Source organism: Sporosarcina sp. Y1009 (genome assembly GCF_057669865.1).
Map to the genome: position 1 here is coordinate 230,687 of NZ_JBYHFO010000004.1, position 57,671 is coordinate 288,357.

Consider the following 57,671-nt stretch of genomic DNA (forward strand, 5'->3'; position numbering starts at 1 on the left):
GCCCTACTACGTGGTGTTCAAGAAGTAGCCAAAATCACAAACGGAATTGTATCTGTACGATCTGATTCTCAAGCAGTAGTCACTGCTGTTGAAAGAGAATTCGTTAAAAATGAAGCACATAAAAGCATTTTGGCTGAAATCATTACACAAACAAAATCATTTGATTACTTCTTTATCAAGTGGATTCCGAGTGCCAATAACAAAATTGCAGATGTACTGGCTCGTGAGGGAATTCATAGATAGCCTATTGTTTTTTGAAAATCGTTGAAAGGCTATGCCCATTCAACGATTTTCTTATTGCTTATTATCATGTTTTCATAAATGTGATTGTATTTTCATCTAAATTATAAATTAGCCATTCTCGGTTCAATACTACTGAACCTACATTAATAAGTATATTTTCCCCAATTAATGTATAGGGCAAACCAAAATTAACTTTTTGACCTACCCCATCAATCGTTAAGGCCGAAATATGGCTATGTCCGTAAAAAACTGGCGACGTATGGATGTTTGCTTGTTGCAAGGACCATGGTTCACCGCCCCATTTCCATTGATGACCGTGAAGTATTTGCCCTTTTCCAAGATTAATTACTTCAGGTAGTGCTTCTATTTTTCTTCGTATATGATCATCGGTTTCCGTGATGAAGAGTATTCTCTCTTCTTGGTTTCCGATAACTGACGGGAAATTTAATAGTTCAGTGAAGCCTTTTGGGTTAATCATAACTTGTTCAAGTCTTGTAAATTTATCAGCCGTAATATCTTTTTTACTAACCGTACATTCAAAAAGGTCACCAGTCCCAATGACTTTCGCTTCTGGTTCCACTTCTCGAATGTGATTTAATACTTTTTCTAAGTCTTCTTTTGATGAATGTATGTCACCCAGCAAAGCATAAATCATAAACTACCTCCAAAATCTTATCCTTGTTCAATTCGTGCATTTCCTTTAGAAACCCAGTCACTGTAACTTCCAATATAAAGACGTATATTTTCATACCCGAGATGCGACAGCATTGCATACAGCGGTGAAGCCGTAACCCCACTACCACAATAAACTGTCACACTTTCTTTAGGACTTACAATACTCGCTAGTTTTTCTTTTGTTGTTTCATCAAATTGAAATTTTCCATCGACTATTAATTGTTCCCAATCAAAATTCACTGCCGACGGAATATGTCCACCAACTCTATCTAACGGCTCAACTTCCCCGCGGTATCTCTTGGCTGCACGGGCATCGATAAGAAGATTACTTTCTTTCCCTTCGACAATATCTTCCACAAATGCTCGAGTAGCGTATATTGATTCATCCCAATTAGGATTGACCTTTGTCCTTATCGGCATCGGGGATTCCTGATCAACTGGAACACCTGATTCTTTAATTGCTTCATACCCTTCTACTACGATTGACGCATTCTGAAAACCTGCATATTGTAAAAACCACCAAGCACGCGTTGCGAATGGGCTTCCACCATCATCGTAAACTAAAATTGTATCGTCCAAGTTCAGACCACTACTTCTAAAAAGATCCACTAAAGCAGTCTTATTTGGCATTGGTTGTCTACCTTCTTTTTTCGTCAGATCTGATAAGTCTTTATTGAGATCCCAGTGAACCGCACCGCTAACATGTTTTTTTTCATATGACTTCTTACCCTCTGTTGCATCAGATAATGAAAAACGTGCATCAATCCATTTTGCATTTTTCGAATCGAAGTCATGAATTGAAACAAAAACCTGACTCATTTACACCACCTCCTTTACTGGTAAAGAATTGTATAGGTTTCGCCATTCATCAATTTTATCAGTTTCCACAAGAAGCGTTCGTTCAGATTTAATTTGTGTTAAACATTCTTTTAATAAATGATGTCTAAGTGCTTCTGCTTCTTTTGAGATTAATTGAATCACCCAATCTTCGAGTCGATCTTTTTCCCTACTTAAATATCGTTCAGAATCTGTTTTTAAAAGTTCCTCAAGACGAACTTTCAACTTCTCCCTATCGCCACGCTCAAAAAACGATTTTTCATTTCGAAATAATCGATTAACACTGCTATAAATAGTTGAATCAGTGAATGGAAAATCATAGGACAACATTTCAGCTTGATCTGGTTCAAATAAAGTTGGTTCAAATATATCGTCAATTTCTTTTAAGGATTGGATCTCTGTTTGTTGTCTACTCATTAGTTGTTTTGTTAAAAAGTTTGCGATTCGTAAGTTTGTCACTTTAAGTTCTTGTGTCAGATCGAAGCCAACCATTTGAACGGTTTCCTCTAACGCCCCTCTTAAGGCATCACTTGAAGACTTTTTCGCGAAAACTGAAGGATTATATGCTTCGCGATAAAAATCACTAAAACGTAAAAAGATGCGCTGTAAAATATAATACACGAGTTCGTTAAGCTCGTTTTTGGTGCTTGTCTGAAATACTTGTATAAAATCATCCTGATATTTTTCTTGAATAATTTCTTCAAGTCTAGACAACTCTTCAAGACGTGCCGACTTTCGTTTCATATTTAATTCTGTACGTGAAATTAGGGATGCCAATCGATTTGTTGTTTTTGATGTTTCTTCTTCTAACGATTGGACAGCAAGCCCTCTTAAGTCATGCGCTAAGAAATGATGAAAATCTTTTTCAAAAAGAGACATCATATCGTCGTTTTGATTTTCATTTTTCGCTTTCAATGCTTGTAAACTTGAAATCCCATGTACGCGAGGGTTTCGAATCCCAAATTTTTGTAGCTCATTCCCAACAAATGATTGTACAAGTTCTGCTTCTTCATCATTTGCTGCTAAATCGATTGCATTCACGATGAAAAACATTTTATCTAATTCAAATGCATCTTTTACACGACCTAATTGAATTAAAAATTCTCGGTCAGCTCTTGCAAATGCATGGTTGTAATAAGTTACGAACAATATGGCATCAGCATTACGGATATATTCAAATGCAACATCTGTATGCCGTGCGTTGATCGAATCAGCACCTGGCGTATCAACGAGTGTAATTCCTTTTCTCGTTAGCTCACAGTCCACATAAAAATCTATCGATTCAACGAAACAGCTTCGATTTTCTTCAGAAACAAATTTAACAAATTCATCTCTTTGTACATTTAATACGGTTCCAAGCACTTTTTGATACACTGGATAGCCATTTTCAAATGCAGCAATAAAGGATTTATGAATATGAAGTTTTTCATCCGTTAATTTTGCATGTAAAGCATTTTCTACTTGTTCAAATGCTTCTTCCAACGAATCGATTATAATGCCAAGCGCAGAAAATGAGCGCTGTACATCCTCAGTCATTTTATCTGTTGTTTTTAAGTAGACGTCTGCCGTATCGTCTTCTTTACCAGGACCAACCGGACAAATCCGATTAATTGTTGCAGTCGTTGGATTAGGTGATACAGGTAGAATACCTTCTCCGATTAATGCATTTGAAAAGGATGATTTACCAGCACTGAATGCACCAAATAACGCAACTGTAAATTCTTGTTCGTCTAATCGTTTTGCTTTGTTTCGTAAGTATTCAGCAGTTTCTAAAAAGCCAGGAATACTTTCAACAACTTTAGCTACGTGTCGCGCTTCACTACTTACTTCCCCACGCTCAGAAAAAGGAATATCTTCTATTATTATCTCCTCTTCAAGAGCGATAAGCTGTTCAGTTTCTATCTCTATGTCAGCAAGCGACTCCCCTATCTCAAGAATATCTTCTGAATGCCATGTCTTAATTAGTCTATCTCTCCCAGCAATCAAGTTCGCTGACTGGTTTTCTAGGACATTCTTCAAATCATTAACACTTTCCAACAACTGATCTACTTGTTCGATAGCCTCTAGCTTTTTTTCTAAGGCATGAACTCTTTGATTGAGTTGCACACTTTTTTCATCGCTATGGGAATGCATACTTTCTGCAATCGCTAATTTCCAGTCTTCTGTTAAACGTCGATATGCCATCATAATATTTGTCTTCATTTGATTGGCATTGTTAATAACTGTCTCTCCGATCATCGTGTCTGAAGCATTAAAATTCTTTTTCAATTCTTCAAAAGGAATTTTTAAATTCAAAGAATCGATTGTTAAAGTACGTTCATCAGTTAATAAGTTCGCTTCAGTTAATAATTTTTTCATGTACGTTTTTACATGAACTTCGATTTGTGTATGAATGAGTTGCTGAATATTTTCCTCAAATTCTTCTTTTCGTCTTTGTCGCTCTTCGGTTGTCTTTTTAGCCCCGAAGAGAAATCCAACTTTAAAGTTCGATGAAAGTGCTTCCAAGTACCTTTTCAATAATTCTCTTGTTTCATACGGTGTAATCGAAGCATTTTCAATAAGATCAGCTAGCCCTTTGTCGAATGACCCTACAAACACATCTTTGGATTGTAGACTAAGTGCCTTTTTTACTCCCTTTAAATCTTTTTGAATGGATTCATACATGGTCCATTCATAATCCGAAACAAGATTTACATGCAAATCTTTTTCTTCCGCAATTTTTTCAGTTAAGAAGGTGGCATGCTCTTCTTGTAATTGATTTAGCGTTTGTTGAGCGTTTTCGATAAATAGCTCCTGCCAATTATTCATCGATTCAGAAACGATTGTCTCCACTTTGTGGAAATCATTATGAAGGTGGTCCTTATCTCTTAAACTAGTGTAGAAAATATTCTTCGGTTTAACACCCCATAATTCAAAAGAACGCTCTACTGACTTCTTAAAGTCTTTAAATGACAATTCGCTTTCACGATGCTTATCTATTTGATTGATGATTAAGTATACATTGGGATTATGACGCATTAAATCTTTTGTAAAACTAAAATTTAGTTCTGATTGAACATGATTATAATCCATCGTATAGAATACCAGATCCGCTAAATGTAGTGCAGATTCTGTAGAAAGTCGATGCGCATCATCGGTCGAATCAACTCCAGGCGTATCCATAACTGTGATACCTTCAGGTAGAGTAGAATTTTCATGACCAATTTCGACTAAAGAAACTTCAGTTCCATTCTTACTGTAGTTTTTTACAGCATTCGGAAAATTATGACCTTCAGATTTAAAAGATTTTCCATTCAACATATGGATAATTGCATAATCCTTATCCGCTTTTTTGACTTTCACGATATTTGCACTTGTTGGAATAGGGCTGGATGGTAATAAATCTCCTCCCGTTAATGCATTGATCATGGAAGATTTGCCCGCAGAAAAATGACCTGCAAATCCAATCATATATTCTTCTTTAATTAGTTTTTTACCAAAAAGCATAATTTTATTATAACGATCAATATCTCCATGTTTATTAAATAACTCACCATAGGTTGCTGTATTTTCAATGAGTTCGGTAAGTTTAGGTTGAAAATTCGACATTAAACATTCGATCCCTTCATCAATTACTATTTCCATTGTACCATTTTTTTAGATAGAAAAAATGTTCCTTCACCAAATAGATCGTGAAGGAACATTAATATTATAAATTATATAGATTGGAATACTTTTCTGATAAATAATCAGCTAAGTATTTCGCATTTAAGCCTTCACCAGTCGTATCTTGAATAATTTCTAGTGGATTTTTCAACTTCCCGTGTTTATGAACATTTTCAGTCAACCAGTGAAGAATTGGAGCAAACTCCCCTTTTCCTAGCAAATCATCATAGTTTGGAAGATCTTTCAACATAGCGATTTTTAATTGTGCCGCGTACATATAACCTAGGGCATAAGATGGAAAATAACCAAAAGAGCCTCCAGCCCAATGTACATCCTGTAAAACACCCTCTCCATCATTTTCAGGTGTTACACCTAAATATTCTTGATATTTTTCATTCCAAACGGTTGGTAAATCCTTCACTTCTAATTCACCATTAAATAATTCTTTTTCAATCTCGTACCGAATCATAATGTGTAAAGGATATGTTAATTCATCGGCTTCAATTCGGATTAAAGACGGTTGAGATGCGTTAATCGCACGAAGGAAATCTTCTAGCAAAACATCGTTAAATTGCTTCGGTGAATGTTTTTTCAGTAATTCGAAATTGTACTTCCAAAAGTTTTCATGATGCCCGACAAATTGTTCGTAAAATAAGGATTGAGACTCATGAATTCCCATTGATGTTCCGTCTGCAACTGGAAGGCCGTCTAGTGCACCATCAATATTTTGCTCGTATAAGCCATGACCACATTCATGTATGGTTCCAAAAACAGCTGACCTAAAATCATTTTCATCATATTTCGTTGTAAGTCGCACATCACCAATCGTTATCCCCATCGCAAAGGGATGAACAGTTTCATCTAGCCGCCCAGCATTGAAGTCATAACCAAGCTGCTTCAAAATCTCAAGACTAAAATCTTGCTGTGCTTTCTTCGGAAAATGACCAAACAAAAATGACGTATCAGGTTGATTGTCTACTGCTGCTATTTTTTTAACAAGCGGCACAATCGTCTTTTTTAACTCTGCAAACACGTCGTCAATCACATCAGTGGTTATACCCGGTTCATATTGGTCAAGGAGTGTATTATACGGGTTCCCGTCTTTTTCACCCCAATAACCGATAAATCGTTTGGTTGTTGCAACAATTTTTTCCAAATAAGGTTGGAACATTTCAAAATCCGATTTTTCTTTCGCTTCTTCCCACGCGGATTCAGACTGCGATGTCAGCACAACAAACTCACGATATTCTTCAGATGGAATTTTTATGCTCAAATCGTATTGTTTCTTTACTTCTTCATATGTTTTTAACATAATTGGATCGAGTGATGCTTTCTTTTCCTCAAGCTCGTCGAGTAACGTTGCCATTTCTTCTGAAACGCTCATCTTAAAAACTTCTGATGATAATGTACCAACAGCTTCCGATCTGGATTCAAGTCCCTTTTTGGGAGCACCAGTCCGCATATCCCAATACATAATCGAAATGGCTTCTTCATACGCACTCATTTTTTTAAGTAAAGCCAAAAACTTTTCTTCAGTCGTCAAATGATTTTCCCCCTTAAAACGATAAAGTTCATTATTATAGTAGCACAATTTCAGTTATATAAACTGAAAAAATCGTTGAAAAGGCTACTTCCTGCCATTTCAACGAAATTTAAAAAAATAATATTCTAGTTAATCAAAAATAATATCTACGGGAAATAACCCTTTAATATCATTTTTAACGTGTTGTTCATTAGGTTCAAGTAATATATGAACTTTACCTGTATCTTCTGATGTTCGGATTAACCTTCCTACACCTTGACGAAGCCTTAATAGCATAAAAGGAAGGTCAACTTCATTGAAAGGATCAGTTGCATGCTGCCGCCTTGCATCGAATAAGGGGTCAGCAGGTGGAAATGGTAAGTCGTGAATAATTACTTGGGTTAAAGCGTCGTTAGGAATATCTAAGCCTTCCCATAACTTATAGGAACATAACACCTGAATTTGTTTTTGCTGGAATTCTTTAATGATTGATGATAGTTCCCGTTCACCTTCAAATGCCATCTGAGATAAATGACCATCTGGAATTTGGTTCTTAAATTGTGTCATTGCATATTCCGATTTAAATAGAATTAGGGTTTGTTCATTATTATCAAGTAATTCTATTACTTTCGAAGCTTTTTCAGTAGAAAGACGATTGTGCGCATGAATCTCCATAACTTCTTCATAATCAAATGGTGATTCTACCGAAAACGACAGAAATTCCTGTATGCCAAGTCCATCAGCTAAATATGAAAAGTTTTCTTGAACTGAAAGTGTGGCCGATGAAAACACTATAGGAGTCCGAGACGAAAACAATTTTTCCCGTAGGATGTCTGTGACCAATCGAGGCATGACGACAAGTGTCAACTCACCTTCTGGTTCTTCAATCCAATCCACTGCATCATTTTCAGTGATAAATAATGTCATTGAGTATATATATTGATCGAGATACTCTTCTACCATTTTCAATTCATATTCTGGAATGATGTACAGTTCACCTTCAAATACAAATTCTTCAAGTAGTAATGTCGATAACTGGACCGCTTTTGTTCCAACATCAATAATTGCTTCCACTTTTTTAATTGCTTTTCGTTCGTTATCGGTTTGTTCAGCGTAATCCCTAATAAGTTCGAAGAAACGATCATGCACTTCGATTAACTCTTCCATTAAATGCAGCGTTTGCTCTCTTATATCGTTAACCATGATGCGTTCCAATAGATCCAATAAAGTACTATTTTGAACTTCATAGGTAAGCGCTCTTTGTGCTGAATACTCAAGAAGATGCCCTTCGTCGAACACAACCATAGAGACTTCAGGTAACAATGGTAATTGCTCTTGTCGTTCACGAGAGTCTTTGGTCCAAATATGCTCCATGTAGAAATCATGTGAACAGATAATAATCTCTACAGCATCACGGTAATGATTGCGATGAATAGTTTGACCACATCTGTTACGTAAATCACAAGCTAAGCACTGCTGAATCGGGTGAAAATTAACCGTATTCCATTCTTCATCACTAAGGTTTGGATATTCCGAACGCTCTCCGTATGGATAAATAGATTGTAAGGACCCAGTTCCGTAAACAAAGTCAGGAAGATCGTCTTCTATATTATCGATATATTCTTCACCAATCTGTTTGGAGGCATCGTCAAGTCTTTTGAGACATAAATATTGATCTCGTGCTTTTGCAAGTCGAACATCAATGTCGAGATTTAGCGCATCACTAAGCTTTCGAATATCCCCGTCTTCTTTAACAAGTTGCTCAATCAACGTTTCATCTGCGCATGATATGAGTGCAGGTTTACCAGTATAACGCGCGTAAGCAATTGCAGGAAGCAGATAGGCAATGGTTTTTCCAGTACCGACACCTGCTTCTGCAAATAGCACTTTCTTTTCTTTTAAAGCTTTCTCGATTTGAAATGCCATGTAAATTTGTTCATCACGGCATTCAAATCCTTTTTCTGTTAACTCGTCGTAAAGCGTATCCCCAATCCAGTCATTCAATGAATCATAAAATGATTTTTCTTTCGAAAGAGGAAATGGCATTCTTTTTTTCATAAACGGGCTCCTCCCAATAGTGGTGCAAAAAGAAGAGGTTTCGCACCTCTTCTACAAATGGAAATTATTTACGCTTACCCCAATACTGGTAGTAATCTGTTCGGATAAAACCATTAAAGAGTTTACGCTTTTTCGTCGCTTTTCTACCGTATAAAGTTTCAAAGTTTTCCAAAGGTGAAATCATATAGACTGACCAAGAAGGATGATTTTTCATGACATCACCAAGTATTCTTGTAATTTCTTCAGCATCCTCAAGTTCACCTATTCGCTCCCCGTAAGGTGGATTGCCCACCATCACACCATTGAACCCTTGAATTTCAAGGTCTCGTAAATCTTTCGTTTCCCATTTTATCATATCTAGAAATCCAGCTTCAGCCGCATTTCCTTCTGCAATTCTTACCATCTGTGGGTCACTATCGGAACCCGAAATTTCAAGTTTTTGATCGTAGTTTGCTAAATCTTCTGCTTCCTCACGAACACGTGTCCAAACAACATCTTCTATCCACGGCCACTCTTCACTTAAAAATTCACGGTGGGTACCAGGTGCAATATTTTGTCCAATTAACGCCGCTTCAATAGGGATTGTGCCCGAACCGCAGAGTGGATCCAAGAAAGGACGATCTGGATTCCAACGAGTCAATTTTACAAGAGCCGCCGCAAGTGTTTCTTTAATAGGCGCATCTCCTTGCCCAATCCGATAGCCACGTCGATGTAGTCCAGTTCCACTTGAGTCAATGGTTAATGTCACTTTGTCTTTTAAAATAGATACTTCAAGTTTGAATAACGATCCTGATTCCGGCAAAAACCCACTTCGTTTATAGGCTGAATTCAACCGTTCAACAATTGCCTTTTTTACGATTGCCTGGCAATCAGGTACGCTGAACAATGTTGACTTGACAGATTTTCCAGCCACTGGAAATGCAGCATCCACTGGTAAAAACGTCTCCCACGGAAGTGCTTTCGTTCCTTCGAACAATTCATCAAAACTTTCCGCATGAAATTCTCCTACAATTATTCGGACTCTATCTGCCACACGTAACCACATATTTGCTCGGGCAATTGCAGTAGCGTCACCCTGAAAATAAACTTTTCCATTTTCCGTTCTTGTTTCAAACCCCAACGCTTTGACCTCATCTGCAACAATCGATTCTAATCCCATTGCAGAAGTAGCGACTAATTTATATTCTGTCATTTTCCTTCAACTCCCATTTCATTACATCGATGCCCATCAATCTCATTATTCTTTACCCAATATTCATATATTCATAATGACAAAGTATTCGTCATGCTGTTTAAGTATACCCAAATATTATTCATCGTAAAAATAGACCTTTGATATTTGCTATTATGTATCAGTTTTCATCATTCTAGTTCAAAAAGAAAAACTCTCCTTTTATCGGAGAGCTGTTGTCTTAAATTTAAAGCCATAGGTAATTCGATAAGCCATGTTTTGTTCCCTAGTACTCAAGCGGCCTAAGCCTCGTACGCTGGGTGGTAATCATCTATCTACAAACACTGTGTGCCTGTCTCTTCATCAGTTCAATTCCTTCAGAAGAATGCCCCTACCATAGTTTGGGTTTCTCACTTGTGGGGTTTACCGCGTTCCAGTCGATCCGTTTCCGAATCGAATACGTTTCTGTGGCACTGTTCGGAGAACCTCATCCATATTTACACAAGGTAAACGTAGGACTTATTCTCGCCGTCAACGCGCTATGCGCGAAGCCCCGGCTTATTAATTCACCGAGCACAAACACTACGGACATCTCAGAACCGTGTGAGCATGGACTTTCCTCTACAAAGTCTAGCTTTGCAGCGATTACCTGAATTCACGCTATGGTCTATTTAGTATACTATAATTTACGTTAATATTCAATGGTTTTCAAGTTATTCTTGTTCGTGTAACTTACTTCCAAATACATGTCTTTCTAGATTTGAAATTCGTTTAATCAAATCAAAATTCGTGGAGCCTGTATTCCTAGCAGATGGTCTGTTTTCAGCTGCTTCAAGCTCATCCTTAATTTTATTGTTTTCAGCTTCTAATTCAGCAATTCTTTTTTTAAATAATTGGTAGTCTTGAATAACATCATCTAAAAATAAATCGACTTCTTCTTGATTATATCCACGCATACCCGTTTTAAATTCTTTTTCAAGAATTAATTTCGCATCCAATTTAGTTTCCATGAAACTCGCCCTTCCATCTATCTTTCTTATGAGTTATTATATCATATCTTGGCCAAATATGTCTGCCACAAACAGAATTAAACGCGGACATTGTCGTTTACTGCGCTTCCCCGGGAAATAGTTTTCTCATTACTCTTATTTCTCTCTTTTGGAATGCATCTATTTGTCTCATACGAAATCTTTCAGTCAGCTCTTCATCTTCCAACAAAAGCTGTTGAGCTCTCCTTGTGTAGCGTATCGCTTTGTTCAAATCCTTTACTTTATGCTCATACAACTTGGCCAATTCTTCTAAAGCCATAATCCTTTGACGACCGATTAATCGATCGGCTGCGACAACAAATAAGGCAATAGCTTCCTCAAAAGCCTGTTCTCTTTTCATAATGAAACCGAAGTGAAAATGTGTGACTGGATGTTCAATTCCATATTCAACTATCACAGATTCTAAAATTTTACTGCTTCGATCAAATAACTTCAAATCGGAAAACCATTTACCGATATTTGTGCTTGAAATTGCGGTGCCATAAGAAGACGTTTCAAAAAGCAAATTGGTTGTTTCAATATAAAGTGCGACAAGGGAAAGAATGTCCCACTCATTATGCTTGAGGACTTTCATAAGTGACTCGATTCGTCCACTTTTAACTGCATCTTGATAGATAATCGGGGCAAGATAACCTGGGATATCATCCTCCCTAAAAAAACCTATTTTCTTTTCTTCTATGTTCACTAAACTAAAAGAATCAATTTCTTCTTTCCAGATTCTCCTTGAACCATGAAGAAGATCTATATGCGCATGAGATGCAAGCGGCGGTAATGAGTTTCTATTCATCGTCCACCGGGTTTCGACCTGCGGAAGATCGAAACTTTTACCATTATACGTCACAAGATTTATATTATGATTCCAAAGACCAGATGCATATAAAAAAGCACGCTCATGATCAGGGCCAGGTAGTAAATATTGGGTTAGTTGAAATGAGCTTTCTTTTTGTTCAATAAAACCGAGTAAAAAAATTAAGGTTCCCGCACCCTTAAGGCCAGTCGTTTCAGTGTCAAAAAAAACAAGACGCTTTTCTAGCTGAGGTGCTAATGGATGCAGTTCATCCGTCTCTGCCCATTTATTTAATGCAGCATTCAGATCTGATAAACGTATATTCCCATGCTTATAACTAGTGTTGAAATCGATTGTCCGTTTATAAACAAAACCAAGACTATTTTCTTCTTTGGTTAAACCTGCTGCCAGCCATTTGTCTTCATAAAAGGGACTTGGTGGTAGAACCTTCTCAGTCTCTTTTATAGGGGTATCATTTTTAGATTTCTTAACCATCTTCCTCATTGCCATTAGTTTTTGTTCATACGACATTTCTCTCTCCCCTTACGAGTGCATCGAGAAGGGATTCAACATCTTTTTTCATCCCTATTCCTACTTCTTGTGCACCAATACAAATTGGACAACCACCCTGACAACTACATGAAGAAATATGATCCCTTGCTTGTTTAAATAACGAATCCCAACGCGAATAGATTTTTTCACTCAAACCAATCCCACCAGGATAACTATCATAGATAAAGAAAGTCGGCTTATCAGTGTGAACTGCTTTTACCTGTGGCACAACATGGATATCAGAACGATCACATCTTACAAATAAGGGGATGAATGACTGTATTGCATACGCTGCACCTGTCATCGCATCCGTCAATTCTGATTCTGTCCATCCTTTTGGTACATCAAAGGAATACCAAGTTGATGATGTATGAAGTTCAGTCGCTGGTAAGGAAATCGGACCAGAACCGATATTGTCATGCGTACCAAAACGAATTTTTTTAAATATCGTAGGAATTGCAAGAACTGCAATATCACCATAAGAACATATACCATTTTCCGCTCTACTTGTTTCATCTTCGTTTATAACTTTTAACTCTACTGCTAAATTCGCATCCGTAAAATAATCTACGTCGACTTCCGTCACATAGGCTTTCTTCTCTTCCCAATCAAGTTTCTCGACTTGGTATTGGGTTCCTTGATGGATATAGATTGCTTCTTCGTGGAGCAACGTCATCGCGCTAAAGCGGTCCATCTCTCCAATGACAATTGTTCCTTTAGGAATTGTTTTATCTATAATAACAACATTCTCTTGTGCTGCAGAACGCAAGCTGACGTCACTTGCCGGAAAACGGTCTGTCATCCAATGCCAGCGTCCCGTAGTTTTAATGAGGACTCCTTCAACTTCGAGAAATTCAAGTAGCGCTTGTACTTCAAATTCACCATATGTTTCAGTTAATGTAAATGGCAATTCAAACGAAGCACATTTTAAGTGATCCATTAAAATAAACATATTATCTGGATGAATCCTTCCTTCTTCAGGCGATTGTCCAAGAAGATAATCTGGGTTATCAATAATGTATTGATCAAGTGCAACTGATTGTGCAACATAAATGATTAATGCATCTTCTTGTCTTCTACCAGCTCGGCCAGCCTGTTGAAAAGCACTCGCAATGTTTCCTGGATAACCCGTCATAATACATGCTTGTAATTGACCGATATCAATGCCTAACTCCAGTGCATTTGTGCTGACTACTGTCTTAATCGAGCCATCGCGAAGCCCTTTTTCAATTTTTCTACGTTCCGAGGGTAAATAGCCGCCTCTGTATCCCATTACCGAGTTATCAAATAGTTTCTTTTTTGTAAACTCTTGCATATACGTCACTAGCATCTCAACACGAACTCGGCTTTTCGCGAAAATAATTGTTTGCATACCTTCACGATACAATAATGAAGCAATGTCTCGAACTTCCAATAAAGCACTGCGGCGAATTCCGAAAGTCGGATGTACGACAGGTGGATTATAAAAAATAAAATGTTTTTGTCCTGCGGGTGCTCCGTTGTTTTCTATTAAACGCATCTCAGTATTTGTGAGTGCCTCGGCTAATTCACCTGGATTAGCAATTGTAGCAGAAGTACATATGAACACTGGGTCGCTACCGTAGTAATTACAAATTCGTTTTAATCGGCGTAGCACATGTGCAACATGACTCCCAAATACCCCTTTGTATGTGTGTAATTCATCAATAATAATATATTTTAGATTTTCGAAGAGTGATACCCATTTTGTATGATGTGGTAAGATCCCGGAGTGCAGCATATCCGGATTCGTTAGGACAATATGGCCTGACTTTCGAACCTTTGAACGAAGTCCTGAAGCTGTATCACCATCATAGGTATAGCTTAGTATTGTTTCTTCGCTCGCTTCGATTAATTCGTGAAGGTCACTTAATTGATCTTGTGCAAGTGCTTTCGTTGGAAACAAATAAATGGCTCTGGATGTCTCATCTTCTAAAATGCTTTGAAGGACAGGTAAATGATAACAAAGAGATTTTCCTGAAGCCGTGGGTGTAACTGCCGTAATTGACTTCCTGTTGTATGCAGCGTCAAAAGCTTCTCGCTGATGACTATAAAGCTGCTCAATTCCTTTTGTCTTTAGTGCTTTTATAATTGAGGGATGTAATACTCGTGGGAATTCTGCATACTTTGCGGTTTTACCCTCAAGTTTTCGGTAGTGGATAATGTTTTCCGAGATTGATGGAGTCGAACGTAATTTGTTCAAAACAGCATGTATGGTTGTCTGTTGTGTCATTGCAACTCCTCCCTCTCCCTCTCATCTTTCAGTGCATCTAAAAATGTTTTCAGCGTATATTCTGCTGAGCGAATCGATAACACAAATCTTTTTAGGCCAGTTTTTTTATAAAACGACTGTACGATAAATTGTTTCATCCCATCTGTTAATGTATCGATTTGTGACGGGTGAACATATTTTGGTTTTGCAATTTTTATCCAAGCATAAGATTCTTCTGCCCACTCATCTAACATTGAATGGTATTTGTCTGCATATGGTTTTACTTCATTAAAAAAGTCGGGTTCTCTATCTAATGCTCTCATTTCTGTATGACGATTCAGGCATTCCCCACACACAGATAGGAGTATTTCACACTTTTCTTCTATATTCATATTAATCAGCCTCTCAGATTCTTTCTTTCATTTTACCAGATTCATCACCAGTTAACCAACATCTAGCGAACGTATATTCTTTTAAAGCCTGAATTTAAAATCCTGCGAAAGGAACTTTCTTGTTGCTAATCCGTCCAATGCTTAGGTATGATGAAGAATGCGAGGTGGTTCAAATGACAATTCGGTATCCGAATGGGAAAAAATATGTACCAGCAAATACAATAAATCCACAGAGCAATACGAAGCATACTTATAGTAATCGCGGAAAAACGCTAGAAGAAGATATAAACGAGTCTAACGAGTATTATTTGAGCCGAAATATTGCTGTGATTCATCAAAAGCCTGTTCCAATTCAAATTGTGAATGTTAATTACCCTTCTCGTAGTGCCGCTGTCATTACAGAAGCCTATTTTCGAACACCCTCTACGACAGATTATAATGGGGTTTGGAAAGGATATTACATTGATTTTGAGGCGAAAGAAACGAAAAGTAAAACGTCATTTCCATTGCAGAATATTCACGAACACCAAATTCTTCATATGAAGGACGTATCAAAACAAAATGGAATTGCATTTGTCATCGTTAAATTTTCCGCATTGAATCGTTATTTCGTTGTTCCTTACGAAATAATTGAGGCCAAATGGGAAAGAATGAAGGCAGGCGGGAGAAAATCTATCGCCCTAACTGAATTTGAACAAGAAACGATTGAAATTAAGCTTGGATTTATGCCCAATCTTGATTATCTACAAGCAATTAGGGATATAGTAGACTATGAAATTAGTAATGAAAGGTAGGAAATATATATGAGTGATAATATAAATTCAAGAACCGAGCGAAGAAAATCCCAAGAAAACAATCGCAAAAAGAAACCTAAAAATACTAAAGGAATTATTAAGAAAGTATTTCTATCTATAGTTGCATTAGGTCTTGTTATCTTAATCGGCGGGGCTGGATTATTTTTGTTTTATGCAAGTTCATCTCCTAAACTCGATGAAGAGTTATTGAGAGATCCGGTTTCTTCTGATTTTTTAGATGACAGCGACAAAGTATTTTTTACTACTGGGGCTGAAAAAAGAGAATATGTAAATTATGAAGATATACCGAAACTAATGGAAAACGCAATTCTAGCAACAGAGGACGTTCGATTTTATTCCCACCATGGGATGGATTTTAAAAGACTTGGTGGTGCAGTCATCGCGAACTTTAGAAGTGGATTCGGTTCACAAGGTGCGAGTACTTTAACACAACAAGTGATTAAAAACTCGTTTTTATCAGCAGATAAAACATTGAAACGTAAATCACAAGAAGCATGGCTGGCTTTTCAACTTGAACGTGAATTCAGTAAAGAAGAGATTTTTGAAATGTATTTCAATAAAATCCTAATGTCGGGTTCAACTTATGGTATCGGCACAGCTGCAGAATATTTTTACGGAAAGAATCTCTCTGAACTTGAGTTACATGAAGTGGCGATGTTAGCTGGTATCCCACAAAGCCCTAATGGACATAATCCTTTTGTAAATCCGGAACGGGCTGAGAACCGCCGAAACATCGTACTCGGTTTAATGTATCAACATGATAAAATTTCAAAAGAGCAGATGGAAGAGGCGCGTGCAATTGATGTCACTTCTACTCTTATCCCTGAAGAACAGAGAATAGCAAAAGATAATTCAAAATATCCAGCATATATCAACCATGTACTCAATGAACTTGAAGAGGCAGGTGTAGATATAAGTGAAGGTTTACAAATTCATACATCACTAGATTCGGCTGCACAAGAATCCGTAGAAGAAGCTATAAATGCAGGTAATTATTTAAACGATGAATTGGAAGCCGGTTTAACAGTCCTCGATACGAAAACAGGTGGAATTGTTGCAATCGGTGGCGGTAGAAATTATAAACTTGGTAACTGGAACTTTGGCACACAACAAAAACGCCAACTCGGATCAACAATTAAGCCCCTATTATCTTATGGACCAGCAATTGAATATTTAAATTGGTCCACGGGAAATACAGTTGTAGATGAGAAAAAAGATTATAAAACAGGTGGACCGATTCGAAATGTAGACCCACACTTTTTAGGCGCTATGACAGCTCGGGAAGCACTTTATAGATCACGAAATGTTCCTGCGGTTACAGTTTACGATGAGGTTGGGCACGGTAGAGCAAATGACTTCGCTTCAAAACTAGGTGTTGAAATAAAAGGTGAACATCAAGCCAATGCACTCGGTGGTACAACTGAAGAGTTCAATACTGCTCAACTAGCAGGTGCCTATGCTGCATTTGGTAATGGTGGCGTTTATACAAAACCGCATGCAGTGGAAGAAATTGTTTTTCGTGACGGAACAACAAAGACACTAGCACCTGAATCAGAAATTGTCATGAAAGACTCAACTGCCTATATGGTAACAGATATGCTAAGGGACGTATTGAAGTCAGGTATTGGTGCGACAGGTTCCCGTGCAAATGTATCAGGACTTGATCTAGCAGGAAAATCAGGTACTACAAGTTATGCAGACCAAACTGGCGCAAAAGATGTTTGGTTTGCCGGCTACTCTACAAATTACACAATAGCGGTTTGGGCAGGGTATCAAAAGCAAAGTATAGCAATGACACAAATGGATGGAGAACGAAATATTCCACAAGAGTTATTTCGTGACGTAATGGGAAAAATTTCTGCTGGTAAAGAAACAGCAAATTTTAAAAGACCAGCTTCAGTTGAAGAAGTGGATATCGTGTATCAATCGAATCCTTTAATGCGTGCAAGTTCTTCAACACCACAAAGTTTAAGAAGAACTGAACTATTCGTTAAAGGATCAGTGCCGAAAGAAATCGCTGAAGAAATTACACTTGATGCACCGTCTAATTTAAAAGCCGATTTCGATGATGAAAGTGAAACAATCTCATTAAAATGGAATCACAAGGCTCCCAAATCCGAGAGCATTAAAGGGGATGTAGAATTCATCGTCTATGTAACGATTGATGGCGGTGAGAAGCAAGAAATAACTAGAACAACTGATAATAATGTAACTTTTACAGAGGTTGAATACGGCAAAACATACACATTTGAAGTTGTCGCCATAATAGGCGATCTCGAAAGTGCTCCTGCTTCCACTTCAATACGATTAGAGGAACCAGAGGTTGAAGAACCGGAGGAACCAATAGAAGAAGAACCGGAAGAACCCGTGGAACCGGTTGAACCCGTGGAACCTGTTGAACCGGTAGAACCTGTTGAACCTGTTGAACCAGTTGAACCAGAAGATCCTATTGAAGAACCAGGTGAACCTGAGGAGCCTGGATCAGAGGGTACAAATAATAGCGGGAACAATGGGAATAATGGTAACAACGGGAACAACGGGAACAACGGAAACAATAATTAATAAAAGCTGAAGTTCAAACGTTTAAATACGTTTGAACTTCAGCTTTTTAGTTTTTCATAAAGTGAAACTTCAATCCGTGGGGCTTCTCTTTCCCCGAAAGAAGAATGCAGTTCAATTCTTCCTAACGGATTGTTAGTTGAACCAATCGGGCGTTTAAGGGCAGTTTACCTCCTAACTATCCCTATCGTTTTACCATAATGGAAATCTTACTGCCCGTTAACGCGGGGTAACAGAAAGTCGTGCGGCTTTCTTTTTTGTTTCGGTATAAAGTGCATCGAGCTGAATATGAGCGTAATGACTCGCAATTCTTTCTTTCACAAATTGAAGGCGCTCTTCACCATTTAATGGTAGAAGAAACCTTTCAACTTGTCCACTTCTCTTATTAAGACCACTTCCTCCGTATTCAAGAAGTTCTTCATAGTTGAGAATTGCAGTTTCCATAAGTGAAGTAACTTCTTTTCCTTTACTATGATAAAGACTTTCAATTTCCTCTTTCACTGCATCCCATTTTTGAAAATGGATGGCTAAATGCTCTTTAGAAAATCGCTCCAATTAAATCCCCCTAGCTTTCATCCGTTTTTTTCCCTCTCTACAAATAGAAAGTAGCGGACATTTCTCGCATTCTGGATTTCTTGCTTTACAATGGTAACGGCCAAAAAAAATAATTTGATGGTGTGTATTTGTCCAATTATCAAATGGCGTCCATCGCATGATCTTTTCTTCAACAGCTAGCGGAGAATCTTTCCATCTGTTCATTCCTAATCGTTTTGCCACGCGCTCCACATGGGTATCAACTGCGAGTGCAGGAATGCCGAAAGCATTTGATACGACCACATTTGCAGTCTTCCTTCCGACACCTGGAAATGTCATAAGAACATCACGATTTGCAGGGATTTCCCCATTGTATTTATCAATTAGCAGTTGACTTAGTGCTTGAATGTTTTTTGATTTATTGCGAAAGAGGCCGATTGAGCGAATATCATCTTGCAATTCTTCAATATCAACAGCGAGGTAATCTTCCGGTGTTTTATATTTCTTGAATAATTCTGCGGTCACACGATTAACAAGAACATCCGTGCATTGTGCCGATAATAATGTTGCGATTGTCAGTTCAAACGGGTTATCATGCACTAATTCACAATGTGCATCCGGAAACATTTCAGCAAAATTGTCCAAGCAAAATTGCCACTGTTTTTTGGTTAACATTGTATCCCCCTAATCTCTTTCTTCGAGCCAATTATAAAATGGAACTCGCTTTACTTTCACTGTTTTGTCTGTTTCTGTTTGGCGAATACCAACTGTTCTAAATTTCTTTGTTTGCTTTTCGACATCAGCAATCGTCTTAACATTTTTCTTTTTCCATTCAAATAGAATGCGATCGATATAGCGTAAACTGAGTTTTTCTGCGAGTACCGCCTCTTTTAGTGCTGCCCGAATGATTTCAACAGAATGCCCATCGTCATCTAACCACATACCGATCGATTCTGACTCCATTGGTGAAAGAAAACGACCAAATTCTTGTTCGAATAACGAAAAAATTTCTCCCTCTTCGTTTTTCTCGATTTCTTCAATCTCTTCTTTTTCATCAAGGACTATTTTATCCGTTAGACGTTTCCAAAGCGGATATAATGAAAAGGCTTCATGTAATACGCCTTTTTCATCTTCACTTTGACTAATTTTCAAAAAACCGTATTGCATAAGTCTTTGTAAGATAGCTGACACTTCATTTTCCGATAAATTCATGTGCTCAGCAAAATCTGTCGGTGTAGGGAATTGATTGCCTGCCGCATTGTATGCGGTCATATGCATAATAAGCATTGCATCTAAATCTTGAATCCCTAGGCGTTTATAATTGTGAAAAAAAAGCTGGGAAATGGTGACATTCCCCTGCTCAATCCAAATTTGGAGTCGATCGTCTTGCATGGCTCGAACCCCTTTCTATTTAAGTGAATATTTATGGCGTATTTATGGGTATAATCTATTTAAAAGACGTGGGAAAGCTGTTGTTTCACGAATATGGCTAGTACCTGAAATCCACGCAACTGTTCTTTCTAGTCCAAGACCAAATCCGGAGTGTGGCACTGCACCGTATTTACTAAGTTCAAGATACCATTCGTACGCCTCTTCATCTAGATTATGCTCTTTAATACGTTTTTTCATGAGTTCGTAATCATAAATTCTTTCCGAACCACCTATGATTTCTCCGTATCCTTCAGGTGCAATCATATCCGCACATAATACGACATCATCACGGTCTGGGTGCGGTTGCATGTAGAATGGTTTAATCCCGATCGGGTAATGTGTGATGAAAACAGGCATGTCATAGCTTTCTGCAATTGCCGTCTCATGAGGTGCGCCGAAATCGTCTCCCCATTCAATATCATCAAAACCATTTTCATGTAGAAAAGTAATTGCATCGTCATACGTAATACGTGGGAACGGTGCTTGAATATTTTCTAGTTTACTTGTATCGCGCTCTAGACGCTCTAGTTCTAGTGGACAGTTTTGTAATACAGATTGCACAATATGTGTCACATATTGCTCTTGAACTTCAAGGCTCTCTGCATGTTCGACGAATGCCATTTCTGGTTCAATCATCCAAAACTCGATTAAGTGACGACGTGTACTTGATTTTTCAGCGCGGAATGTTGGCCCGAAAGAAAATACTTTTCCAAGTGCCATAGCTGCAGCTTCCATGTACAGTTGTCCAGATTGTGATAAATAAGCATTTTCATCAAAGTATTTCGTTTCAAATAGTTCAGAAGTTCCTTCTGGAGAAGAACCAGTTAGGATTGGTGGATCTACTTTAACAAAGCCGTTCATATGGAAAAACTCATAAGTCGCTCGAATGATTTCATCACGTATTTTTAAAATTGCATGTTGTTTTCTAGAGCGAATCCATAAATGGCGATTATCCATCAAAAACTCAGTACCATGGTTTTTCGGTGTTATAGGATAATCCACGGATGCACTAATCAATTCTACTTTACTCACTTGAAGCTCGAATCCAAAAGATGATCGTTCATCAACGACAACTTCACCAGTCACATAGAGCGAACTTTCCTGTGTAATTGCTCTAGCTTTTGCAAAGATTTCTTCGCCTACGACTTCTTTTGTAACGACTCCTTGAACGAATCCAGATCCGTCACGTAACTGTAAAAATGCGAATTTCCCGCTAGATCTTTTATTGGCTAGCCAAGCACCAATTCGTACTGTCTCACCTAAATGGTTTGGCATTTCGTGAATCAAAATTGTTTTCATAAGAACCTCCAAATAATAGTCATATAAGTATTTTTATTCTTTCCAATTCTCTTTGACAAACTTATCTATTCGACTTATTGCTTCTTCTATTAATTCAATAGAAGTGGCATATGAAAGTCGGATTGTATTCGGTGAACCAAAACCTGATCCAGGGATAACTGCTACATTCGCCTCTGTTAGTAGGGCTGTTGCAAAGTCGTCAACATTCTTAAATCCTGTCTTCTCAATGGCTTCAGTTACTTCTGGAAGCAAATAAAACGCACCTTCTGGTTTAAGAACTTTAAAGCCTGGAATTGCTGCTAGCAAAGGATGCACTTGATTCAAACGTGATTCGAATGCTTGACGCATTACTTCTACGGTATCTTGCGGTCCATTATATGCTTCAATGGCAGCGTATTGTGAAGTTGTTGTTGGGTTAGATGTTGAATGGCTCGCTAAGTTCGTCATCGCTGTCACGACTTCTTTATCGCCCGCAATATAGCCAATTCTCCATCCAGTCATTGAATGGGACTTGGACACGCCATTGATGACGAAAGTGCGTTTTTTTGCATCATCCGAAATCTTTGCGATAGAAATATGCTTTTCGTTTCCGTAGACAAGTTTTTCATAAATCTCGTCAGAAACAATCCAAATATTTTTCTCTTCACAGACTGCCGCAATTTCCCGTAATTCATCTTCCGAATAAATCATGCCTGTCGGATTTCCAGGTGAATTAATAATGACTGCTTTCGTCTTATCCGTAATTGCATTTTTAATTTGCGCTGCAGTTACTTTAAATTGAGAAATTGAAGTCGATTCAATATGTACCGGAACCCCACCTGCAAGCTTTACTTGTTCTGGATAACTCACCCAGTATGGGGTCGGAATAATTACTTCATCACCCGGGTCAAGAATAACTTGGAATAATGTATAAAGGACATGCTTTGCACCAATTCCAATCATTATTTCTTGTCGCGTATATGCTAATTGCTGATCTCTTTGTAATTTGTTAATTACTGCATCTTTTAACTCAAGTAAACCACCAGACGGAGTATATTTAGTCTTACCATCTTTCATGGAGTTATTGGCGGCTTCTAAAATATTTTTTGGCGTATTAAAGTCAGGCTCCCCGGCGCCGAGTCCAATTACATCTATGCCGGATTCTTTCATTTGTTTTGCTTTTGCTGTAATCGCCAATGTTGTTGATGGTGTAAGTGTGTTTACTCTGGAAGCCAATTTTTTAATCAACAAGATCTCTCCCTTATAAATTCAAAATTCTTTTCCACCATTGCCCACTTTCAAAAAACACGTAAACATAGTTCAATTTCCCGTTTTCTCCAGTGAAAGCAACTTCCCAAACTGGTTCATTTTCTTCAATTCCTAGTGCTACATGTAATACTTTGACAATGGTATGTTCCTCTGACACTGTCTTAATCGCTTCTTCAGCGGTAATCCCGTCATCAACTTTTAAACTTTCAAATTTCCCATTTTCAGAATCATCAACAAAAACAATGATATCTTCACCTTCGTCACCAACACCGAAAACAGTCATTAATGATTGAGTACCATTGTAAACTTGAACTGATTTGACAGATTCTAATAGTCCTGACTTAGTCGCTGCCATTGCTGCTTCATCGGAAGATACAGCTAATGGTTTGTTCGCATTATAGAATACTGTAATCACAATAACTGCAGTCAATGAAACGAGAAATATGGTAATAAATTTAACCCAATTCAGCATATTCTTTCACGTCCTGTAAATCGTAGAAACGATTTATTTCATTCAAATCTATTATACCAATTTTCGAGGTCATTCACCATAACTTGCAACGGAACTTTTTTCACTGGCACTTGAGGAAGTGATTCTAAAAAATGGGTCCCATATGATTTTGTATCAATGCGACGGTCAAGAATGATGAAAGCGCCTTGATCTGAAGACGAACGAATCAGCCTACCGAATCCTTGTCGTAATCGCATAACGGCTTCTGGCAATGCATATTGAACAAATGGATTTAATCCTCTTTCAGTCAATATGGCCGCACTTGCCCGATAAATAGGATCTTCCGGTGAAGTAAATGGTAGTCGAACGACGACAACTGCTGACAAGGCATCCCCTGGAACGTCAACACCTTCCCAAAAGCTACTCGTTCCAAATAATACAGAACGTTTGAATTGACTAAAGGATTTTAATAGCTTCATCCTACTACCCGGGGTGATGCCTTGTGCGAACAATACATAATCTTCCAGTTGTTGACTTTCTGAAATGAGGTCATATGTTTTTCTTAACATGTCTTGTGATGTGAAAAGTACAAACATTCTCCCACCCGTTGCCATTACTGTACGGATTACTGCATCTGTGACTGCCTCAATATACTCCGTCTGAGGGACTTGATTAATCACAGGCATGTCTTCCACGATAAATATTTCTGCGCCATCATAGAAGTCTTCTGGTGCATTATAAATTATCAACGGGACATCATCGCTTATACCAAGTTTATCAGGAATATACCGCTTATCATTTGGGATAGACATGGTACCCGAAGTCCAGATAATTCCCGTTTGATCCTTTTTAAGTTGTTCGATTAACTGTTGCACCAATGTCGAACTTTCTAATGGACTCTTAACAATTCTCAAACTGCCAGGTAAACTTCGCAAATCTTTTTCCAGCCAAACAGTAAACGTTTTATGATCTTTATCGAGAAAAATTTCAATCCATTCTCCGGCTTTAATTTTTATTTCTCTTACCCAATAGGTCCATTCTGCTAGGTAAGCGACTTCACTTCGTGACATACTATCTTCAAGTTTCGTTAATCGGGCAATAAATGCATCTGCATGATCAATAAAGTTCGACATGGAGCCAGCTACTTTGGTGAAATGTGGTTTCCAATGATCCACTCCGTTGAGTGCGTATGATTTACGATTACCTGATTGGTGTTTACTTATTTTCGGTTCATAATTCGACAACATATTTGCAACATAATCAAATGTTTCTACAAAACGATTGAATGATTGAATTAGTCTTTCTTTTGTAACCGTATTTACAAATCCAAAACGTTCACTTAGTGAAAAAATCCCTTGTAATAATTGGCCTTCAGCTTCAGAACCAACCTGCCCCATGATATATTTCCAATTTGTGTAGGAAAAAACAACCTCATGATGCCGAATTGCGATTTGTCCCATTTGATGCGCTTCATCTACAATTAAACCACTTAAAGATTTGAAATATCGGTTTGAACGGCTACTGTCAGCTAATAACATTGAATGGTTTGTAATAATAAAATTCGAACTTGAAGATTCCTCCACAAGTCTACGATGGTAATCGGCCTGATATTCATCTGATGCCATACGTTCAGATTGTTTTCGAATACGTTCAACAAATAACTGACCGCCGCCGGAAACGTTAAGCTCTTCCAAATCCCCTGTTCTCGTTTCCGTTAACCATACGAGTATTTGCATGATGATAAATGTTTCATCATAAGAATGCTCAGATATTGTTAAAAGCTCTTCAAATTTCCCGAGAGAAATATATTGTTCTCTCCCTTTTAACACTGTTGCCTTCAGTTTTTTCCCCAGTAGTAAATTCAGTTTTTCCAGTTCTTCGTCGACAATTTTATCAGCCAAATAATTCGTATATGTGCTAATGACGACAGGCTTTCCTGTTTCCATTGACCGAATGGCAGCCGGTACTAAATAAGCAATCGATTTCCCGATTCCGGTAGGGACCTCAGTCGTAATTTCTGTTTGCTCATTTAAAGTTTTCCAAACAGTGTCCATAAACCTAAGCTGAGATTCTCTCCGTTCAAATTTGGGGAAAGTTGTTTTTAAGAGCTCAATTTTATCATGATCATCAACTGGATAATCGAATTGACTCATTTCTACTTTTCTACCGCTTTTAATCGTACGATACGGGATGCCACGAAATGTTGAAAACTCCGAAGACATTTTTTTATTTCGCGCTTTTGTTAATGCGTCGTAAAAATGTCCAGCTAGATCAGATTTGAGACGAAAGGATTTCCGATGTAATAATTCGATTGTCGCTGATGGCAATGTTTCAAGTTTATTTTGACAAGCCAGTAACAATTCACTAGTTGCTTCAGCATCATCATCAGCCCGATGCGCAGCAGGTAATGGAATATTTAAGTCTTCCGCAATATCCTGTAATCTATAACTTGCAGATGAAGGGAAAATTATTTTCGATAACTCAACAGTGTCAATTTTCCTTCCAAACCACTCAGCTACACCGCATCGTTTAAACTCATGTTGAAGAAAAGACAAATCGAAATCAGTATTATGCGCAACAAATATGGCATCTTCTAGAAGGTATCGAACTTCTTCAGCAATTTCTTCAAAATAAGGTGCCTTCTTGACATCTTCATCAGTAATATTTGTAAGTTGGCGGATAAATGGCGGAATTTTTTGTCCAGGGTTAACAAACCGAACATACTTTTCAGCAATCTTTCCATTTCTAATAAATACAATTGCAATTTGGATGATGCGGTCCCCTTTGGCAGACGAATGGCCAGTGGTTTCTAAATCAACAACTGCAAACGTTTTTGTTTTCATAAAATCATCAACTTCCTGTTATCAATGCTACTGAAGATTATACCATATTTAGACGTATACTACGTTTACAGCGCCATTCTTCTATGAAAATAAAAACTCACAGAGAAATAATCTTCCCTGTGAGATTTTTATGGATTTTAAACAGACATTCCTGGTGCTTCTTTTATAACTTCTTCAACTTTATTATCTTTATCCATTAACAATACTGTTGGTTGATGTTGTCTTGCCTCTTCATCCGATACATATGCATAAGACAAAATAATGACCACATCTCCGGGTTGAACTAGTCTCGCAGCAGCACCGTTGACACAAATCACGCCACTCCCTGGTTCACCTGCGATAATGTATGTTTCAAAGCGCGCGCCGTTGTTGTTGTTCACAACATGGACTTTTTCATTTGGCAACATTCCAGCTGCATTTAGTAAATCACTATCGATCGTAATACTGCCGACATAACTTAGATTCGCTTCGGTTACAGTCGCTCTGTGTAATTTACTATTCATCATCATTCGAAACATAGTCTTCATCCCTTTGTTGACATAATTATATTATCTATCAATCTGGTTTTTTCAAATTTCACAGCGCAAGCGAGAATTGCTTCATTTGCATCCGATGTATAAGGTGTGAGTGATGGATAAGCCAATAAACTAACGTAATCAATTCTACCTTTGGCCTTTTCGATAATCTGATTTGCAACGATTTGCTCAATCTCTTCTACTGTATTCCCTTGTTGAAATAAGTCGGCACCATTTTTTAAAGCACTGTAGATAAGAGGCGCAGCCACACGTTCTTCTTGCGATAAATTCACATTGCGTGAACTTTTTGCAAGTCCATCTGCTTCACGAATCGTAGGAACACGTTTGATTGTCGTGCCCAAGTTAAAGTCCCGTACAAACGTTTCAATAATAGCCAGTTGTTGTGCATCTTTCATCCCGAAATAAGAGCGCTCAGGGTTCACTATATTAAATAGTTTTAAGACAACTTTTAAGACCCCATCGAAATGTCCTGGTCGTGAAGCGCCACATAATGACGAAGCCTGAGGACCCGGTAAGATCCGTATCCCCCCATTATGCGGATACATTTCATCCTGACTTGGGGTGAATAATAGATCAACCCCTGCTTGCTCAGCAAGTTTCGCATCACGCTCTTGGTTCCTTGGATAAGCTTCAAAGTCTTCACCAGGTCCAAATTGAGCAGGATTGACGAATATACTCATGACAACTATGTCATTTTCCGCTTTAGCATGTTCAACAAGACTAAGATGTCCCTCGTGGAGAAATCCCATTGTTGGCACAAAACCGATAGTTTGACCATTTCTTTTTAGAGCAAAAAGTTCTTCTTGTAATTCCCTAATCGTATTAATTATTTTCATCGTTTACTCACCTTTAGTACTGCCATATAAAGCAGTTAACTCTTCTTCTTTCATAGTAAAACGGTGCTGTTCTGCTGGGAATGATCCATCCTTAACTGCATCTACATAATTAGTCAAACCATCTCTTATTACGCTTCCTGAGTTTACAAACTTCTCAACAAACTTTGGAATATGATGACTTCCATATTGAACGGTATCATGGAATACAAGTACTTGACCATCTGTTTCCGCCCCAGCACCGATCCCAATTACCGGAATTGAAACTGCATCAGACACTTCTTTCGCAAGTTGATAAGGTATGCATTCAAGCACTAACATAAACGCACCCGCCTCTTCACTTGCCTGTGCATCTTTGATTAATTGTTCTGCGGCTTCGGCAGTCTTTCCTTGTACTTTATAACCGCCTACAACACCTGCGTGTTGAGGAAGTAGTCCTAAGTGTGCAATAACTGGAATGCCTGTATTTGTAAGCAGATTCGTCACATTGATAACATCACCCGCACCTTCAAGTTTAAGAGCATTCGCACCTGTTTCCTGAAAAATTCGAATGGCTTCGGTTAGCGTTCTATCATACGACCCTTGATAGGAACCAAATGGCATGTCCACCGCGATAAATGTATCCCTCGCACCGCGCCTTGTTGCTTTTCCGTGATGAATCATATCTTCTACAGTAACGGCGATTGTTGACTCATAACCTAGCACTACCATACCCAAAGAGTCCCCGACTAAAATTAGATCCACTCCAGCTTCTTGCGCTAATTTAGCGGATGGATAATCGTATGCAGTGAGCATCGCAATCTTCTCGTTCTCTTTTTTCATTTTGATAAAATCTGTAGTTGTTTTCATTTTTATTTCTCCTCCCTTTTTTGGAAGGAAACCAAAATAAAAACCCGACTATCCGTAAATGGACAGAAGGGTTGTGTCATCATCAATTGATGGTTTCCTCCGTCCCTGTCTTTGTTAAGATCAAGGCAGAACTTTTTAAAATTACTTTAGTAAAGACTTAAAACTGAAAGGTGCAGTTCAAATTGATACCGCCCATCAAAACAACTATAACAAAAAGAGCTTGTTATGTATACACTTTATGATTGAAAATGAATGTCTGCTGAAAATATTCCTCGAATTGAGCCATCGTCTAATTTCAAATTTAACATGCCCTCTTCAGTAATCCCTAACGCTATGCCTTCAATCGTTTCATTAATCATTACGGCACGAATTCGTTTTCCAACAGTATTTGAATAGCCTTCCCATAATAGCTTAATTGGACTAAAACCATGTGCTACGTAAAGGTTTGTATAATACTCTAGATACTCAAGCGTTTTAGCGATAAGTTTCCCACGATTAACCGTTTTTCCACTAGCGATCTTTAACGAGGTAGCAATTGATGTTAATTCTTCTGGAAAATCATCTTCAGACTGATTGACATTAATGCCAATTCCTAAAATAATTGCCTTAACACGGTCAGGATCTGCTTGTAACTCCGTTAAAATACCAGTTACTTTTTTGCCACCAACTAGTAAATCATTTGGCCATTTTATCGAAGGTTCAATACCTACAACTTCCTCAATGGCTCGTGTTACTGCAACGGCTGCAACTAAAGTCATTTGTGGTGCTTGCTGTGGTGTCAAAGCAGGGCGCGTAATTAGGCTCATCCAAATTCCTTTTCCAACTGCAGAATTCCACGGTCTCGACATTCTCCCTTTGCCGGAGGTTTGTTCCTCAGCTATAACAACTGTCCCATTCGGGGCACCGTTTTGTGCTTCTTCATGTGCGATGAGTTGAGTTGAGAGACAGGATTCACGGTAAATAATTCGTTGTCCAAAGTCCTCACTTGTTAAAAACTTTTTTACATTGGCTTCATTTACACGATCTGGAACTGCAATTAAGTAATAGCCTTTTTTTCGTATTGAACCAATTTCATAACCACTATTTTCAAGGTCTTTCACATACTTCCAAATAGCTGTTCTGGATAAACCAAATTCGTCTGCAATTTCTTGACCAGAAACTGGTTGACCATTCGCTTCAAACAGTCTTTTCAAAAATTCATTTTTCGCTGTTGAACTCATTCATAAACCAGTCCTTTATAGCAGTCAGTGTATTTTGGATTTCCTTATATAACACTGCTAATTCAATTTTTTTCATCCACTCACCTGTCCATGGTCCACCAGGCTGACCAGTCCACTCTAAAAGATGCTTGCCGTTTACAACAAGATCTTGTTGGGATTGGATAGGCAAAGCTATTTTTCTTTTTTCAATTTCTAAATTTGAAAAAGTTTTAGCTTTAGTATTAGTTGCACGAAAAAACTTCTCTGCACATAGTAGCACTTCTAAACGATGCACATAATAATCTCGAATGGAAAAATGTCCCTTATGTCTTTTCGTATAAGCTTCATACACTGAATAGATAAAACTTCGCTCAGTATTTGATAACTTGAAGTTAGCTGCTAACTTAGAAGGTGACATTTCACCAATTGTGGCAAAAAAAGCCCATCCTTCTATAGATGTGTTAAAAGGTAAAGTTCTTTCTAGTTCTTCTACTTTATTTGTATATAAAGATAATTCCTTGCCTATAGGAGAAGAAAATAATGTGTTTAGTGCTTTCGCAGGATTTTTACCGATAAATAGTTTATCAAGTTCTATTTTAATTCGTTCAACCGATACATTGTTGATTTGATGGGCGTTATTATTAATCGCATTTATTGTACTTGCTTCAATATCAAAATCGAGTACAGAAGAAAATCGGATTGCACGTAACATACGAAGTGCATCTTCATGGAAACGCTCGTTAGGATCCCCGACTGCACGAATAATTCGGTCTGTTAAATCTTTATCACCATTAAATAAGTCGATGATTTTTCCGTTCTTATTCATGGCTAATGCATTTATTGTAAAATCTCTTCTCAATAAGTCATCGTGCAATGTTTTTACGAAATGAACTTTATCGGGTCGACGATGATCCGAATAAGTTCCCTCTGTTCGAAAGGTTGTCACTTCAATGGTTTCATGATTAAGGACCACAAGTACCGTCCCATGGGCAATACCGATATCAATTGTATTCGGGAATATCCCCTTTACCTCATCTGGTTCTGCAGAAGTTGCAATATCAATGTCTTTTGCGGTTTTATGTAACAAATAATCTCGAACAGCACCGCCAACAAAAACAGCTTCATAACCCGCTTGTTCAAGTCGATGAATCACTTCATAACTTGCAGGGCTGTTAAAAATATTGGTCATTCGTTTCCCGCCACTTCATAGTAGAGTTCTTCATATTGACTAACGATTCCAGAAGAATGAAACTTGTCCTTCACTGTATTAAAACCGTTTCGCTGAAATTCTGCATGGAGTTCCTCATCTTGAAGAAGCAACAAGCCTTTTTCAACTGCTGCATCGATATCACCATGCGGAACAATGAAGCCGTTCACACCATCTTCAACCACTTCTGGAATTCCCCCAACGTCTGTAGCTATTGAAGGTACACCACAGGCGAGCGCTTCAAGTAATACAAGACCGAAAGCTTCTTTTGTAGATAAATGAAACATAATGTCACTAATTGATAATAGTTGTGCCATGTCTTTACGTTTTCCTGTGAGAATCACTTTATTTTGTAGGCCCATGTCTTTTACAAGTTCTTCAACTTTTTCTTTTTCGGGTCCCTCTCCAACAAGTAATAATTTAGCATCTATCGTTTTCTCTATTTCATAAAAGCTCTTCACAATATCTGGAATATTTTTGACGTCACGGAAGTTCGAAATATGAATAATTACTTTTTCTTCTTCACGAATACCTAAATCCGCCTTCAATGTCCCAGCTTCAACGGGTATATAAGTTTTTTCGTCAATGAAATTATGAATAACATGGATTTCTTTATTTGGATCGATTAAATTTATTGTGTCTTGTTTTAATGATTCAGATACAGCCGTGACGATTGTTGACTTATTGATGCCATAGCGAACTGTATTTCTTAAAGACGGATCATAACCTAGAATGGTTACATCTGTACCGTGAAGTGTTGTAATCACTCCGATAGTAGAATTAGCCATATCTTTACCAAGCGCCGCTGAGACAGCGTGTGGCATTGCATAATGGACGTGCAACAAGTCTAACTCTTCCGATTGAATGACCTGCGCAATACGATTTGCTAGCGCTATGTCATAAGGTGGATATTTGAAAACGGCATACCCTTCAATCGTAACTTCATGAAAATACATATTTGGATGCGTATTTAAAAATCGAAACGGCATACTAGAAGTAATAAAGTGAATCTCATGGCCTTTATTTGCCATCATTATTCCAAGTTCAGTTGCAACGACACCAGAACCACCTAAGGAAGGGTAGCATATGACACCAACTTTTAATTTTTTCATGTTAACCCCCCTTTTTATAAAACTGTTACTCAATAATATGTTCTAAACCGTATATGAGGTTTTCTCTGTCTACGACATTTCGAATAGCCATAATAATTCCCGGCATAAAACAACTACGATCGAAAGAATCGTGTCGAATCGTCAGGAGTTCACCAGTACTGCCCAACATTACCTCTTGGTGTGCCAATAATCCGGGAAGACGAACACTATGTACCCGGATACCGTCGATTGATGCACCTCTTGCTCCAGGGAGGTGTTCTTTCTCATCTGGATGGCCTTGTATATGGGATTTTCTGTACTCTTTAATCATATCTGCAGTTTTTGTTGCAGTTCCTGATGGTGCATCTACTTTTTGGTCATGATGAGATTCGATAATTTCAACATCCCCTAAATAGCGTGAAGCCATTGCAGAAAACTTCATCATGAGTACAGCGCCTATAGAAAAATTAGGCGCTATGATTCCACCAACTTTTTTTTCATCTGCAAATGTAGTTAGTTCTTCAATTTCTTCTAACGATAAGCCAGATGTGCCCACAACCGGACTGATTCCGTAGGATATTGCCTTGTACATATTTTCGTAAACAGTACTCGGTGTTGATAATTCCAATAAAACATCAGGTTTAGTTTCAGCCACTAAGCGATCAAAGGATGTATATACCGGAATCCCACTTGCATCTTCAGAGATACTTTCTTCGTGTATGAAGAGACCTTCTCCTTTATAATCTAATGCTGCAACGATTTCCATATCTTTTATTTCTTTTAGTGCCTTTACTGCGCTCGTTCCCATTCTACCTCTTGCTCCAGCAATCGCGATTCGAATCGTCATATTTATAGCTCCTCCTTTTTAGTCCAACGATTTGCATCACGCACTTTAAATTTGTCTACAACAGTTGTCAAAGCTTTTTCTAAACTAATTCCTTGTGAATTTGCAAAACAGACAAGGACAAAAAATAAATCACCAGTTTCTTCTTCCAAAGAACGGACAGCTTCTCCAGACTTTTTCTTTTTCATCCCGTGTACATGCTGAACTTCCCTTGACAGTTCGCCCAGTTCTTCTGTAAGCCGCGCTAAAAGCTCCATCGGTGGGAAATAGCCTTCTTCAAAACCATTAATATATGTATCGATTTCTTCTTGTAATTCCGATAATGTCTTATGTATCATAACTGTTAACTCTCTCCTATCGTATAAATTTACTTCATGGTTGTCAAAGATATAATTATAGAAGATAATAGGAATATTGTGCTTGCTTGGTTAGCATATAGTTTAATTGAAAAGAAAGGTGGTTATTCCCATGTTTCATGGCGTTAAAATCAAGAATATTGTTCTCATTCTGTTTGGTGCAGCAATTTTCAGTTTTGGCCTTGTACATTTTAATATTCAAAATGAATTAGCAGAAGGCGGATTTACTGGAATCACCCTTATACTTCTCTTTGCTTTCAACTGGGATCCAGCTCTTATGAACTTACTTTTAAATATCCCCATGTTTATCATCGGTTGGAAGCTACTAGGAAGGCTCGTATTTATCTATACAGTTGTTGGGACTGTTGCTGTATCTATCTTTATAAAAATATTTATGATTTATCAAATTGATTTTAACATGCAAGATGACATGGTTCTTGTTGCCTTATTTGCCGGTTTATTTATCGGGGTTGGCCTTGGAATAATATTCAGGTACGGCGGAACAACTGGCGGCGTTGATATTATCGCACGATTAGGACATAAATACCTCGGATGGGGCATGGGAAAAACGATGTTTATGTTTGATGCCATTGTCATTTTACTCTCTTGGGTTGTCTATCTCAATTCGCGCTCAATGATGTATACGCTAGTTGCTGTATTTGTAGGTGCTCGGGTCATTGATTTTGTTCAGGAAGGTGCATATGCTGCAAAAGGTGCTTTAATTATTTCTGGTTATCATAATGAAATTGCAACTAAGATAACTGCTGAAATGGATCGTGGTGTTACTGTCTTAAATGGATATGGACATTTTACCAAGTCAAATCGACAAGTGCTCTACTGCGTTGTAGGTAGAAATGAAATAGCCCGTTTAAAAAATATCATCTCTTCAATTGATGAGCAAGCATTTGTCTCACTAATTGATGTACACGAAGTACTTGGTGAAGGCTTTACGTTAGATGAACAAAAAAGGCCATTAAATCCATAAGTTTTTTAGCAAAAAAAGGTCTATCCCGATACAAAATTGGGACAGACCTTTTTCATACAATTAGTCACGGTTTGTAAAAATTAAGATCAGACGAAGCAATTCAAGTACTGCAACTGCTGCTGCTGCAACATAAGTCATTGCTGCTGCGCTAAGCACTTTCTTTGCATGACCTTCTTCTTCGTTTCTAATGATACCAAGCGTGACGATTTGATCCATAGCTCGGTTAGAAGCATTAAACTCTACAGGTAACGTAACGAGTTGAAAAACAACTCCGACTGCTAAAAGAGCAATCCCAATACCAAGCAAAGAATTCATACTAGAAAAGATCAGACCTATCATAATAAAGACCCAAGAAGCATTTGATGTTAGGCTAGCCACAGGTACTAAGCGATGACGTAGACGTAAGAAAGCGTATGCCTCATTATCTTGAATCGCATGTCCTACTTCGTGAGCAGCGATTGCTGTGCCTGCTACTGAAGCCTCGCGGTAATTATGCGTTGATAGTGCAACGACCTTTGTAACTGGGTTATAATGATCGCTTAGAAAACCTTTAGATTCAACAACTTTCACATTTTGAAGACCATTTTGATCTAATATGAATCGAGCAGCTTCAGCGCCAGTCATTCCAGAAGTTGAACGAATTTTCGAGTATTTTTTGTAAGTACTTTTAACTTTAAATTGTGAATACAATGGCAATATAATGATGATTGCCAAATAAATAAAATACGAACCCATTCCTTCATTCCCTCCTCTTTTATCTCTACCACTATTTTATAGCTTTCCAGCATTCATCGCAACTATTTACTATGAGCGTATAACATTAACTTGTTCGCTTTTTCCAAACAATGTACGCCAGTGCTATACAGCCTAGTGAAAGCCAAAAAGTGAAGTAACCAATTTGATTACTGTATTTCATGAGATTACTGTATATCGGCATTTGTCCAAATACATAATCAATTACATCGTTATGAAGCGTCCAAATTGCAGCAATTACAATGTGGCTTATTCTAAATTTATAAAATGGGATATAAAGAATTGCTTGGAGAGCCATCGCAAAATGTGATCCAATCAGCATCCAACCGACCCAGCCGATAGAGCCTGTTTCGATAAGTGTTAATAGATTCATGACTACAGCCCAAAGTCCATATTTCACAAGTGTGATAAGTGCTAAAGCTTCAATTAACTTAAAGTTACGATTGATTAGCCAGCCAATAATCGCTAATGTGAAAAATAAACTAGCAGTTGGACTATCAGGTACGAAAATCCAATACTTTGGTTCCGTTACTACTAATTGCCACTTATACCAGTCATAACCATAAACAGTTCCGAGTAAATTCACAAAAAGTAATATCCAGAGGAAGGATTTATGTGATAAAACTAACCATATTCTTGATAACAACGTCATCATACACACATCTCTCTATTTTTTTTAGAGGTCAACTGAAGAGAATAACTAATATTTGATTCCTTACTCCCATTTAACAATCTATACAAAAAAGAGTCAGTTACTAACTCTCACATAGAGAGTTAGTTTCCTGACTTTTTTAATATCAATCACTGTTCAATTCAGAGATAAATTGAGATAAGATTTCTAATTCTTCATCAGTTCCATCCCAAAGACCCGGAGCCATCTCACCGTTTTCTGTACCGTTAACTGCAATATCAGCAATATCTTCTGGAGTTAAACCAGTATCTATAAGCGGAAGGCCTAAGCCACCTTCAAATGAATTCCCGTGACAAGTAATACATGATGATTCTGCATAGATTTGATACCCTTCAGAATCCATATCGAATTCAACTTCTTCAACAATCGCACCTTGGCTTGCTTGTAATTCCCAGTTATGGTTATCTACAGCTTCCCAAGTTGTATAAATAAGTGCAGCTACTGCAAGAAGCATGAATGCAGTTGGAAGCGGGCGTTTAAATGGTCTACGTTCTTTTGATGTATCCATAAATGGAACGAGCATTAATGCCCCAATTGCTAGTCCTGGCATAATAATTGCCCCTACAATGTTCCACGGTCCTGATGCGAATTCATATTTCAATAGTTGAAACATTGAAAGAAAATACCAATCCGGTACCGGTGTATACATTGTGTCTGTAGGATCCGCTTGACGTTCAAGCGGTGCAGGATGTGCAAGCGTTAAAACTAAATATCCGATTAAGAAAATCGCACCAATTAACCATTCCTTCAATAAGAAGTTTGGCCAAAATGCCTCTGTTTTTCCTGGATGTTCTGAGTAATCTTTTGGGACGTTCGGCATTTTACCACTTGCCTTAATGCGAGAGTCTCCAACAAATTTCATCCCTTTTCCGCGTTGCATATAAATGTCCCCTCCTTTTTTAAATCGTTACACGCTATATGTAAAAGTCTTAGAAAATTATAGCGGTCCTGAAATACCTTGTCTTCTTATAAATACAAAGTGTGCCGCAAGCAACCCAAGCAAAGCGGCTGGTAGGAAGAATACATGGATCGCGAAAAAGCGTGTTAATGTCTGTGCACCGAGAATTTCAGAATCTCCTGCAAGAAGAATCTTAATTTGTTCACCGATGAATGGGACGGATCCCGCAATTTCAATTCCTACTTTCGTAGCGAACAATGCTTTCATATCCCATGGTAGTAAATAACCTGTGAAACCAAGTCCAAGCATCGTAACAAAGATTAATACGCCTACGATCCAGTTCAGTTCACGAGGTTTTTTGTACGAGCCTGTAAAGAATACACGCAGCGTATGTAGGAACATCATTACAATGACGAGTGAAGCTCCCCAGTGATGCATCCCGCGCACAATTTCACCGAATGCTACTTCGTTTTGAAGATAGTAAACGGATTTCCATGCATTTTCAATATCGGGAGTATAATACATTGTCAGGAACATACCCGACAAAATTTGAATGACAGTAATAAAGAATGTCAATCCTCCAAAACAATAAATGAATGCAGAAAAATGATGTGCAGGGTTTACGTGTTCAGGTACTTCGTGGTCAGCGATATCGCGCCAAATCGGTGTGATATCTAACCGTTCATCAACCCAATCATAAATTTTGTTTAGCACTTCGGTCGTACCCCCTAACAATTTTAAACTAATGTGTTCGGTTGCGTTCCTCCAAGATAAAGTAAACCATCTTTCACCAGTACTTCAAATTCGTCTAGCGGCCCAATAGGCGGAGTTCCTTTGATGTTCGCACCGTTTTTCATATACCGTCCTGCGTGGCACGGACAGAAAAACTCATTTGGATGGCCTTCAGACCCCCAGTTAACAGTACAACCAAGATGCTTACAAACAGGAGAAAGCGCGATAATTTCATCGCCTTCTTTATAAACCCATGCTGTATAGGATACATCTGATTTATACCATGCATCTTTACGATCTTTAATCGTGTAATCCACTCGTACAGGTGTCTCTGTAAGCTCATCCACTTTGTATTGTGTTGGTGTAAAATCTCCTTCGCCAGATTTTTGCAATACAGGATCTACTGCAAAACGAAGCATCGGCATTAGTGCTCCGGAAACCATGAAACCACCGACCCCCATTAGCGAATAACTAAGGAATTGGCGTCTTGATACTCGATTCTTACTCATCATTTCCCTCCTCTAACTTAAAGGTCAGTCCAACGGACAAACTTTTGCTAAATGTAATACTAGGACACTTCTATGATAGCCTAATCACCAAGGAAATTCAATCTAACATTACATAGTAAAAAGTAAATTGTGAACAAATTACGAATTTTATCTATCATAACGAAGAAGTCCATCAATTTGCAAGTGATATGTAAATTGGTAAATAGCGGAATTTGGCAGTCGCAATTAGGAATTCTATTTTAAATTCAATAAAATATTAATATTTTATTTGCTCCATTTTTGGGTTAATAAGGGCAAGACTTGTCTTAACTGGTCTTCTATTACCTTTTGTCTTAACTGCTTGTCCATACTCTCTAATGGAATCGACGGCAACCAAATCACATCTTCAAGTTTACTGGAAGTCCACTTCGAATCAGTAGTTAAATAAAAGACATGTTTAAAGCCCATTAATGCTAAATCGCTTTGCAATGTATCTGCAAAAACATCCAACTCAGTTGATTGTGTATAAGTAAACGGTGGCAGTAACATGATGCGTCCTTTGAATTGAGTTTCAATAAATGTAGATAGATGCATAAGAAATTCAGTTGAAGACGCGTTGCTCTTCATATTTTCTGGATTTGTATCAAGCGCTAAAAGTGGTACAAGAATTGTATCAATATATTCTTTTTGTTGTAAATATGTATCCATGTCATTTGCATTCCAATTCATGACTTAATCCCCCTTTTAAAAAGAGAAAACGACTCCATCAAAATCGATGGAGTCACAAGTTCCCCTTCACTTTCGATTCTTTTAATAAATTTGATAGGGTTAGAAAACGCTCTTTATCATTTGTATCAAGCGCTTCATTAATCCCCTTCATCAAGTTTTCCGTTGTCATTGCTGCAATGCTTTCTTCAACTAACCGTTCAGCTGTTTTTCGATCGATTTCACTCACCTGCAAATACGATGGAAGGAAAGGATTTTCTTCTCGAACACTTGCATATTGCGGACAAGAATGGCTATTTGGAAAATTGAGTTGAATATACATTTTTTCATCTTCATGAAGACGTAAATCATGAAACGATTTTTCCGCATCTGCTGTCATCAAATTCCCTTTATAAAATCGAAATGGAATACTTTCTGATTTCGTTGTAGAAATGATCATAGCTCGCGGGCAATAATGAGCTTCATCTGTAAAGTGGACATTTTGTAAGATTTGCTCATGACTTAGAAGATAATTCAAAATCCATACACATTCACGACGCTTTAATTTGTACCGCTTTAAAAACCACCGGACAAACTCCTTCTTAGTAGCGACAGGAACCATGGCCGTCATATCACACCTCCTCGTCAGTTTGCGCTTCGAGAAATGCTCTCCAATATTGATTATCTGGAAGTAGCGTTACTAGCTGTCTTACTACTTCTACTGCTTCACTACGTTTTCCTTCTTCAATAAGAAATTCAGCATATTTTGAAAGGAAATCAGTATCATCTTCCATACCACTATATGCCATCATAAATGATTCATATGCCTTTTTATATTGTTCAGTTCGTTCATAAGCATATGCTAAAAATGCATGCAATAAGGGTATATCCATATTTTCTTCTTTGGCGAAAGTTAGTAATTCAAATAACTCATTATCTTGCTCACGCTCGTTATACAATGCAGCTAAAGTGATTAATGCGTCAACATACTCAGGATCTAGTGCCAACGCATCCTTAAGGTGCTGCTCAGCTTCTTTAACTTTCCCGAGTTTCAAAGCACACTTTCCAGCAGAGAGCTGAAGTTCTTTATCGTACTCATCTCTAAGGATTCCTTCTTGAAACTTCTGATAGGCTTTGTCATCTTCACCCGCTAATAACAATGCCTGACCAGCCAACATATAAGCGGAATAGTAATCCGGATCAATTTCTATTAACTCATTCAATAACATGATTGCTTTCGTAGCATCGCCAACTTGGTAATACGCGAATCCAGCGCCAAAAAGTGTATCCGGCAACCTTTTATCTTCTAAGAGTTCTTCGTAATATGGGATTGATTGCTCATATGCTGCTCCCGCACTATAACTTTCTGCCAAACGCGAAGTAATCATAACGTCTCCGATTTTGTCAACCTCTTCTTTTAACTCCGAATAAAAACGAGCTGCTTCACCAAATTTCCCTGAGTCTAACAGTAATTCTGCATAAGCAAAACGTATGATAGGCTCATTCGGAAGGAGCGCATAGGCTTCTTTAATTTTACTTAGCGCAGTTTCAGCTAATCCAGTCATCTGATAATAGTCAGCAAGTGCTAATAACGCTTGAACATATTCGTCATCCTTGGGCTTTACTTCCGATAAGAGTAAGAGCGCTGCATCTTCTTGATCTAGTTCAATTAAAATACTGGCACGATCAATTTTCAATTGTGCTTCATCAGGTAAATGATTTAGCAACATCTCATATAAACGATCTGCTTCAGCCATAAACCCATATGATGCCAAAATATTCGCCGCTTCGTAAAGCATTTCAAGGTCAATGGATTTCTCTAAATCACCGATTAAAGTATCAAGTGCCTCAACATCACCTTCTTGGATTAGTCGTTCAATTATTTGTAACTGCTCCATATTTTCACCTGTTCTTTCGCATTGTATACATTCTATTAAGCGTCCTCTATTTAATTAAGTTTTTTAAGCGCCAATCGCACGTTTAAAAACCTTTAGTCACCTTATTTAGATCGTCAAAGAATGTTGGGTATGAAATATCTATACATGTTGGATCTTTAATTGTAATTGGGTGAGTCGAAATTAGAGAAGTAATTGCGGCCATCATGCCCAATCGATGGTCACCATAAGAATCCATCGTACCACCACTTAGTACAGATGGGCCATGAATAATCATCCCATCATCTGTAGCTTCGATGTTCGCACCTAATTTTGTGAGTTCGTTTGTCACTGCGGCAATACGATCCGTTTCTTTTACACGCAATTCTGCAGCATCTTTAATAATTGTAGTTCCTTCAGCTTGCGTTGCAAGTAAAGCAATAATGGGCAACTCATCGATTAAGCGTGGAATTAAAGAACCACTTATTTCAGTAGGCACTATTTTATTATATGCAATGGTAACCGTTCCGGAACGTTCACCATTCACATCCGACTCATCATCTACTCGTATATCTGCACCCATATTTCGTAAAACATCTAGAATGCCTGAACGCGTAGGGTTAAGTCCAAGATTGCTAAAAGTAAGCGAACTGTTTTTCACCATTGCGGCAGCCACCATAAAAAATGCAGCGGAAGATATATCCCCTGGAACATGGACATCCATTCCTTCGAGCTCACCCCCACTTGTTATCGTAACTACACCTACACCTACACCTACACCTGCATCAGCCTGAACATCTACACCAAAATGGGTGAGCATTTGTTCAGTATGATCTCTGGATACCGTTTCTTCGCGAACAACCGTCTCTCCAGTAGCATGTAAACCAGCAAACAAAATCGCAGACTTGACTTGGGCGCTCGCGACAGGATTTGTATAATCAATTGCTTCCAATTTGCTCGGCTGAATCTTTAAAGGTAAGAAATCTGTATTATTTTCACTAACAATTGACGCGCCCATTGCTCGGAGCGGTTTCGTTACGCGGTCCATTGGCCTTCCAGACAAAGACTCGTCCCCTGTTAAAACTGCTTTGACATTGGCACCCGCAAGGATACCTAACATTAACCGGGCAGTCGTTCCAGAGTTACCTGCGTATAATTCTTTTGTCGGTGTTTTCCAGTTTTCAATTCCAGGACTATCAATTATGACGTCGGTTCCTTTTCTCTCTATCGTCACGCCTAATTGTTTAAATATCTCGATTGTCCTAAGACAATCATCCCCGTCTAAAAAACCAGTAATTGTCGTTTTACCTTTCGCAATTGACCCTAACATAATGGCTCGATGCGAAATCGATTTATCTCCTGGAACCGCTAGATTACCTGTAAGTTTAGCTTTATGATAATGAATCGTTTTTAAGTTTTCCATCACAGACCCCTCCAATTACACAATATGTGAACTATAATCAGTTTCTTCCGTTAGCGCAACTTGAGCTTTCAAGCGGTCTTTTGCAGTTTGAAAACTAATCACTAATATTCCGAAGACATCCGTTCTCGTTTCCACGATCCGAATGTTCGTTAAACTAATTCGTTCATCCGCAAGTATTTTAGTGACTTCTGAGATCACACCTGGATGATCTGGTATGTCAATATGTAAATCGTACGACGTATATAATGCACCTTGAGATGTAATCGGTAGTTCATCTCGGTATGTTTTTGCCTTATTAAAATAGGCCTGTATTTCTTCTGAATCGTTTTGGAGTAACATTTTACGAACATTACCCATTTCCAACAGCCAACCATCCAGTTGAGCTAGTAATTCATCGCGATTTTGTGTCGTGATGTCACGCCACATAATTGGATCTGCTGAAGCTATGCGGGTAATGTCCCGAAATCCACCGGCTGCTAGTTCTCGAACAAACGGGTGCTCTTCTTGTTCCGCGCATAACCTTCCAACCAAGGATGAGGCAACGAGATGAGGGAAATGACTTACAATTGCAGTCATACGATCATGCGCTTCTGCATCTAGTACTGTAATCTTCCCTTTTGTAGGCGTAAGTAGTTCACGCAATCGATTAACCGAATCCACATGCGCTTCCCTTGCAGGCGTAAGAATATAATAGGCATTTTCAAAAAGATGTTCTCGCGCAGCTGAAACACCACTTTTATGTGAACCCGTCATTGGATGACCACCGATAAATGTAATGCCATGTTCCGTCAGTTCATGGGCTGCTTTCATAATTGGAACTTTCGTACTTCCTGTATCTGTAATAATGACATCTTTTTTCAACTTCCAATTCGGAACATCTTTTAACAAAGCAACAGTTGTATTTACTGGGGTTGCAAAAATTACGACATCCGCCTCTACACTTGCATGTTCAATCGAAACTGAAATTGTGTCAATAATACCCCGTCGATACGCTTCTTGCATCGTACTGTACGAGTTATCAAAACCTGTAATATGAACATCTCGGTTTCTTTTCAACGCAAGTCCAAGCGAACCCCCAATCAGCCCAAGACCAATAATTGTAACGTTCACTTTCATTTTTCTAAACCAACACTTTCTAATAATGATGAAAACACTTCAAAAAAGCCATCGTTTTGAGACTCAGTGCCAACCGTTACTCGAATATAGCCTGGGATGCCGAGTGCGTCACCGCTTCGTACGATAAATCCTTTTTCAAGTAGCTTGTCAGTTGCTTCAGTAGCCCCAATAGGAACTTCTATTAATACAAAATTTGCTTGGGATTCGAATAGATAAAGATTTCTTTCCGCTGCAAAACTTTCAAAACGAGACATTTGTTCACGATTTAATGTACGACAATTATCGATAAATGCATCATCCCCGATAGCAATCTCTGCCAACTGTAAGCTCGTTGTGGTGACATTAAATGGACTGCGTGTTGTATCTAAATTAGCTATAACTGTCGGGTTACTAATGCCGTACCCAACACGAAAACTAGCAAGACCATATGCTTTTGAAAAAGTTCGCAAGACAATCACATTTTTATATTTTTCAATTAGGCTAAGCGTATTAATATAGTTTGGATCAACAATATATTCAAAATAAGCTTCATCAATTACAACTAGAATATCTTCTGGAACTCTATCTAGAAATCCGGTTAGTTCGTCTTGCGGAATTAGAGTTCCCGTTGGATTATTCGGACTGCATAACCAAATAACCGATGTATTGTCATCAATTGCTTGGTAGAATTCTTTTAAATTATGGCGTCCATCGACAAGTGGAATCTCTTTCACGGTTGCGCCTTCAATTAAGGCATGATGTACGTATTGCGGAAAAGTTGGCGTAGCAGCAATGGTATTTGTACCAGGTCCCAACAAAGCTCTTGCAATGATAACAATTAGTTCATCTGAGCCACTTCCAAAGATTAGTTGATTTTCTGCTTTATCAAGTTTTTCAGCAATTTTTGTTCGTAACTTTCCAGCGTAACCGTCCGGATAAACCTCGTAATTTATCGTCATGTTTTCAAAATGATCCCTTACAGCTGGTGCTGCTCCATATGGATTCTCATTTGAAGCTAACTTTACAACTTCATCTAAACCATATATTTCTTTAACTTCCTCAATTGATTTACCTGGTGTATAGGGTTTCATATCCTTCAGTGCTTTTTTCCAGTGCATGTTTATCCCTCCGGTTAAGTACTTCTTCGCTTATTTTTGTAAATCTGGACGAAGCTTAATGGCTTCATTTTGATAAATATGATTGATGTCTTTTTGAACAACTATTGTATTTGCATGCATGAGAATTCGAATGCATAGCGGCATTGAATTCGGAACATCCATCTCGTGCGTACACATAACTGGTACATACGTCCACCCTTCAATACTTCTAACTGCTTTAGCCGGAAAAGCCGATTTTATATCTGTCGTTGTAGATATCAATACTGAAACAATATCTTCGGGCTCTAGTTGGTTAGTTTTTGCCATCTCTCGTGCTAATGCCTCAGTTGCAACGAGAACAGCATCCCCGTCATCTAGCGCAACTGTAGTTGCTCCTCTTATCCCTCTAACTGTCATGCTGCCGCCTCCGTTCTCTCTCTCAATTGTTTGAATGCGATCTCCAATTGTTCTTTTGTTATCTCCGTTACAAAAGGACTTCCAATTTCGTTTAATAAAACAAAGTTCAATTTTCCGAAAGTCGCTTTTTTATCTAACATCATGTAATTATAAAACGCCTCAAATGAATGTTCGTGTACCGGCGTAAATGTATAGTCATTCTTCACTGAAAAACGAATAAATTCATTTGTAAATTGTTCATTGATCGCGCCTTTTTCTTCGCTTAAAATCAAACTATAAGCCATGCCGATCATGACACATTCCCCGTGGCTTAATCCACCGAACCCACAAACTGCTTCTACCGCATGTCCAAAAGTATGTCCAAAATTAAGATGTTTTCGGACAGACATTTCAAATTCATCTGCTTCTACAATATTAGCTTTTACTTGAATTCCACGAAGTAGTTCAGATGCTAGCCATTCTAGCGGGGGATTTGAAAATGTAGGATTAGATAATAATTCATCCGTCCAACCTTTATCTGAAATAAATGCATGTTTAATCAGTTCAGCCATACCAGATCGGATTTCTCTCGGCGGAAGTGTTCTAAAAAGATTTTCATTGAACAATACAGCAACAGGTTGATGAAATGAACCAACCATGTTTTTGCCCTCGGGCATGTTTATTGCTGTTTTTCCGCCAACAGCGCTATCATGTGCCAAAATTGAAGTCGGACAATGGATATAGCGAATACCTCTCATAAATGTCGCCGCGACAAACCCCGTTAAATCTCCGCACGCCCCACCACCAAATGCAATGACAAGTGAATTACGGGTAAAGCCATTTCCAAGTAAAAACGACAGACATTCTGTGTAAACTTTTATCGTTTTGCTTCCCTCACCGGCGGGGATTGTTTTTACAAAAATTTCGTTTGGCAATGATTGTAGGGAATCTTGAAGTACAGACAAATGTAGAGATGCAACTCGCTCATCTGCAATAATTGCTATTTTATCGACAGTTTTAAAAAGTTCAGTATAATCTGTTGTTAAAAGTTGATAAGAATTTGCACCTATATGAACATCGTATGAAGAATCCTTAATCGTTACTGACAGTTTACTCATTCTTAAAACTCCTTTACATACTGCCTATGTGCTTCAATTTCGTTTTTAATACCTTCAATCGTATCTGAACGAAACTCTTCCATTATTGCTCTTGCTAGTTCTGTCGCGATAACATGTTCGGCAACTACTGAAGCGGCTGGAACTGCACATGGATCTGAACGTTCAATCGTCGCAACAAAAGGTTCCTTCGTATCGATATCGACACTTTCTAAAGGTTTATACAATGTTGGTATTGGCTTCATAACCCCTCTGATGACAATAGGCATTCCTGTTGACATGCCACCTTCAAGTCCTCCGAGACGATTGGATTTTCGGTAGTAACCCTGGTTTTCATCCCAAGCAATTTCATCATGAACTTCACTGCCCGGTTTTCTTGCCATTTCAAATCCTAAACCGACTTCGACACCTTTGAATGCATTAATGCTCATCATTGCGCCGGCTAGCCTACCATCCAATTTGCGGTCAAATTGAACGTAACTCCCGATTCCAGGTGGGCACCCCTCAATAATCACTTCAACGACACCACCTATTGTGTCTCCACGACCTTTTGCATCATCTATTGCTTGAACCATTTTTAATGAAGCGACCGGGTCTGCACAGTACACAGGGTCTTGTTCTATAATTTCTCTTAGTTCATCCATCGAGAGATTTTCATAAGATGTCGGATCAATCTTAACGCCACCAATTTCGTGTACATGCGAAATCGTTGTAATGCCAATTTCCTCAAGAAATTTTTTCGCAACTGCGCCAACAGCGACGCGCATAGTCGTCTCCCGTGCCGAAGAACGTTCTAGGACATTTCGTAAATCACGATGACCATACTTCATCCCGCCTACTAAGTCAGCATGTCCTGGTCTCGGACGTGTAATTTGCCGTTTAACATCTGCTGGGTCTACGCCTTCTTCTAGCGGCTCTACACCCATAATTTTAGTCCAATGTTTCCAATCGTCATTAACTACAGTTAGTGTGACTGGAGAGCCAAGTGTTTTACCATGACGAACACCAGAGGAAATTACAACTTCATCTGTTTCAATTTGCATGCGTCGCCCGCGACCATGACCACCTTGTCTTCTAGCTAGTTCTCCGTTAATCATTTCGGTCGTCAATTCCATTTGAGCTGGAAGCCCTTCGATAATTGCTGTCAGTTGCGGTCCGTGTGATTCACCTGCTGTAAAAAACCTCATGATTGTCTCCCCCTATTATATGTTTTATAGCACTATACCAAATTGTTAATCATTAGACTATATAAAAAGATCATAAAAATAAATATCTCACAGAAACAGAATGTTGCAAAAATCCTAGTTATTCAATAAATAAGATAAAACTATCCAAGTGGCAAAATCGGATAGTTGTGTCCTTCATTCTTATATAGTTATATGTATACAAAAACAGCCGTGCGAGAACCGCTTGGCTGTTTTCTAAAAAATTAGTTAATCCAGTTGTTCGTCACTTTATCGTAGGAAACTAATTCCTCTTCTTTAAAGAACAGACCTATCTCGCGAACCGCTGAATCAGATGAATCAGAACCGTGAATAATATTCTTGCCTACAGTAACAGCAAAGTCGCCACGGATTGTTCCTGGAGCGGATTCAGTTGGGTTTGTTGCGCCAACTAGGAGACGTGCAGTTGAGATAACATTCTCACCTTCCCAAACCATTGCAAAGACTGGACCGGATGTGATGAATTCTACTAGTTCTCCGAAAAACGGACGTTCTTTATGCTCACCGTAGTGTTGCTCGGCTAATTCTTCAGTAATTTGCATTAGTTTCGCACCGACTAATTTAAAACCTTTATTTTCAAAGCGACTTACAATTTCACCGATTAAATTACGTTGAACACCATCAGGTTTAACCATTAAAAAAGTTCTTTCCATTTCAAACACTCCTTCAATTATGTATAGGGAATTACCCCTTATAAATCGTACCATCCGTTTCATTACCTTTCAACTATTAAGTTGTCAGTAATTGCGTTGACCGATAAACTCCGCAATACGCCCTAAAGCTTTTTTTGCAGGCAAATTTGGCAAATCACTAATTTCACGAAGCGCTTTTTTAAGATACAAGTCACTAACATCAGTTGCCTTCTGAATGGCATCCGACTGACGTATGAATGTCAACATTTCTTCCCGTTCAACTTCAGTCAATGTTCCTTCAAAGGCTCGAGTCAAAAAAGGTGAAAATTCAGGAAGATCTTTTATGTATAAAATTGGTAGCGTAATATGTCCATTTAATAAATCGCTTCCTGCTGGTTTCCCTAGCTCTCTATCGGATGAAGTGATATCTAAAATATCATCAATGATTTGAAATGACATACCCGCGTAATAACCGAAGCGGCTTAGTTTTTTGACAACCGCTTCATCGGCACCTGATACTAATGCGCCTAGTTCACAACTTGACGATAATAAAAGAGCTGTTTTTCGCTTAATACGACGTAAATAATCACGTACCGTTTGGTTAATTTCTCGTTGTTGGTCAATTTGAATGATTTCGCCGTGACAAATCTCGATCATCGTTTTCGCGAGCAATTGATGGACAGCTTGGCTTTCAATTTCACCTATTGATAACAATGCCTTCGACAAAATATAATCACCAGTATACATAGCGATTCGGTTATCCCATTTTGCTTTCACTGTTTGTAATCCACGTCTCATATCGGAATCATCGATCACATCATCATGAACGAGTGATGCCATATGAATCAGCTCTAAGGAAACGGCAACTTTCGATGTGTTTTCCAAAGAATACTCTCCAAATTCCGAGGCTAAAATCACAAAAATCGGGCGGATTCGTTTACCACCTGCACGGAGCAAGTGGAGAGATGCTTGCCGAATAATTGGGGACGCTGACTGAACAGATCGCTCAAGTTGCTTTTCTATGTAATTAAGGTCTTTTCGAAAGTCAGCATAAAATGACAATACTTGTAATTTCTCCAAAACGACTACCTTCCCCTGCGGTATTTATTATTTAAATCCAATATGGCCCGCTGCTGCACCACCGCTATAAGATTTATAAGAAACATTCTTGAAGCCTACTACAGTGAATAACTCGGCTAAGCTCTTCATTCCCGGGAATTCTTCAGCTGACTCTTGAAGCCACGAATATTCACGATAACTTTTTGCGAACATTTTTCCAAACACTGGCATAATAAATTTAAAATAAAATCGAAATAATTGCTTATAGCCAGGCAATTCTGGATGCGATGTGTCTATACAGGCAATCATACCGCCAGGCTTTAGAACCCTTTTCATTTCACTTAATACTTTTTCATAATCCGGAACATTTCTCAAACCAAATCCTATGGTTACATAATCAAAGGTTTCATCTGGGAATGGTAACTCCATGGCATTTCCATGAATCAGAGATATGTTTGGATATGGTTTTACTTTATCTTTTCCTGCTTCTAGCATGCTTTCACTGAAATCAAGCCCCGTGACAGTACCAGAGGCACCCACAGCCTTCGCCAAGGCAATTGTCCAATCAGCCGTGCCACAACAGACATCTAACGCGCTCGCACCATTATGGACTTGCATACGGCGCATAATGTCGTCACGCCATTTTTTATGTTGGTTAAAACTAATTACAGAATTCATTTTATCATAATCAGTAGAGATTTTTTCAAAAACGTCGTGGACTCTTTCTTCCTTAGATAAACCCATAACGATTGCCCTCCATTTCTTAACATCAACTGTAAACCGAAGTCATACCTCTAATTTCCTCTTTTAATAAAGGTGTAAGGAAGTGTGCTTCATCTAGATCTTTATCTAATTGAACTTTCAAGTAGGTACGTGCTTGTGCTAATTGTTCCAGATTTAGTTTCCAATTTAAAGTCTCATGTACATTCGTTTTTTCCTGATCTCCCGATACGGTATACAAAGCAATTAATGATAATGCAGTTTTTGCCAGAGGGCAATACTTGGAAAAACCATATGTATGTAAAAAATCTTCAACACAACGTGCTTCAATGCTTGCAACCACTTCAAGAAGTTTTTTAAAATCATTTGGTGAATCATTATATGAGTTTGTTTTTAATTCGTTAATATGTCCAATTGTAGTTGATAACGTACGTATAAAATGAATGTCAGGAAGCGCTGCAAGAATTCTATAGTAAACACCACTATAGTAATCACCAGCAAGCACTGTGAGCTGTTGTAAGGGCGAAGTAGCATCTTTATGATGAATTACATCATGCGCATCAAATGCGATGTGCACGGCACCTACAGCAACAGCAGCAGCATCAATTGAATCTGTCCATTTTTCACCATTCAAAAGTGGAAGAAGTAAGAAAAACACTTTTGCTTGATCGATTTCTACTTCTCCAACATCTCTTACCAGAACAGGTTGACGAACAGCAAGTCTTAGTGCAGCTAGATATTTATCCATATGAAATTTAATGTTTTCTTTCTCCATCGTCAATCTCCATTCAAAGATGTCCAGGAAAAGCATTGTTAACGTTGCACTTCACACTATTTTTTTCTTTCACTCGAAACAACACCATTTGCTGTATGAATATCCGCATCACCGCGAATTTTCATGGCTGATGTATGTTCAGTAAATTGCGCAACCATTACTTCGCCACAATCTAATTTTTCCGTGTGATGAAACTTAGTATCATCTCCGCGAGTCAAACCAATGACGTTTACACCGTCTTCTTTAGCTTTAATTACGATATAGTCGGATTGTGTCATTTTCACACCTCTTTAGTCTATTCTTTTTATAATCATATCATAGAATAACAACATACGGGCAAAAGGGTTAGGACATTTTAATCAGTGATAATATTTCAGATCTTTTAACAGCGTCATCTTTATAAATACCTCTAGCGACTGTCGTTAAAGTCTTTGCACCAGGTTTACGAATTCCACGCATCGTCATACACATATGCTCTGCTTCGATGACGACAAAAACGCCTACTGGATCTAACATTTCTACTAATGTATCAGCCACTGTCGAAGTGATACGTTCCTGAAGCTGTGGTCTTCGTGCGGTTGTTTCAACAGCTCTCGCTAATTTACTTAGGCCAGCGACCACACCTTTTTTCGGTATATATGCAATATGTGCATGTCCATAAAACGGTACCAGATGATGTTCGCACATCGAATGGAATCCGATATCTTTAACTAAAACGACTTCATCATGATTTTCATTGAAAACAGTCTGAAAATAATCTCTTGGATCTTTATGTAGCCCTTCAAACATTTCAGCATACATCTTTGCCACTCTTTTGGGCGTATCAACAAGACCTTCTCGATCAGGATTCTCTCCAACTGCCTCTAATATCATGGTGACAGCCTGTTCAATTTTACGATAATCTACTTCATGCATCTTATGGATCCCCCTAAATTAAATTAAAGACATTTCTTCAAAAATAGTAGCACATTCGTTCATATCCGTACAGTTCGGGCACTCCTGTCCGTCTAAGAATAATCGTGAAAAAGGAAAGAAGCCTATCTGCGAATCTAAAAACAGATTCGGACAGATAGGCTCCTATGTAAGAATAGCGATTATTTAACTGCGTCTTTAAGCGCTTTACCCGCTTTAAAAGCAGGAACTTTACTTGCAGCAATATCGATTTCTTTCCCTGTTTGAGGGTTACGTCCTTTGCGAGCAGCACGCTCACGAACTTCGAATGTACCGAAACCGATCACTTGGACACGGTCACCTTCGCCAAGAGTAGTTTGGATTGTTTCGAAAACAGCCTCAACAGCTGATGTTGCATCTTTTTTCGTAAGTCCTGCAGACTCAGCTACAGAGTTAATTAATTCAGATTTGTTCACACTATTCACCTCCTCTCAAAGAGATGTCGATTACAATACTGTAGAAAGAGTATCACAAGAAAAAGCGCTGTGCAACAATATCTGCACGGATTTCCCAATAAAATGCATATTTCTCGAAAAATGAAGAAAAAGACCCGTATTTTACGAGTCTTCCTCAGCCGAGCATGCATTTAGGAATTTCCTAAACAATAAACGTAATCATACCTTTTTCACCGTTATTCACCATTTGCTCTATCGTTTCACGCAGTCGTTTTCGGGCATTCTCAGGAACTGTTGCGGTTTTAAATCGTATACTTTCTTTCATAACTTCATGAAGAGGTGTGCCAAAAAGTTGGGTTTCCCATAGTGCCTCACGATCATGCAGGTAAGCCTCTTTTAAGTCCTTGAGTAAATGGTGACTATGAAATTCAGAACCAATTAATGGTGAAAATTCAGCCTCCATATCTACTCGAATCATATGAATCGAAGGTGCTTTTGCTCGCATACGCACGCCAAAGAAATCATTTTGCTTAATCAGCTCTGGTGGAGAAGGGTTAAAGTCTTCGATGACAGGCAAAGCCACGCCATATCCCTCTTTTTTCGCTGTCTCGATGGCTTCCGCGTACATACTGTAAGATTTTTTCGCTTGAGAAGCATCTCGCATGAAAAGTAACCATTCTTTTTTGGTTCCAATTTCCTGTCCCATGAAATCTTCACAAATTTGCCGAAAAGTTTGTTCATCCATTTCGATTTTAATCGCAGCTTTCCCTTGTCCGGCATCGACTTCTACTACTTCTGCATGTCGAACACATTCTTCTTCGACTAATTTCGCGGCAAGCTCTTGCACCTTTCTGATTTTTGAAGCTTCTAAAAACCCTTCATTAATCACTTTGTCAATAGATGCATTAAGTGGGTGTTCATTCCCTAAAACGTCCATCCAATCTGGCTTTTGTAGTTCGATTTCTGAAATAGGAAACTCATATAAAGCCTCTTTTAAGATCAATTGGATTTCTCCTGCATTTAATTGATCTGCACTAATTGCAATGACTGGAACACCATACCTTCTTGCTAATTCTTCTCTTAGCTCGATTGTCTTCTCATGCGCCGGCATTTTGGAATTCAATACAATAACAAATGGTTTGCCAATATCTTTTAATTTCCCAACTATCTCTACTTCAGCTACTTCCGCAGCGGCTCGGGGAATATTATTTACTGTTCCATCTGTTGTCACGAGAATTCCGATTGTTGAATGATCCCTAATTACTTTGTCCGTCCCAATCCTAGCCGCCTCTTCAAAAGGCACTGGTTCATTATGCCACGGCGTATGAACGTACTTAGGGCCATCCTCATCTTCATAACCTTTTACCCCGTCAATGACATATCCGACACAATCAGCAAGCCGAATGTGAAATTGCAGTTCCCCATCGCCTACAGAGACCGAAGTTCCTTGTGCTGGTACGAATTTCGGTTCTGCGGTCATAATAACTGGTCCTGGGGAGCTCTGCGGAAGTTCGTCTTGTGCTCGTATTTTGTCCGCTTCATCTGTCATATTAGGGATGACTAATTCTTCCATGACTCTTTTAACAAACGTTGACTTCCCTACACGAACAGGACCGACGACACCAATGTAAATATCCCCATCAGTTCGTCTTGCCAAATTTTCATATAAACTCTCTTTCATCCATCGTCCTCCTTTTCTGCGCATATTAGTTTATGTAATAGAAAAACGTTTCATGCCGATAGCATGAAACGTTTTATGAATTACCGGTCCATAATGACCGGTTCATTGTTTTCATTCACCGTATAAGGCAGTGAATATGCAGGTAATATCGGTGAAATCTCTTCGAATAATTTCCGAATATCATCACCTGGTTTAACATCGAATTTATTTTCATTAAGCAATCTTTGAAGGTCAATGGAATAATCTACGTAAAAATTGCCATCTCCACCCACAACAATCGGCAGATAAGTTTCTGAATAAGGACTCTTGACTGTCAGATCTTCTTTAAAACCCATAGTTTTAAAGTCTATTTCATAGATATTGTTTCCGATTTCATCCAAATAAGGGATTGAGCCTCCGTTAATACTCTTCCGTAGATTCAACTCCCGAATTCGCTCAGCAGTACGAAGATCAACGAGTTTCACTGTTGGATCGTCCTCAACATTCATTAATACATATTGAAATACGCCTCCTTTTTCATAGGCCGTAGAAGGTATTTCTTTTGTATAAGCTGGGACAATTTGTGAAAATTCTATTGGATATTTGATATAAATATCCGTTTCCAACTCTCTCGTTTTAATCGGTAATAATCCGCCAGAGTTTTCTTGGTAAGCATCTACTGCCTTTTGAATGCTTTCAATTTGATCTGCGTAGGGAATTCCACTTTCACTCTGTTCACTAGGATACATACAACCTGCTAATAATAGCGTTAGTGACAAAAGCAGGATACTGGACCCTTTCCTAAATAATAATTTCATTACGCGCCTCCTGTTGGACCGTTGAATACAAGATAGATCATGGCGACAAAAGAGATAATAAGCAAAGTATATGCTGTAATCGCAAAAATAAATTTAATGATTCGGTTTTTTAATTTGTGTCTGCTTGCATAAATAAGACCAATAGAAATGGCCATAAAACCCATGGCATAAAAAGAAAGCCACATTTTATCCATTGCGGACATAGAAAATCCACCTTTCATCCTAATATCAAAATTATTGGTTACCGAAAAGATCTTCAACTTCTTGTTTTTTCATTCGATTCATTAATTGATCGACTGCTGTTTTGGGCGGTACATCTTCAAATAGGACCGAGTACAAGGCCTCAGTAAGCGGCATAGATACGTCGTACTTAGAAGCGAGCTGGTGGGCCGCTTTTGTCGTTCTAACACCCTCAATGATCATGCCCATACCTGAGATCACGTCTTCGAGCTTTTGCCCTTGCCCAAGCATGTTTCCAGCCTTCCAGTTCCGAGAATGAACGCTTGTACAAGTAACGATTAAATCACCTAACCCTGTCAAGCCAGAGAACGTCAATGGGTGTGCCCCCATTTTGACTCCTAGCCTAGAGATTTCTGCTAATCCCCGAGTAATCAGCGCTGCTTTAGCATTATCGCCGTAACCAAGTCCATCTGTGATGCCTGCGGCTAGAGCGATAACATTTTTCAAAGCTGCGCCGAGTTCCACACCAACTAGATCTTCATTTGTATAGACACGGAAGTAATTATTCATAAATATATCTTGAACTTCTTCTGCGGCAGCCAAATCGGTAGAAGCAGCTGTGACTGTTGTCGGATGTCGTTTGACGACCTCTTCAGCATGACTCGGACCAGAAAGCACGACAATACCTTTAATCTTATCAGACGCAACTTCTTCGCCTATGAGCTCCGATATTCGTTTCAATGAATTTGGTTCAATCCCTTTTGAAACATGCATGAATAATTTAGGTTCCGAAATCAAAGAATTGATTTCTGCACATACCGGCCTAACTGCATTCGTTGGAACAGCGATAATAATGATTTCTCCATGATTAACTGCTTCTTCCAATCCAGAAGTCGCACGCAAGTTTTCAGGTAGTTTGATATTCGGTAGATATGCACTATTTTGATTTTCCGTATTAATTTCAGTCGATTGCTCTTCTCGTCTAGCCCATAGCAAACAATCATGACCGTTTTCTGCTAACACAAATGCGATAGCTGTTCCCCAGCTTCCCGCACCGATAACTGATATTTTCCTCATAAAATCAATCCTTTTTGTGTAATTGTATATTATGTTCTCGCTCGTGTGATTAATCGAATTGGCGTTCCCTCAAAACCAAATGATTCACGAAGTCGATTTTGTAGAAATCGTTGGTACGAGAAATGCATGAGTTCAGGATTATTCACAAATACAACAAAGGTTGGTGGTTTTACTGCAACCTGAGTGACGTAGTACAAACGAAGACGTTTGCCTTTATCTGTAGGTGCAGGATTTCTAGCGATGGCATCTTCAATAACTTCATTCAATACGCTAGACTGTATTCGAAGTGCGTGATTTTCACTAATTAAACGAATACTGTCAAACAATGTTGTAACACGTTGCTTCGTCTTCGCTGAGACGTATGCAATCGGTGCATAGTCAAGGAACATAAAGTTATCGCGTATCTTATCTGTAAAATTATTCATGGTTTTATCGTCTTTTGTAATTGCATCCCATTTATTTACAACAAACATAACGCCTTTACCAGCCTCTTCTGCATAGCCAGCAATCCGCTTGTCCTGCTCTCGTATGCCTTCTTCTCCATTTAGTACAATTAAGACAACATCAGATCGATCAATCGCTTTTAACGCACGTAATGCACTATATTTTTCTGTAGACTCGTACACTTTCCCTTTTTTCCGCATTCCTGCTGTGTCAATTATTTTATATTTTTGACCATCATATTCATATGGGGTATCAATTGCGTCTCTAGTTGTCCCAGCTATATCACTAACTATAACTCTTTCTTCACCGAGTAATGCATTTACAAGTGATGACTTTCCGACATTCGGGCGTCCGATCAATGAAAAACGGATTACGTCATCTTCAATTTCTTCATGTAAATCATCTGGAAAATTAGCGGCTACTTGGTCGAGCAAATCACCAAGTCCTAAACCATGCGAGCCAGAAATTGGGTATGGATCACCAAAACCCAGAGAATAAAAATCATATATCATATCGCGCATATCCGGATTATCAACTTTATTCACTGCTAAGACAATCGGTTTTTTTGTTTGATATAAAATTTTAGCAACATGCTCGTCCGCATCAGTTACCCCTTCACGTCCATTCACAAGAAAAATGATTACATCGGCTTCTTCGATTGCAATTTCAGCCTGCAGTCTAATTTCTTCAAGGAATGGCTCATCACCCATTTGGATTCCACCTGTGTCAATTAAGTGAAATTCATGGGATAACCAATCGGCCGAACTATAAATACGGTCGCGGGTTACACCAGCAACATCTTCAACGATTGAAATACGTTCACCGACAATACGATTAAAAATTGTCGACTTCCCAACATTTGGTCGTCCGACGATTGCTACAGTTGGTTTTGTCATTATCATAAAACATCCTTCCAGCTTATCTTCTGCATATTATACACAAAAAAAGATGATGATGCCCGTAAGAGCACCACCACCCGTACAAATTATGTTCAAACATTTGTCGTAATTACCAACAAACGTTGATGTATTACTCTGTGAACTTTTTCAACTGATCGCCAATGACGTCGCTAATTGAAAAACCTTGGTTTTCTTCACTCACATCGTAATCACCATAAGAAGTATAATCTTCTTTTTCTACTAAATCTTTTATGCTAAGTGATAGACGTTCTTCTTCCGGATTCACATCAAGTACTTTGACTTCAATTTTCTGGCCTTCTTTTAATACTTCATCAGGCGTTCCTATATGCTCATGTGAGATGCGTGAAATGTGTACAAGACCCTCCACCCCTGGAAACAACTCTACAAAAGCACCGTATGAGACTAAACGCTTAACAGTACCTTCCAGGATGGAACCTTTTGGAGCCTTCTCCTCAATTCCCTCCCATGGTCCAGGAAGTGTTTCTTTAATCGATAATGAAATCCGTTCTGAATCACGATCTATCGACAGCACTTTAACATTTACTGTTTCGCCTTCTTTTAAAACATCAGAAACCTTTTCAACATGTTCATGAGATAATTGCGAAATATGAACAAGTCCATCAACGCCACCGACATCAACAAATGCTCCGAATGAAGCAATTCGTTGAACGACGCCTTCTAGTACTTGGCCTTCTTCAAGATTATCTAATACTTGGCCTTTCATCGCAGCCTTTTCTTCTTGAATAACTGCTCGATGAGATAATATGAGACGATTTTTTTCCTTATCCATTTCGACAATTTTAAATGTCATCATACGACCTTTATATTCCTCAAATGATTCTACGAAAAAATCTTCGACTAATGAGGCTGGTATAAATCCACGTACACCTAGATCAACCACAAGGCCACCCTTTACAACATCTTTAACTTCTGTTTCAATCGTTTCTTTGTTATTATACTTTTCTTCGAGTGAACCCCAAGCATCGGCTGCATCGACTTTTCTTTTTGAAAGCACGTAATTACTTTCTTCGACTTTCAAAATCATCAATTCTAATTCATCGCCAACAGCAACAACATCCGATGCCTTTTCGATATGAAGACTTGAAATCTCACTAATTGGGATTACACCATCAAATGGTGCACCACTAATTTCTACGATGACAGATTTTTCTTCAATCTTAGTAATTGTTCCGGTAACACGATCGCCTTCGTTATATTCATTTTGAGTTTCCAAATTAATTTCTTCAGACATATGTAGTCCTCCTCTATAAAAACTCTTATTACTATAATATGCGAATTGATGATTAAA

The 57,671-nt window shown here is 38.4% G+C and carries 56 protein-coding genes and 1 other RNA gene (1 of these 57 cut by a window edge); 4 read left to right on the plus strand and 53 right to left on the minus strand.

All coding sequences use genetic code 11. The features are described from left to right. On the plus strand, positions 1–243 hold the 3' portion of the coding sequence (locus AC25Y1_RS07240) for a reverse transcriptase-like protein (RefSeq protein ID WP_488147289.1). 141 nt of this gene lie to the left of the window's left edge; the window shows 243 of its 384 coding nt (coding positions 142–384); its start codon lies off the left edge, out of view; its stop codon occupies positions 241–243. Positions 244–307: 64 nt separating this feature from the next. Here AC25Y1_RS07240 and AC25Y1_RS07245 read toward each other — a convergent pair whose 3' ends face one another. From AC25Y1_RS07245 to AC25Y1_RS07295, 11 genes are all read right to left on the minus strand, one after another. Further along, complete coding sequence (locus AC25Y1_RS07245; protein WP_488147290.1) at positions 308–898, minus strand: metallophosphoesterase family protein; 591 nt, start codon at positions 896–898, stop codon at positions 308–310. A 17-nt stretch (positions 899–915) separates the two neighbouring features. Continuing rightward, positions 916–1,737, minus strand: coding sequence for a sulfurtransferase (locus AC25Y1_RS07250; protein WP_488147291.1), 822 nt, complete (start codon positions 1,735–1,737; stop codon positions 916–918). Continuing rightward, the gene (locus tag AC25Y1_RS07255) at positions 1,738–5,343 is read right to left on the minus strand and encodes a dynamin family protein (RefSeq protein ID WP_488147354.1); all 3,606 of its coding nucleotides are present in this window, start codon (positions 5,341–5,343) and stop codon (positions 1,738–1,740) included. Between the two features lie 100 nt (positions 5,344–5,443). After that, positions 5,444–6,943 carry a carboxypeptidase M32 gene (locus AC25Y1_RS07260; protein ID WP_488147292.1) on the minus strand — a complete coding sequence of 500 codons (1,500 nt, stop codon included), beginning with the start codon at positions 6,941–6,943 and terminating at the stop codon, positions 5,444–5,446. Positions 6,944–7,072: 129 nt separating this feature from the next. Further along, positions 7,073–8,980 (minus strand): ATP-dependent DNA helicase, encoded by a 1,908-nt coding sequence (locus AC25Y1_RS07265; protein WP_488147293.1) that lies wholly within the window; start codon positions 8,978–8,980, stop codon positions 7,073–7,075. Between the two features lie 64 nt (positions 8,981–9,044). Next, positions 9,045–10,172 carry a THUMP domain-containing class I SAM-dependent RNA methyltransferase gene (locus AC25Y1_RS07270; RefSeq protein ID WP_488147294.1) on the minus strand — a complete coding sequence of 376 codons (1,128 nt, stop codon included), beginning with the start codon at positions 10,170–10,172 and terminating at the stop codon, positions 9,045–9,047. 242 nt (positions 10,173–10,414) lie between these two features. Further along, an RNA gene (gene rnpB, locus AC25Y1_RS07275) (RNase P RNA component class B) lies at positions 10,415–10,808 on the minus strand. 56 nt (positions 10,809–10,864) lie between these two features. Beyond that, positions 10,865–11,161 (minus strand): cell division regulator GpsB, encoded by a 297-nt coding sequence (gene gpsB / locus AC25Y1_RS07280; RefSeq protein WP_488147295.1) that lies wholly within the window; start codon positions 11,159–11,161, stop codon positions 10,865–10,867. Between the two features lie 97 nt (positions 11,162–11,258). Then, positions 11,259–12,518: a ribonuclease H-like domain-containing protein gene (locus tag AC25Y1_RS07285; protein ID WP_488147296.1), complete on the minus strand. Its 1,260-nt coding sequence runs from the start codon at positions 12,516–12,518 to the stop codon at positions 11,259–11,261. Continuing rightward, on the minus strand, positions 12,508–14,790 hold the full coding sequence (locus AC25Y1_RS07290; RefSeq protein WP_488147297.1) for a DEAD/DEAH box helicase: 2,283 nt from the start codon (positions 14,788–14,790) through the stop codon (positions 12,508–12,510). The genes AC25Y1_RS07285 and AC25Y1_RS07290 overlap by 11 nt, the downstream gene beginning before the upstream one ends. Then, positions 14,787–15,161, minus strand: coding sequence for a YppE family protein (locus tag AC25Y1_RS07295; RefSeq protein WP_488147298.1), 375 nt, complete (start codon positions 15,159–15,161; stop codon positions 14,787–14,789). Before AC25Y1_RS07295 ends, AC25Y1_RS07290 begins: the two co-directional genes overlap by 4 nt. A 173-nt stretch (positions 15,162–15,334) precedes the next feature. Between AC25Y1_RS07295 and recU the strand changes: the two genes are divergently transcribed. Next, entirely contained in the window at positions 15,335–15,955 is a 621-nt protein-coding gene (gene recU / locus AC25Y1_RS07300) for a Holliday junction resolvase RecU (RefSeq protein WP_488147299.1), read from the plus strand. A 9-nt stretch (positions 15,956–15,964) separates the two neighbouring features. Beyond that, positions 15,965–18,538: a PBP1A family penicillin-binding protein gene (locus tag AC25Y1_RS07305; protein WP_488147300.1), complete on the plus strand. Its 2,574-nt coding sequence runs from the start codon at positions 15,965–15,967 to the stop codon at positions 18,536–18,538. A gap of 216 nt (positions 18,539–18,754) precedes the next feature. On the opposite strand, the gene AC25Y1_RS07310 is transcribed toward AC25Y1_RS07305, so the two are convergent. The 15 genes from AC25Y1_RS07310 to AC25Y1_RS07380 all read right to left on the minus strand — a co-directional run bounded on the left by AC25Y1_RS07310 (position 18,755) and on the right by AC25Y1_RS07380 (position 33,238). Beyond that, a complete protein-coding gene (locus tag AC25Y1_RS07310) occupies positions 18,755–19,090 on the minus strand; it encodes a YpoC family protein (RefSeq protein WP_488147301.1) in 336 nt (111 codons plus the stop codon). Then, entirely contained in the window at positions 19,091–19,744 is a 654-nt protein-coding gene (gene nth, locus AC25Y1_RS07315) for an endonuclease III (RefSeq protein ID WP_488147302.1), read from the minus strand. A gap of 9 nt (positions 19,745–19,753) precedes the next feature. Next, entirely contained in the window at positions 19,754–20,461 is a 708-nt protein-coding gene (locus AC25Y1_RS07320; RefSeq protein WP_488147303.1) for a DnaD domain protein, read from the minus strand. 42 nt (positions 20,462–20,503) lie between these two features. Further along, complete coding sequence (gene asnS / locus AC25Y1_RS07325) at positions 20,504–21,799, minus strand: asparagine--tRNA ligase (RefSeq protein WP_488147304.1); 1,296 nt, start codon at positions 21,797–21,799, stop codon at positions 20,504–20,506. Between the two features lie 33 nt (positions 21,800–21,832). Then, a complete protein-coding gene (locus AC25Y1_RS07330; protein WP_488147355.1) occupies positions 21,833–23,023 on the minus strand; it encodes a pyridoxal phosphate-dependent aminotransferase in 1,191 nt (396 codons plus the stop codon). A gap of 16 nt (positions 23,024–23,039) precedes the next feature. Next, positions 23,040–23,519, minus strand: a complete 480-nt coding sequence (locus tag AC25Y1_RS07335) for a cell wall elongation regulator TseB-like domain-containing protein (protein ID WP_488147305.1) — start codon at positions 23,517–23,519, stop codon at positions 23,040–23,042. A 38-nt stretch (positions 23,520–23,557) separates the two neighbouring features. Next, positions 23,558–26,341 (minus strand): ATP-dependent DNA helicase DinG, encoded by a 2,784-nt coding sequence (gene dinG / locus AC25Y1_RS07340; protein WP_488147306.1) that lies wholly within the window; start codon positions 26,339–26,341, stop codon positions 23,558–23,560. Between the two features lie 137 nt (positions 26,342–26,478). Next, a complete protein-coding gene (panD, locus tag AC25Y1_RS07345; protein ID WP_488147307.1) occupies positions 26,479–26,859 on the minus strand; it encodes an aspartate 1-decarboxylase in 381 nt (126 codons plus the stop codon). Positions 26,860–26,864: 5 nt separating this feature from the next. Then, positions 26,865–27,713, minus strand: coding sequence for a pantoate--beta-alanine ligase (gene panC / locus AC25Y1_RS07350; RefSeq protein WP_488147308.1), 849 nt, complete (start codon positions 27,711–27,713; stop codon positions 26,865–26,867). 3 nt (positions 27,714–27,716) lie between these two features. After that, positions 27,717–28,559: a 3-methyl-2-oxobutanoate hydroxymethyltransferase gene (gene panB / locus AC25Y1_RS07355; RefSeq protein ID WP_488147309.1), complete on the minus strand. Its 843-nt coding sequence runs from the start codon at positions 28,557–28,559 to the stop codon at positions 27,717–27,719. 236 nt (positions 28,560–28,795) lie between these two features. Next, complete coding sequence (locus tag AC25Y1_RS07360) at positions 28,796–29,752, minus strand: biotin--[acetyl-CoA-carboxylase] ligase (protein ID WP_488147310.1); 957 nt, start codon at positions 29,750–29,752, stop codon at positions 28,796–28,798. A 4-nt stretch (positions 29,753–29,756) separates the two neighbouring features. Continuing rightward, positions 29,757–30,947, minus strand: a complete 1,191-nt coding sequence (locus tag AC25Y1_RS07365; protein ID WP_488147311.1) for a CCA tRNA nucleotidyltransferase — start codon at positions 30,945–30,947, stop codon at positions 29,757–29,759. After that, the gene (gene bshA / locus AC25Y1_RS07370) at positions 30,944–32,077 is read right to left on the minus strand and encodes an N-acetyl-alpha-D-glucosaminyl L-malate synthase BshA (protein WP_488147312.1); all 1,134 of its coding nucleotides are present in this window, start codon (positions 32,075–32,077) and stop codon (positions 30,944–30,946) included. The genes AC25Y1_RS07365 and bshA overlap by 4 nt, the downstream gene beginning before the upstream one ends. 25 nt (positions 32,078–32,102) lie before the next feature. Further along, entirely contained in the window at positions 32,103–32,903 is an 801-nt protein-coding gene (gene dapB, locus AC25Y1_RS07375; protein WP_488147313.1) for a 4-hydroxy-tetrahydrodipicolinate reductase, read from the minus strand. Positions 32,904–32,905: 2 nt separating this feature from the next. After that, positions 32,906–33,238 carry a nucleotide pyrophosphohydrolase gene (locus AC25Y1_RS07380; protein WP_488147314.1) on the minus strand — a complete coding sequence of 111 codons (333 nt, stop codon included), beginning with the start codon at positions 33,236–33,238 and terminating at the stop codon, positions 32,906–32,908. Between the two features lie 130 nt (positions 33,239–33,368). Between AC25Y1_RS07380 and AC25Y1_RS07385 the strand changes: the two genes are divergently transcribed. Continuing rightward, complete coding sequence (locus tag AC25Y1_RS07385; protein WP_488147315.1) at positions 33,369–34,241, plus strand: YitT family protein; 873 nt, start codon at positions 33,369–33,371, stop codon at positions 34,239–34,241. Between the two features lie 60 nt (positions 34,242–34,301). Here the strand turns inward: AC25Y1_RS07385 and AC25Y1_RS07390 are convergent, their stop codons facing one another. From AC25Y1_RS07390 to rpsA, 27 genes are all read right to left on the minus strand, one after another. Then, entirely contained in the window at positions 34,302–34,976 is a 675-nt protein-coding gene (locus AC25Y1_RS07390; protein ID WP_488147316.1) for a zinc metallopeptidase, read from the minus strand. A gap of 85 nt (positions 34,977–35,061) precedes the next feature. Beyond that, positions 35,062–35,649 carry a lipoprotein heptaprenylglyceryl N-acetyltransferase LhaT gene (gene lhaT, locus AC25Y1_RS07395; protein WP_488147317.1) on the minus strand — a complete coding sequence of 196 codons (588 nt, stop codon included), beginning with the start codon at positions 35,647–35,649 and terminating at the stop codon, positions 35,062–35,064. Between the two features lie 142 nt (positions 35,650–35,791). Further along, positions 35,792–36,565, minus strand: a complete 774-nt coding sequence (locus AC25Y1_RS07400) for a menaquinol-cytochrome c reductase cytochrome b/c subunit (RefSeq protein ID WP_488147318.1) — start codon at positions 36,563–36,565, stop codon at positions 35,792–35,794. A gap of 57 nt (positions 36,566–36,622) precedes the next feature. Continuing rightward, a complete protein-coding gene (gene qcrB, locus AC25Y1_RS07405) occupies positions 36,623–37,297 on the minus strand; it encodes a menaquinol-cytochrome c reductase cytochrome b subunit (protein WP_172369389.1) in 675 nt (224 codons plus the stop codon). 23 nt (positions 37,298–37,320) lie between these two features. Beyond that, on the minus strand, positions 37,321–37,824 hold the full coding sequence (locus tag AC25Y1_RS07410; protein ID WP_488147319.1) for a QcrA and Rieske domain-containing protein: 504 nt from the start codon (positions 37,822–37,824) through the stop codon (positions 37,321–37,323). Positions 37,825–38,088: 264 nt separating this feature from the next. Then, the gene (locus AC25Y1_RS07415) at positions 38,089–38,532 is read right to left on the minus strand and encodes a YpiF family protein (RefSeq protein ID WP_488147320.1); all 444 of its coding nucleotides are present in this window, start codon (positions 38,530–38,532) and stop codon (positions 38,089–38,091) included. 52 nt (positions 38,533–38,584) lie between these two features. Continuing rightward, on the minus strand, positions 38,585–39,139 hold the full coding sequence (locus AC25Y1_RS07420) for a ReoY family proteolytic degradation factor (protein ID WP_488147321.1): 555 nt from the start codon (positions 39,137–39,139) through the stop codon (positions 38,585–38,587). Position 39,140: 1 nt separating this feature from the next. Next, positions 39,141–40,406: a tetratricopeptide repeat protein gene (locus AC25Y1_RS07425; RefSeq protein ID WP_488147322.1), complete on the minus strand. Its 1,266-nt coding sequence runs from the start codon at positions 40,404–40,406 to the stop codon at positions 39,141–39,143. Between the two features lie 82 nt (positions 40,407–40,488). Next, positions 40,489–41,805, minus strand: coding sequence for a 3-phosphoshikimate 1-carboxyvinyltransferase (gene aroA / locus AC25Y1_RS07430; protein WP_488147323.1), 1,317 nt, complete (start codon positions 41,803–41,805; stop codon positions 40,489–40,491). Between the two features lie 15 nt (positions 41,806–41,820). Continuing rightward, positions 41,821–42,921 carry a prephenate dehydrogenase gene (locus tag AC25Y1_RS07435; protein WP_488147324.1) on the minus strand — a complete coding sequence of 367 codons (1,101 nt, stop codon included), beginning with the start codon at positions 42,919–42,921 and terminating at the stop codon, positions 41,821–41,823. Beyond that, positions 42,918–44,018 (minus strand): histidinol-phosphate transaminase, encoded by a 1,101-nt coding sequence (gene hisC / locus AC25Y1_RS07440; RefSeq protein ID WP_488147325.1) that lies wholly within the window; start codon positions 44,016–44,018, stop codon positions 42,918–42,920. Before hisC ends, AC25Y1_RS07435 begins: the two co-directional genes overlap by 4 nt. 30 nt (positions 44,019–44,048) lie before the next feature. Next, positions 44,049–44,414, minus strand: a complete 366-nt coding sequence (aroH, locus tag AC25Y1_RS07445) for a chorismate mutase (RefSeq protein WP_488147326.1) — start codon at positions 44,412–44,414, stop codon at positions 44,049–44,051. Beyond that, positions 44,411–45,511: a 3-dehydroquinate synthase gene (gene aroB / locus AC25Y1_RS07450; protein WP_488147327.1), complete on the minus strand. Its 1,101-nt coding sequence runs from the start codon at positions 45,509–45,511 to the stop codon at positions 44,411–44,413. The genes aroH and aroB overlap by 4 nt, the downstream gene beginning before the upstream one ends. A gap of 2 nt (positions 45,512–45,513) precedes the next feature. Continuing rightward, the gene (gene aroC, locus AC25Y1_RS07455) at positions 45,514–46,695 is read right to left on the minus strand and encodes a chorismate synthase (protein WP_488147328.1); all 1,182 of its coding nucleotides are present in this window, start codon (positions 46,693–46,695) and stop codon (positions 45,514–45,516) included. A gap of 242 nt (positions 46,696–46,937) precedes the next feature. Then, on the minus strand, positions 46,938–47,384 hold the full coding sequence (gene ndk / locus AC25Y1_RS07460; RefSeq protein ID WP_488147329.1) for a nucleoside-diphosphate kinase: 447 nt from the start codon (positions 47,382–47,384) through the stop codon (positions 46,938–46,940). Between the two features lie 84 nt (positions 47,385–47,468). Then, the gene (locus AC25Y1_RS07465; protein ID WP_488147330.1) at positions 47,469–48,443 is read right to left on the minus strand and encodes a polyprenyl synthetase family protein; all 975 of its coding nucleotides are present in this window, start codon (positions 48,441–48,443) and stop codon (positions 47,469–47,471) included. A gap of 27 nt (positions 48,444–48,470) precedes the next feature. Next, positions 48,471–49,166: a demethylmenaquinone methyltransferase gene (locus AC25Y1_RS07470; protein ID WP_488147331.1), complete on the minus strand. Its 696-nt coding sequence runs from the start codon at positions 49,164–49,166 to the stop codon at positions 48,471–48,473. 25 nt (positions 49,167–49,191) lie between these two features. Continuing rightward, a complete protein-coding gene (locus AC25Y1_RS07475) occupies positions 49,192–49,917 on the minus strand; it encodes a heptaprenyl diphosphate synthase component 1 (protein ID WP_488147332.1) in 726 nt (241 codons plus the stop codon). A gap of 56 nt (positions 49,918–49,973) precedes the next feature. Beyond that, entirely contained in the window at positions 49,974–50,195 is a 222-nt protein-coding gene (gene mtrB, locus AC25Y1_RS07480; RefSeq protein WP_488147333.1) for a trp RNA-binding attenuation protein MtrB, read from the minus strand. Between the two features lie 67 nt (positions 50,196–50,262). Further along, complete coding sequence (gene folE / locus AC25Y1_RS07485; protein ID WP_488147334.1) at positions 50,263–50,832, minus strand: GTP cyclohydrolase I FolE; 570 nt, start codon at positions 50,830–50,832, stop codon at positions 50,263–50,265. Between the two features lie 179 nt (positions 50,833–51,011). Then, positions 51,012–51,284 carry an HU family DNA-binding protein gene (locus AC25Y1_RS07490; protein ID WP_488147335.1) on the minus strand — a complete coding sequence of 91 codons (273 nt, stop codon included), beginning with the start codon at positions 51,282–51,284 and terminating at the stop codon, positions 51,012–51,014. A 181-nt stretch (positions 51,285–51,465) separates the two neighbouring features. Then, positions 51,466–52,944: a stage IV sporulation protein A gene (gene spoIVA / locus AC25Y1_RS07495; RefSeq protein WP_488147336.1), complete on the minus strand. Its 1,479-nt coding sequence runs from the start codon at positions 52,942–52,944 to the stop codon at positions 51,466–51,468. A gap of 80 nt (positions 52,945–53,024) precedes the next feature. Beyond that, a complete protein-coding gene (locus AC25Y1_RS07500) occupies positions 53,025–53,741 on the minus strand; it encodes a hypothetical protein (RefSeq protein ID WP_488147337.1) in 717 nt (238 codons plus the stop codon). Further along, the gene (locus AC25Y1_RS07505) at positions 53,741–53,944 is read right to left on the minus strand and encodes a DUF2768 domain-containing protein (RefSeq protein ID WP_488147338.1); all 204 of its coding nucleotides are present in this window, start codon (positions 53,942–53,944) and stop codon (positions 53,741–53,743) included. The genes AC25Y1_RS07500 and AC25Y1_RS07505 overlap by 1 nt, the downstream gene beginning before the upstream one ends. Before the next feature lie 31 nt (positions 53,945–53,975). Continuing rightward, complete coding sequence (locus tag AC25Y1_RS07510; protein WP_488147339.1) at positions 53,976–54,998, minus strand: NAD(P)H-dependent glycerol-3-phosphate dehydrogenase; 1,023 nt, start codon at positions 54,996–54,998, stop codon at positions 53,976–53,978. Between the two features lie 29 nt (positions 54,999–55,027). After that, positions 55,028–56,338: a ribosome biogenesis GTPase Der gene (gene der / locus AC25Y1_RS07515; RefSeq protein ID WP_488147356.1), complete on the minus strand. Its 1,311-nt coding sequence runs from the start codon at positions 56,336–56,338 to the stop codon at positions 55,028–55,030. Positions 56,339–56,471: 133 nt separating this feature from the next. Then, positions 56,472–57,614 (minus strand): 30S ribosomal protein S1, encoded by a 1,143-nt coding sequence (rpsA, locus tag AC25Y1_RS07520; RefSeq protein WP_488147340.1) that lies wholly within the window; start codon positions 57,612–57,614, stop codon positions 56,472–56,474. Between the last annotated feature and the right edge of the window lie 57 nt (positions 57,615–57,671).

Bases quoted from the DNA above. Each gene is read 5' to 3' on its own strand.
- AC25Y1_RS07365 (WP_488147311.1), bottom strand. From the start codon at position 30,947: ATGACCAATATTTTTAACAGCCCTGCAAGTTATGAAGTGATTCATCGA.
- AC25Y1_RS07400 (WP_488147318.1), bottom strand. From the start codon at position 36,565: ATGCAACGCGGAAAAGGGATGAAATTTGTTGGAGACTCTCGCATTAAG.
- panD (WP_488147307.1), bottom strand. From the start codon at position 26,859: ATGTTTCGAATGATGATGAATAGTAAATTACACAGAGCGACTGTAACC.
- AC25Y1_RS07505 (WP_488147338.1), bottom strand. From the start codon at position 53,944: ATGTCCGCAATGGATAAAATGTGGCTTTCTTTTTATGCCATGGGTTTT.
- recU (WP_488147299.1), top strand. From the start codon at position 15,335: ATGACAATTCGGTATCCGAATGGGAAAAAATATGTACCAGCAAATACA.
- panC (WP_488147308.1), bottom strand. From the start codon at position 27,713: ATGAAAATAATTAATACGATTAGGGAATTACAAGAAGAACTTTTTGCT.
- AC25Y1_RS07290 (WP_488147297.1), bottom strand. From the start codon at position 14,790: ATGACACAACAGACAACCATACATGCTGTTTTGAACAAATTACGTTCG.
- AC25Y1_RS07475 (WP_488147332.1), bottom strand. From the start codon at position 49,917: ATGGAGAAAGAAAACATTAAATTTCATATGGATAAATATCTAGCTGCA.
- AC25Y1_RS07285 (WP_488147296.1), bottom strand. From the start codon at position 12,518: ATGTCGTATGAACAAAAACTAATGGCAATGAGGAAGATGGTTAAGAAA.
- AC25Y1_RS07435 (WP_488147324.1), bottom strand. From the start codon at position 42,921: ATGAAAGTGAACGTTACAATTATTGGTCTTGGGCTGATTGGGGGTTCG.
- bshA (WP_488147312.1), bottom strand. From the start codon at position 32,077: ATGAAAAAATTAAAAGTTGGTGTCATATGCTACCCTTCCTTAGGTGGT.
- AC25Y1_RS07305 (WP_488147300.1), top strand. From the start codon at position 15,965: ATGAGTGATAATATAAATTCAAGAACCGAGCGAAGAAAATCCCAAGAA.
- AC25Y1_RS07385 (WP_488147315.1), top strand. From the start codon at position 33,369: ATGTTTCATGGCGTTAAAATCAAGAATATTGTTCTCATTCTGTTTGGT.
- gpsB (WP_488147295.1), bottom strand. From the start codon at position 11,161: ATGGAAACTAAATTGGATGCGAAATTAATTCTTGAAAAAGAATTTAAA.
- AC25Y1_RS07295 (WP_488147298.1), bottom strand. From the start codon at position 15,161: ATGAATATAGAAGAAAAGTGTGAAATACTCCTATCTGTGTGTGGGGAA.
- AC25Y1_RS07255 (WP_488147354.1), bottom strand. From the start codon at position 5,343: ATGTCGAATTTTCAACCTAAACTTACCGAACTCATTGAAAATACAGCA.
- aroB (WP_488147327.1), bottom strand. From the start codon at position 45,511: ATGAGTAAACTGTCAGTAACGATTAAGGATTCTTCATACGATGTTCAT.
- dinG (WP_488147306.1), bottom strand. From the start codon at position 26,341: ATGAAAACAAAAACGTTTGCAGTTGTTGATTTAGAAACCACTGGCCAT.
- lhaT (WP_488147317.1), bottom strand. From the start codon at position 35,649: ATGATGACGTTGTTATCAAGAATATGGTTAGTTTTATCACATAAATCC.
- AC25Y1_RS07380 (WP_488147314.1), bottom strand. From the start codon at position 33,238: ATGATACATAAGACATTATCGGAATTACAAGAAGAAATCGATACATAT.
- AC25Y1_RS07390 (WP_488147316.1), bottom strand. From the start codon at position 34,976: ATGGGTTCGTATTTTATTTATTTGGCAATCATCATTATATTGCCATTG.
- aroH (WP_488147326.1), bottom strand. From the start codon at position 44,414: ATGACAGTTAGAGGGATAAGAGGAGCAACTACAGTTGCGCTAGATGAC.
- aroA (WP_488147323.1), bottom strand. From the start codon at position 41,805: ATGGAAAACTTAAAAACGATTCATTATCATAAAGCTAAACTTACAGGT.
- AC25Y1_RS07320 (WP_488147303.1), bottom strand. From the start codon at position 20,461: ATGCAAGACGATCGACTCCAAATTTGGATTGAGCAGGGGAATGTCACC.
- AC25Y1_RS07250 (WP_488147291.1), bottom strand. From the start codon at position 1,737: ATGAGTCAGGTTTTTGTTTCAATTCATGACTTCGATTCGAAAAATGCA.
- dapB (WP_488147313.1), bottom strand. From the start codon at position 32,903: ATGACGATTCGAATCGCGATTGCTGGAGCAAGAGGTAGAATGGGAACG.
- spoIVA (WP_488147336.1), bottom strand. From the start codon at position 52,944: ATGAAAGAGAGTTTATATGAAAATTTGGCAAGACGAACTGATGGGGAT.
- AC25Y1_RS07270 (WP_488147294.1), bottom strand. From the start codon at position 10,172: ATGACAGAATATAAATTAGTCGCTACTTCTGCAATGGGATTAGAATCG.
- AC25Y1_RS07425 (WP_488147322.1), bottom strand. From the start codon at position 40,406: ATGGAGCAGTTACAAATAATTGAACGACTAATCCAAGAAGGTGATGTT.
- rpsA (WP_488147340.1), bottom strand. From the start codon at position 57,614: ATGTCTGAAGAAATTAATTTGGAAACTCAAAATGAATATAACGAAGGC.
- AC25Y1_RS07265 (WP_488147293.1), bottom strand. From the start codon at position 8,980: ATGAAAAAAAGAATGCCATTTCCTCTTTCGAAAGAAAAATCATTTTAT.
- AC25Y1_RS07510 (WP_488147339.1), bottom strand. From the start codon at position 54,998: ATGAGGAAAATATCAGTTATCGGTGCGGGAAGCTGGGGAACAGCTATC.
- AC25Y1_RS07245 (WP_488147290.1), bottom strand. From the start codon at position 898: ATGATTTATGCTTTGCTGGGTGACATACATTCATCAAAAGAAGACTTA.
- AC25Y1_RS07470 (WP_488147331.1), bottom strand. From the start codon at position 49,166: ATGGGTTTATCTAAGGAAGAAAGAGTCCACGACGTTTTTGAAAAAATC.
- AC25Y1_RS07335 (WP_488147305.1), bottom strand. From the start codon at position 23,519: ATGCTGAATTGGGTTAAATTTATTACCATATTTCTCGTTTCATTGACT.
- ndk (WP_488147329.1), bottom strand. From the start codon at position 47,384: ATGGAAAGAACTTTTTTAATGGTTAAACCTGATGGTGTTCAACGTAAT.
- AC25Y1_RS07500 (WP_488147337.1), bottom strand. From the start codon at position 53,741: ATGAAATTATTATTTAGGAAAGGGTCCAGTATCCTGCTTTTGTCACTA.
- AC25Y1_RS07415 (WP_488147320.1), bottom strand. From the start codon at position 38,532: ATGAATTGGAATGCAAATGACATGGATACATATTTACAACAAAAAGAA.
- asnS (WP_488147304.1), bottom strand. From the start codon at position 21,799: ATGAAAACAATTTTGATTCACGAAATGCCAAACCATTTAGGTGAGACA.
- hisC (WP_488147325.1), bottom strand. From the start codon at position 44,018: ATGCACTGGAAAAAAGCACTGAAGGATATGAAACCCTATACACCAGGT.
- panB (WP_488147309.1), bottom strand. From the start codon at position 28,559: ATGAAAACAACTACAGATTTTATCAAAATGAAAAAAGAGAACGAGAAG.
- folE (WP_488147334.1), bottom strand. From the start codon at position 50,832: ATGCATGAAGTAGATTATCGTAAAATTGAACAGGCTGTCACCATGATA.
- AC25Y1_RS07420 (WP_488147321.1), bottom strand. From the start codon at position 39,139: ATGACGGCCATGGTTCCTGTCGCTACTAAGAAGGAGTTTGTCCGGTGG.
- nth (WP_488147302.1), bottom strand. From the start codon at position 19,744: ATGTTAACCAAAAAACAGTGGCAATTTTGCTTGGACAATTTTGCTGAA.
- der (WP_488147356.1), bottom strand. From the start codon at position 56,338: ATGACAAAACCAACTGTAGCAATCGTCGGACGACCAAATGTTGGGAAG.
- aroC (WP_488147328.1), bottom strand. From the start codon at position 46,695: ATGAGGTTTTTTACAGCAGGTGAATCACACGGACCGCAACTGACAGCA.
- mtrB (WP_488147333.1), bottom strand. From the start codon at position 50,195: ATGACACAATCCGACTATATCGTAATTAAAGCTAAAGAAGACGGTGTA.
- AC25Y1_RS07410 (WP_488147319.1), bottom strand. From the start codon at position 37,824: ATGAGTAAGAATCGAGTATCAAGACGCCAATTCCTTAGTTATTCGCTA.